The organism is Chloroflexota bacterium, assembly GCA_034717495.1.
Taxonomy (GTDB): domain Bacteria; phylum Chloroflexota; class Anaerolineae; order JAAEKA01; family JAAEKA01; genus JAYELL01.
Genome location: JAYELL010000101.1, coordinates 90659 through 139183 on the forward strand (window position 1 = coordinate 90659; position 48525 = coordinate 139183).

The window sequence follows — 48525 nt, forward strand, 5'->3', positions numbered from 1 at the left end:
TGGCAATTTGTTTCAGGCCGCACCCTTCGACAGGCTCAGGATGCAGGGTTCTCTTTCGGGCGTTCAGCCCAGGGAAGCGTGCCATGGTCTGCATCCTGAGCAGGTCACGAGCTGCCCGAAAGGGCCGCCTGTCGGCGTGTCGAGGGACCGTGTCGAATTCTCTGCGTAACTCCAGTTACCAATTGACAATCGTATATTAAAATGCCTCTCCCAATCTCAGTGCAGCGCGCATTGCCTCAATCCGCACTACGGGGTCAGGATCGGTTTTGGCGAGGGCCTGCAGTGCAAGCCTGATGCGCTCCTCACCGATCTCGCCCAATGCCCAGACAGCTTCCTCTCTCACGATTGGTTCAGCATCCTGCTTTGCGACCCTGAGCAGCGCGTTGACCGCGCTGGGTGAGCCGATAAAGCCCAGAAGTTCAGCCGCATTGCGACGGACCGGGGTTTCCCGGGAACGCAGCCCGATGACCAGGGAAGGCACAGCTTTTTCGCCCAGGTTCAGCAGGGCCACCTGAGCAGCGTTGCGATGGGCTGTCAATTCCTCGTCATCGAGTCCATTTACCAGAACAGCCATGGCTCTTGGGGTACCTATGCCGGCCAATGCTATAGCAACAGGCCGGGGATTATCGGTCGTTTCGAAGATCTTGGCCAACCGGCCGATTGCCCAGCGCGGCGCCAACTCGGCCAGGGCCTGCCCAGCCTCCTCCTGTGCCAACGGATCGCCCTGCTCAAGTGATTCGAGTAAGGCGTCGACGACTTCGTCAGGGGATGTACCCTGCGCGAAGAGAGCGACAGGTTGCAGGCACAGCAGCACAATGGCCAGCGCAAGAACGAGTGTAGCGGTAAAGAGATATCGCATCGGAAGGTGCTTTCCAGAGCCCGAACGGCACGTCCAGGCGTTTTTTTTGCCCGCAGCAGGACCGAAAAATGTCCAGCATCCAGGCCGGTGGTTATTATAACCCACCTGGTCCTGTCCGGGAAAAACCCATAACAAGGCCTGATTAATGGTCAATTGCCAACACCCGCCCGTACGCGCGAAAAAGGTTGGTAGGGGCGACCCATTCCCAGAAAGAAAGAACTCGGCGGGGAACGGTTTGCAGGCAGGGGCATTGTTGGTAGGCGGGAATCTAATTCAGGAATGGGTCGTCCCTACGAATGGCATGGAATATGAAGATCGTCTGGCCGGGAGCGAAGTTGTCAGGAATGGGTCGCCCGTACAGGTACGGGTTCAGGTGGCAAAAAGAAGAGTGCGCCCCGGTCAGCCCGGCCAGGGCGCACTGCAAGGAGGGGAAGAAAATCCAACGCAAGACGCCTCTAAGACGCACGACACTGCCATTGGGTTCCGCCTGCATTGACATTTCTGGGGCGATTTGTTAAGATACTGCCATGCAAACCCTCCAATTACGCCAGCGGGAGTACCTTTTGCGTATCAGCCGGGCCATGACCTCCCGTCTGGACTTACCCTCCCTGTTAAGACTCATCCTCAATAGCGCTGTGGAAATGGTGGGAGGTGAGGTAGGTATGATCGCCTTGCGGCGCGATGATGGCAATCTGGTGCCGCAAGCACTGTATGGTGTTCCCAAGGAAAAAGCCAAACAACTGGCGTCCCTTCTGGTTGGGGTGTCACAAATAGCGCCTGGCAGCGATGGCGATTGGACATTGCCGGAACTCTCCTTGCCCCTTGTTTCGGCCGCCGCCGGCATGCCCTTGCGCCAGGTAGTTCAGTTGCCACTGCGCATTGGAGATGAGTTGCTTGGGGCGATTACCATTTTTCGAACCGGAGGAGCCGCGTTTCGGACAAATGAGAGGCAGGTATTGCAAAGCTTCGCCGATCAGGCCGCTATTGCTGTGCGCAATGCACGGCTCTATGAGGAGGTGTCGGCCGAAAAACGCCGTCTGGACGCGATCATCGATCATAGCGCCGAAGGAGTCATGATCCTGGACCACGATCGACGCATCCGGGTCATGAATCGAGCTTTCGCAACCATGACTGGCTGGCCAGCGCAGGATGCCATCGGCGAGCCATGTTGGAAAGTACTTGCCCTGGAGAATCGCAAGGGATCTGATCCATGCGCTGTCGATGGTTCGGTCGAAAGCCTTCCTGAGAACGAGTCTCTCTATGTCGAGGGAGACTTGATCAGACCAGGGGGTTCGAAACTGACTCTGGGTGTTACCTACACGCCACTTTGGGATGCTGAAGGACAGCTGCTCAACATTCTGGTCAATGCGGTCGATATAACGCGCTTCAGGGAGGCTGAGCAGATGAAGTCGACTTTCATCAGTGCCATCTCCCACGAATTGAAGACGCCGGTTGCGCTCATCAAGGGCTATGCCAGCACGCTGGGGCGACCTGACGCAGCCTGGGGCGAAGATACGGTACACGACGGTTTGACGGTGATCGAGGAGGAGGCGGACCGGCTCAACGATCTTATCGACGACCTGCTTGATGCCAGCCGCATCCAGGCCGGTGTGCTGAAACTGGATCCCAGCGATGTGGATATGGGACGTCTTGCCCGAAAGGTCGTGGAAGGTTTCAGTCTTCAAACCGAAATCCACGATTTTGAACTCGACTTTCCGCCTGATCTTCCGTTGGTTGTGGTTGATGAGGTTCGGGTGCGCCAGGTGTTCGATAACCTGGTCAGCAACGCAATAAAATACTCCCCCGACGGCGGCATCATTCGGGTCGGTGCCTGGTCTGATGATGCCGGTGTCACCGCTTTTGTGGCGGACCAGGGTATCGGCATACCTGTCCGTGAGCAGGGGCGGCTCTTTGAAAGCTTCTACCGGGTGGATTCAGGGTTGAGACGGCAGACCAGTGGAACCGGGCTCGGCCTGTATTTGAGCAAGGCAATCGTGGAAGCCCATGGCGGGCAGATATGGTTTAGAAGTGAGCCGGGAAAAGGCTCGACCTTTTTCTTCTCCCTGCCCTATTCCGCAGAGGAGCGCAATGAAAGATAACGGACACATTCTAATTGTCGACGATGAACCCAGGATGCGCCATTTTGTGCGCATGAACCTGGAATTGGAGGGCTTTCGCGTAAGTGAGGCCAGCAACGGTCTGGAGGCTATCCGCAAGGTGCGGGAGGGAATGCCCGACCTGGTGGTGATGGACGTGGAGATGCCTCAACTTGACGGCTTCGAAACCCTGGAGGAGATACGGCGAACATCGCCGGTGCCTGTCATCATGCTCACCGTGCGCGCGGATGAGGAGGATTTGATCCAGGGACTGGCGCTGGGGGCTGATGATTATGTAACCAAACCTTTTAGCGTCCGGGAACTTCTCGGTCGCGTCAATGCCGTGCTTCGGCGGGTTGAACTGAGTTCGCCGCCCGATCGGACGAAAAACCGCTTCGAGATCGATGACCGTTTGACTGTTGATTTCGACCGGCGCGAGGTGCTGGTCGATGGCGAACCGGTGAAAATGCGTCCTACAGAGTATCGTCTTCTTTATCATTTCGTTCAGAACGCAGGCTGGACGTTGACCCACGAGCAACTGCTTTCCAAGGTATGGGGGCCAGAATATGTAGATGACAATCAACTTTTGCGCCTCTACGTTACCTACCTGCGCAAGAAAATCGAACTGGACCCCTCCGATCCCCAGTACATCTTCAATGAGCGCGGAGTAGGCTATCGCTTCGCCGATTTCCACAGGTAGAAGGACTCGAGCAGCGATTCTCAATATGCAGAAGTCAATGGATTCAATTGACCGGGGCAGCAAGATGTGTTAAAATTCGGCCTGATAATGTCTTTGGCGCTACTCCCCTCGCGATCATGGGCTGAAGTAGCGTCACTTTTTGTGTAGAGTGCTCATGGAATAGAAAAACGATGACAGAAAAGCCTTCGATTTACCCCGTTGAAGCTCGCAAGACCGCGCGTGTGCGCTTCGCAGACGGTCGTTTCTTTGAATCCGCGCCGGGCAGAACGCTCGAGGAATACGCCAGGGAGGCCTTTCCCGATCCAGAGGTGCCATTTGTAGCCGCCATTGCTGATGGCGAACTGGTGGAATTGACCTACCCGGTGGTTCGGGACACGGACGTATCATTGATCTTCATGGACAATGTCGACGGGATGCGAATCTACCGCCGGTCCCTGTCGATGCTCCTGGTGGCGGCTGTGAGTGAGTTGTTTCCGGGTACCCGCCTGTACATCGATCATTCCATGACTTTCGGGGGACTTTACTGCCACGTGGAAGGCAGACCACCACTTACTTCTCTGGAGCTCCAGGTGCTTGAGGATCGTATGCGTGACATGGTTGCCCGGGATCTTCCGATCCGGCGGGAAGAGGTCCCGGTTGAGGATGCCATCGAGGAATTCCGTGCCCGCAATGACGAGGAAAAGGCCAGGCTGCTGGAACAAAGTGACAAGAAGACGGTGGCTATCTATCAGGTCGGTGATTATCGTAATCACCTTCATGGCTATATGGTTCCGAGCATGGGTTATTTGCGCTGGTTTGATTTAGTACCCTATCCGCCAGGTTTCGTCCTGCATTATCCGCGCCGGCAAGCCCCGACCGAACTTCAGACCTTCAGGGCTGTGCCGAGATTGGTACAGGTGTTTCAGGAGTATCGGGAGTGGGTCAATGTAATCGGTGTACGCAACGTGGCTGCACTCAACGCGTCGATCGAAGATGGCCGGATTCGTGAGGTGGCCCTGGTGGCTGAAGCCTTGCACGAGCAGCGCATTGCGGCAATCGCCCACCAGATTGCGCGACGGCGCAGCGAAGTAGGGTTGGTCTTGATCGCCGGGCCTTCATCTTCGGGAAAAACTACCTTTGCCCGGCGCCTGTCGGTGCAACTGTTGGCCAACGGAATGTTGCCAGTGGCTTTGGGCCTCGATAATTGGTTCATCGATCGCGACAGAACCCCGGTGGACGAATATGGTGAGCATGACTTTGAGGCGTTGGAAGCCATCAACCTGGCATTGTTCAACCAGCATTTGCGCCAGCTGGTAGCGGGCGAGACTGTAACTCTGCCGCGCTATAACTTTCATACAGGCAAGAGCGAGTCGGGTGAGACTTTGAGCGTCAAACCTGACCACGTTATCCTGGTTGAAGGAATCCATGGCCTGAATCCGCAATTGCTATCCGATGTGCCCCAGGAACGAATGTTTCGTATCTACGTCTCGCCCCTTACCCAGCTCAATGTCGACCGGCACAACCGGGTGTCGACGACTGACACGAGAATCGTCCGGCGCATAGTGCGGGATGCTGCCAGGCGCGGCTATTCGGCAGCTGAAACCATTGCTCGTTGGCCAAGTGTTTGGCGGGGTGAACGGCAGCACATCTTTCCCTACCAGCAACATGCAGATGCCATGTTCAATTCCGCTCTGGTGTACGAATTGGCTGTCTTGCGTCCCCTTGCCGAACCGTTGTTACTCTCTGTGGAGCCACGGACGCCGGAACGGATTGAAGCTCAGCGTTTATTGAGTTTTCTGCGTTGGTTCAGGCCATGTCGACGGGACGTGGTGCCGGAGAACTCCATACTGCGAGAGTTCGTCGGCGGCTCGAACATGGAACAGTTCACCCCCTGGCGGCGTCAATCCCGTGAAGGGGAATGAGGCAGATCAATCCAGGAAAGATCAGCGCGAATCTGCGCCGAAGGTCTGCGTAAACCGGCGGTGAAATCAGAAAAAAGACACAACCGCAGACCTGAATGAACCGCAGATGACGCTGATGAACGCCTGTTAGGGTGAGTCCAAATCGGGGCTTTCTTGCCAATTCCATGGCGTTCGGCTACAATGATTTCCCTGTCGCAAGCAATCTGCTTCCTTCACGGGTCCCCGGCTTGTTTCTTGATATATTGTCAGGTGATCCGGGTGATCTGATTGAAGAGAGCCCAGACATTCGGGGTGAGGCAGAGGTTGTCCAGCTGAATTGCAACCGATTTGTAGTGGCAAAAAGCCGCTGAAGTGCGCTGGAGGGCATAGAATCTGTGAGTGAAAAGAGTGCAATTGCAGGGCGCAGGATAAGGGATTCGTTCGCTGCGATCAGGGTGCCGGTGATGGCCGCGTTCCTGCTGTTTTTTGCTGCGGGCTGTTTTTCGCGGCCTGCCGTGGTCCCAGATGCCACGCCAACCGTGGCGAGACCACCGGCGCAACTTCCGGCACCTGGCACGACACTGACAGCGACTCCTGAAACTGCGGCGACAGTACCTGCGCCGACCAGCACACCGAGCGGTTCTATCACGCTGCCAGATGATGCCCCTCCGCTCAGCGGCGCGCCCGATCGTGTAGTCATTCCTGCAATCGATCTCGATACGGCCATTGTCGACGTGGGTTGGACTGTCGTGGAGCGGGGCGATGAGCGTTTCACCGAGTGGGAGACCGCTGAAGACGCTGCAGCACGTCATATCAACAGCGCGAGGCCCGGGCAACAGGGCAATGTAGTATTGTCGGGCCATCATAATACCAGGGGCGAGGTGTTCCGACGCATCAGCGATCTGGAAATCGAGCCCGGAGATTATATCTATCTCTATGATGACGAGGGCCAACGACACACCTATCTGGTGGATGAAGTGACAGATCCGCCGCTTCTTGAGGTCGGTGCCGATTCCGATCAGCGGCTCGAAAATGCCCGCTATATTCTGCCAACCAACGATGCCCGGGTGACCCTGGTCACTTGCTGGCCTTATTGGACCAACACGCATCGGGTTGTCGTTGTCGGCAAGCTCGTTGCGCAAGAGAATTGATTAGAAGGCTCGGCGCATAGGATTAGTGGTGTAAGGTTACGCGGTCCGGAAGGATAAGTATGGAACTTCGTCGCATTGGACAGATTCTCTGGAAATGGCTTTGGCTGATCATCCTGGGGGCGGTTTTGGCTGGTGGCACAGCCTATGTCATTAGCATGCGATCGACCCCGATCTACCGGGCATCGACACAGATACTGATCCAGCAGAATAGCAATCCAGCAGCGCCTCAATGGACCGACGTTTTGACCTCTGAGCGTCTTGCTGCCAACTATGCGCAACTCCTGACCACAAGGCCGATCTTGGAGAAGGTTGCCGAAAGTGTTGGTTTGCCGGCGATAGATTCGCGGATCATTGTCGATCCTGTGCGTGAGACACAGCTCATTGCTCTCCATGTGGAGGACCCCAATCCAGCGCTGGCAACAGCGATTGCCAATGAGGTACCACAAGTCTTTATCGATGTGAACGATGCCCAGAAGGCCAGTCGATTCGATAGCTCACTTGAGGCTTTCGATGAGCAGATAAGCCGGGTCGAAAGGGATATCCAGACCCTTCAGGAGGAGTTGATTGCTTTCGACGTTCGGGAAAGCAATGGGGAAGAGCTCTCCTTCAACGAGATGGCTCGTCGTATTTCTCTGGAAACTTCGCTTGCCCAGTACCAGGCGTCTCTCTCCGATATCTGGCGCCGCCGCGACGAGGTTAGTCGCCAGAGTGCTCTCAGCGGCGATACAGTGACTGTGGTAGAAAGTGCCATCCAACCGACCGTGCCGGTCAGGCCTCGTGTGCTGTTGAACACCGCTTTGGCCGCGGCTTTGGGTGCCTTGTTAATGACTGCCATGGCTTTTCTGATCGAATACCTGGACGACACCATCAAACTGCCGGTGGATGCCAGTCGCGTCACCGGATTGCCAGCACTGGGGTCTTTGGTTCGACTTCCCAACGGTGGCGAACGGCAATTGATAGCACACACCAATCCGAAATCTCCGTTCAGCGAAGCCTATCGCACATTGCGTACCAATATCCAGTTTTCCAGTTTGGATAAACCGGTCGAAACCCTGATGGTAACCAGCGCCAGCCCGGGCGAGGGGAAAAGCACAACGATTGCAAACCTGGCGGTCGTGATTGCCCAGACGGGCAAACGTACCATTCTGGTAGATTCCGATCTGCGCCGTCCGGTATTGCATCAGGTATTTCGAGTGCCCAATGCTGTGGGTGTGACAAGCGCCCTGCTACAGCCCGAGGGCAGCGACCTCTCGCCGTTCCTGCAGTCGACGGAGGTAGAAAACCTGCGGTTGATGACCAGCGGGCCTCAACCACCGAATCCATCTGAGTTACTTGGCTCGCGTCGTATGACCGCGTTGGTTCAGGACCTGGCCGACCATGCCGATGTCCTGGTGTTTGACAGCCCGCCAACGTTGGCTGTAACCGACGCCGCGGTCCTGGCTCGATGCATGGATGGCGTTCTCCTGGTGGTGGAATCTGCCAAGACACGGGAAGGGGCTGTCAGGCTTGCAGCTCAGGAACTGGCCAAGGTTAACGCCAGCGTGTTGGGTGTTGTTGTCAACCGGATCTCTTCGCGGTTGGCAGGTTCACATTATTACTACTACGACTACTATGAGGAAAAGTCCGAGGGTGACGACTCCTCTTCTGGCGACGGTGACAGGCAGGGTGATCTTGACCAGGGTTGGTCATCTGAGTCGGGCAAGGCGCCAGCGGGCGGTTTCGTAACGAGCCGTCTTCGCCGCCCTGGCTCCTCAGTTCAAGATGTTTGAGGAAACGCCTCGTGAGGTGATGAGTCCATGAGCGGGGAGCGGCGCCCACCGAAGGAGTATGGTAGTGGTGGGTTGGGTCGCCGTTCCCTCTGGCGGGATGGCCGGCTGTGGATCGGCCTGCTGTTTAGCCTGGCTTGTCTGGCGCTGGCTTTTTATGGTGTAGACCTGGCCGAGGTTGGAGCGGCTCTTCGTGGGGTTGATCCCGTTTGGCTCGCTGTCGCTCTTTTTGTAACCTTGATCACCACGGTAGCCAAAGCAGGGCGTTGGCGGCTTCTGATCAAGCTGGACTCCTCCCCACTCGATCGATCGGGTGATTCCTCGGGTTTCTCACTGGGCATTGGACGCCTGACCAGTATCTGGCAAGCAGGCGCGGCGCTAAACCTGGCTTTGCCTGCGCCGCGCAGTGGCGATGTTGCTCGGGCGTATTTGGCCGGAGAGGCCGGAGGCGTGAGTAAGTCCCTGGTCCTGGGCACAATTGCCGCGGAGAAGTCGCTTGATATTGTGATGTTGGCGGTGAGTTTTTTGATCCTGCTGCCTTTCATGACTCTGCCATCCGAACTGGAAACCCGGCGGGGTTCGATCGTTGGCCTGGCTGTGATTGTGCCCTTGGTGATCATTGTGGTTCTGTGGCAGCGGCAGCGATTTCTTGGATGGACGCACGATATCCTGATGCGTTCCCCCGGCAGCTGGGGTAATACTCTTTTTGGAAGTGCCGAACGAGCGGTGCAAGGCCTGGATGCGCTCAGCAGGCCTCGAACTGTTCTGATCCTGGCCCTGATATCGGTCGGTATCTGGTTCCTGGCAACGTTAACCAACTACTGTGTTTTTCTGGCCATGCACCTGCCTCCCTCGTGGATCCAAAGTCTCTTCGTGCTCGTGGTTCTCCAGGCTGGGATCATTCTCCCTTCCACGCCTGGCAAGATCGGAGTCTTTCAGGTTTTATGCCGGTGGTCCCTGGTTTTTTTTGGTTATTCAGCCACGATTGGGCTGGCCTACGGGATATTGCTCTACATGGTGGCTCCCCTCGCTATCATGTTGACGGGTGCTATCACGTTGGTATGGGAAAGCTGGCAGTTACGTCAGTCGCCGAAGACCATCGGTACCCTGGCGATCGGCAGCGATGACGTGACATAGAACTAGTGTGGAGTCCTTGCTAAGAAACTGTTTGAAAGGTCGTCTTGTCCATGGGCTTGTTGGGTCTTCAAAGTGTGCTTGGCGGCATCAGGCGGGTTTCCAGGCCAGAATTGCAGCTTTCGAGCGGCTTGGGGAGACCTTCGACCTCTTTTCAAACAGCTAGTAAGACGGGCCTGAGGTCAACAGTGATATCCGTTGTGGTTCCGGCACATAATGCAACCAGTACTCTGGACGAATGTCTGCGGGCACTCGTGGATCAAACGGTGCCGCGCGCTGACTACGAGGTCATCGTGGTCGATGATGGCTCCCTGGACAATACGTCTGAAGTGGCAGCTCGCTATCAGGCTGACGGAGTCCAGTTAGTCAGGCAACAGAATCAAGGGCCTTCGGGCGCCCGCAACGCAGGCGTTGCCCATAGCAGCGGAACAATGCTTCTGTTTACCGACTCGGACTGCGCGCCAAAGCGCGACTGGATTGAACGAATGCTTACCGCCTTTGATGATGTGGAATTGATGGGTGCCAAGGGAACCTACCTGACCCGCCAGCGATCGAAGGTGGCTCGATTCGTTCAGGCGGAGTACGAGGATCGTTATGATCGCATGAGGGGACAGGATCAAATCGACTTCATTGACACCTATTCGGCGGCCTATCGGCGGGACGTTTTTCTGCAGAACGGCGGCTTTGATACCTCCATCAAGTATTTGGAGGATCAGGAGTTCAGTTTTCGCCTCGCTGAAAAGGGGTATAAGCTGGGATTTGTCCCGGAGGCTCAGGTATATCATCACCACGATCAGGATATCCTTGAGTACTTCGAGCGAAAATTCAATATTGGCGTTTGGAAGGCCCGCATTATTCAGCGCTATCCGGAGCGACTGGCCAGCGACTCGCACACGCCACCGGTGCTCAAGCTGCAGCTCGTTCTGCTTCTCGTGGCTTTTCCTTTGTTGGTCACCGGATTCATTGTCAGGCAATTGGGATTTGATTGGTGGGACTGGGTGGCGATCGCCGGTGTGTTGGCGCTGGTGGCCTTTTTTCTCAGTGGCGTGCCGTTCATGGTGAAGACCTGGCGCAAAGACCCTGTTATTGGCCTTATTTCTCCTGGTATGATATTCCTGCGGGCTATCGCGTTGGGTTCAGGCTATGCAATCGGGTCACTGCGATTCGTGCGGGTAGCGCCTGAGACTCATGCGGTGCTGAGTGCCAGGGATCGGCTACTAAAGAGAACCGTCGACCTGGTTGGGGCCGTGACAGGCTTGACCCTCTCGGCACCTCTGTTAGTGGCAATCGCAGTTGCGGTCAAGATCGACTCTGCTGGACCGGTCGTATTTGTTCAGGATAGAGTGGGCGAAAACGGGCGCCCGTTTCAGCTGGTCAAGTTTCGAACGATGGTTGTGGGCGCGGACGAGCGCCTCGCGGAGTTGGTCGACCTCGATAACCTGGAGGAGCCTGTATTTAAGGTCAGAGATGACCCCAGAGTTACCAGGGTCGGCCGATTCTTGCGTCGTTTCAGTCTGGATGAGCTGCCCCAGTTTCTCAATGTGTTGCGAGGCGAAATGAGTTTGGTGGGCCCGCGCCCGGAGGAGGAATGGCTGGTTCGACTGTATAACGACCGTCAGCGCCGGCGTCTGGCCGTCAAACCTGGAATCACGGGCCCAATGCAAATCAATGGTCGGGCCAATCTGACTCTGAATCAGCGCCTCGACCTGGAATTGAACTATATCGAAAACTATTCGTTGCGGCGCGACTTACTGATACTTCTCAAAACTTTGCCGGCTGTCGTCCAGGGTTACGGCGCGTATTAATGAGAAAATTGTCAATGGTCAATTGCAGAGGCTACACGTAGAGGCTGTTCTTGAGTGCTCTTATCGAAATTCCCATGAACCGCATTCTTCTGGCCGGTATAATCATCGTGATGGTTTTGTTTGCCCAATCCTGTGTGCCGCCGCAACAGGACATGTTGGAGTCTGGTGCGACCCAACCAGCCGTGGCAGATGAGGCTGATATGACAGCGACCGCCATCGCGTCAATGCCGACTCCCACCCCGGCGCCAACCGATACGCCGACATCGGAGCCGCTGGTGCCAACCCTGGCGCTAAACACTGTCGAGCCAACGGATCTTCTGCAGCGGCAAAAAACTCTGACCGCTGAACCAACCATCGGGCCAACGGCAACCTTGCCTGCCGAGATAACTGAAGTTCCCATGGACCAGCCACCGTTGCCAACGAACACGCCTGCGGTTGACTCTTCGCAGGAAGCGGATACACTTGTTCCGGTCGTGGAACAATTTGCTGAAGGGCCACTTTTTTCAGCGCCGGAACCGGGAAGTCTCCGCAGCCGTCTCGGAGTAGGTGTACCACGTCATGTGTCGGATCAGTACCTGGACCAGGGATTGGCGCAGCGGTTGGGCTTTGGTTGGTACCTGGATTGGGGTCCCAATGAGGCCCCACCTGAGATTGAAGGGGTCGAATTTGCGCAGATGATCCGTGTGTATGGCCCTGATTTCGTGCCCAATCGTCAGTCGATTGCCAATGTCCTTGCCACGAACCGCGGCGCTCTCTGGATCATCGGCAACGAGCCCGATGTGCCCTGGCAGGATAACCAGACCGCCGGGGGCTATGCCCAGGCCTATCATGAGCTTCATACTTTCATCAAATCGTTGGACCCCAATGCACAGGTTGCGATCGGTGGTGTTTCACAGATTACGCCCCTGCGCCTCCAGTACCTGGATGATGTTTTGACGGCCTATGAACGGATGTTTGGACAGCCCATGCCGGTAGATGTTTGGAATATCCATACCTTTATCCTGAGAGAGGAAAGGGATTCCTGGGGCGTCTCCATTCCGCCAGGTATGGATGTCTCCCAGGGCATACTTTGGGAGATTGAAGACCACGATAATCTGGAGTTGTTCAAAAAACAGATTATTGAGTTTCGGCGCTGGATGGCTGAAAAGGGTGAGAGGGAAAAGCCTCTTATTGTGACGGAATATGGTATATTGATGCCAGAGGGCTATGGCTTTGAGGATGAAGATGTAATTCAGTTCATGGAAGGTAGCTTTGATTTCATGCTCGAAAGCCGTGATTCAGAAACCGGTCTGCCCGGCGACGACAACCGGCTGGTGCAGCGATTGACCTGGTTTAGCCTGGGCGATGACCAGTACCCCACGGGCAATCTTCTGGATCCGGCTACCGGCGAGCTTACGCCGGTGGGTGAAGCATTTGCCGGCTATGCTGCGCGCCTGGATGCGAATTAGCAGGGGCGACAGGCTCGTTCTATCGGCTTATCGCGCCAGATGGCGCTTTGGAGAATTCCATGCGAAATGTTAGAAACTGGGTATTATTGATATTGGTGATGGGCTCCATGCTTTTGATGCCATTGGCTTCCTACGCCGACCCGGGGGAGTCGAACTGCTACTATCCCTCGTTGTCCGAACGATTTGGCGTGACAGTGCGCTCCGATACCAACATCGATCTCTATGATGTTGAGTTGCTCTCGGCCGGACGCTACCTCAATTGGCTGGCACACCCCTACGCTTCTCACCCCAATCAGATGCACTACTACAGGATGATCCGCATCACTGAGAATGCCTTTTACCCCTCGGGTGAGCAGCTTACTGATACAGCCCGCCTCAATCCGGGAACCACTTGGATTATCGGCAACGAGGCGGATGTTATCTGGCAGGACAATGTCACACCGGAGGTGTATGCCCGCCGTTATCACGATGCCTACGAGACCATCATTGCTGCAGATCCCACGGCGAAATTTGTCATCAACGGTGTGGTACAGGTGTCGGAGCTGCGTCTGGAATGGTTGAATCAAGTATTGGCGGCCTATCAGAACATGTACGGTACCAATATTCCGGTCGATATGTGGAACGTGCATACCTATGTGGGCAACGAAATGCATCGCATGTGGGGCTTTGACCTGCCTCCAGGCATTGACAATGCGCCCGGCTATACCGGCAATGAGTCAGGAGAGTGGTTTGAGGCGGGCTATGGTCCGGCGGGCGATGACATCATCCATCTCAGCAACCACCTTGGCAGCCAGGCCTGGTTTGCCTTCCACGGCAGCGAAGTCACTGTTCACCTTGGTACAGCGCCCGACGCGGGCATCGTGGAAATCTTCGCTGATCTGAATCCTGTACCGGTTGCGACGGTGGATCTTTATGCGCCCGACTGGGGAATGACCGAGGTGACTATCAGCGGGCTGACCAGCGACCCTCCCCCCATTGGCGATCGGCATCACATCCGGCTGCGTGTCACAGGGGAAAACACACCGCCATCCTTCAATACCTGGGTGCGGGTTGATGCGATCGAGGCGCCCTCTACTGCCGGCCTTCCCAATGGACGGCTGGAAAGTCATGCCAGGCCTCGAGCCCATATCGAGAGGGATTTGGAAAATCATGACAATATCGCCATGATCGAGCAACAGATCCGCGATTTTAGGCAGTGGATGGCGGACCACGGCCAGCGGGACAAGCCATTGATCCATACGGAGTATGGGATTCTCATGCCGGAGGAATTCGGTTTCGATTACCCCAGGGTCAGTCAGTTCATGCTGAATAGCTTCGATCTGTTGGCCGGCGATTTCACCGATCCGGACACCGGCTACCCCGCCGACGGCAATCGACTGTTGCAGGAGTGGTTCTGGTTTTCGCTGGCAATCGAGGAGTTCGATGGCTTCATCAACAAGAGTGGCCTGTTTGACCCCTATACAACCCAGATAAAGGCATTGGGAGAGGACTTCGCCGGCTATGTTGTGCCCAGATCCAATGACTATGTTGATCTGGCAGCAGCGTCGCTTACTTTCACGTCCACATGGTCTTTATTTGCCAGTGCACCCAGTTGGGTACAGGTTGAGGCTGGCGCTGTCAACAAGGGAACCATCGACTCTGGCTCGTTTTATATGAACCTGGTTGATGGATGGACCACGGTCAGCAGCCAGTGGTTCAGTGGCCTTTCAGCGCGCTACTCTGGCAACGCCAGTGGTTCGACCAATCACAATTGGTACCCCGTGTCCGATGGTAGCAACGTGCTTGTTCTCCATGTCGATGGACTCGGCCAGGTTGACGAACCCTGCGAATCGAACAACTACCTGAGTGTTCCCCTGGACGCACCACCGTTCACCGATCTGGCGTTGAGTAACCCCAGGACGATTCCCGAGACTATCCCGCATCCTGGCTCTGGCCAGCAAGCGGATGTCACTATTCTGGCGGACCTGCAAAACCTGGGAGGCCTGGGCACGGCTGACAACCAGGTCGTCATCAGGCTTTGGCGCGGCGACCCGGACGCAGGTGGCGTTGCAATCGATGATGTGGTGATTACGCCCAGCACCATGACACTGCCGACCACTGTGCAGTTCGATTGGACAGATGTTCCGCCAGCCTTTCATGATATGACCATTGAAGTGATTCCTGTGCCGGAGGAAACGAACCTGGATAACAACCGTGTTCAGATCAGTTTCCTGTTATCGGACCACGCAGTCTTTATTCCGACGATGCTGTCAGGGCTGGGAGACGGGATTGAATCCTTGGATCAACAGGTGGAGCTGCCTCAGCCTGCGGCATTGCATCAACCAGAATTCCCGTCCGTGCTGGACAAGATCAGTCACATGATCCCGCCAGATTATTTGGGAGGCGAATAAGCACCATGGCTGACAAAAACGAGAAAACAGAACGAACCATCTTTCATTCACGGGCACTCTTGTTCTGGGTGGTTGCCGCAACATTGATCGTTGGCTCGCTGGCTGCATTGCCTGTGGCCTGGGCGCTTCCTGATCAAGCTCCCGATTTTCAGACCGTGCCAACGCGCACCCCAACCCCCACATCTCCCGGCAGTGGCCCAACACCAACCGACCCGCCCAGTGGACCTACGGATACGCCCGTTGTACCAACCAGCACGCCGGTTCAACCAACGCGTACCCCAACCCCGGTTCGACCCACCGATACGCCTGTTCCTGGACAGCCCACCAGCACGTTGACCCCGGTTCGTCCGACCGATACGCCCGTTCCCGGACAACCCACCAGCACGCCGGGCCCAGTGGAACCAACGGCGACCCTTCCTGCGGCTGTGACGCCGGTGGTTCCTCCGGTTCCGGTGCCTCTGTTTGTGCCGGAGGATTGTTTGACCTGGCCGACGCCAGGATTTATACCGGAGCAACTGCCAACACTGATGTTCGAGGGGAGCAGCGATTTCTTCATGGCGGTGCCAGGACAGAATGTTCAACTGAGCTTGAATCTCAAGAATCTTGGAAGTTCCCCTGTCCATGACGTCGTAGTCTGTAATCCACTGGATTCGGCCCTTGAGTTGGTTGATGCCAGTGTGACCCAGGGGACAACCCGCGTCATGCCAGGTGGCGTGATCGCCGAGCTCGGCACGGTGCCACCTCGAGGCACAGCGGAAATACAGCTGATGCTGACCATACGGGGTGAACAGCCGCTGGGCACTGTCATCGAAAACCAGGCATGGGTTGCGGCGGATGACCAGCGAGCCAGTACGTGGCTCTGGACCTGGGCCCTGCCGCCGGCCTGGCTGCCACCGACCGGCAACTGATTGTAACGGCGAAATCTGGCCGTGTCCCGTCTGCAGAAATGGCTGCCACCGATCTTTGTTTTTGGAGTCGCTCTGGCGGTCTATTCCCTTTCGTCGCCCAGCGGCCTTACCTGGGCCAACGATAGCGCCGATGGCGGCGATTTGATTGCCGCGGCCCTGGTTAGCGGTGTCCCCCACCCGCCCGGTTATCCAACCTACACCCTTCTTGCCCGGCTATTCACCTATCTGCCCTTCAATACGCCGGCCTGGCGCGTGAGCCTGCTTTCCTCGATCTGCGGCGCCCTGGCGGCAAGCCTGGTAGCCGCCATCGTGCAGCTTCTGATCTCGCCCCACTTGCGCAGGGACGGTCATTTGCCAGGAGAATCTAAGCCAGATATCGATACATTTCTGACGCGCCCAGCCTTGCAAATGTTAGTGGCAGCGACTGCTGGGCTGATGTTGGCATTTGCCCCCACCGTATGGGGGCAATCGACTGTGGTCGAGGTCTACGCCCTGCACATGGCGTTGGCTACCGCCATGGTATTCTGCCTGTTACGCTGGCGTTTCGGCGGCAACGTGGTCTGGATGGTGGCAGCCGGCCTGGTCTTTGGGCTGACCCTCGGCAATCACCTGACAAGTATCTGGCTTGTGTCCCTGGTTATCCTCTTCCTGTGGGATGGTCTGCGGCACCGACGGTCCGGAGGGCAGGCTTGGATTGTGCCTGCAGTGTTTGTTTTTGCCAGCCTGGCTGGACTCACTGTGTATGCTTATTTACCACTCGCGTCGGCTGGGCGTCCTCCCATCAATTGGGGCAATATTCAGGGCACCGGGGATTTCTGGTGGCTGGCCACCGGTCTGCTGTATCGTCCATTTGTATTTGCCGTGGATGTATGGGATGCGCTTGGCCGGTTGATTGCCTGGGTTGCCATGCTCTGGCGAGATTTTCTGCCATGGGGAATTGCGCTTGCGTTACTGGGCATCGCGCTGGCCTTTCGCCGCAACCGGATGCTGGTCTCCGGTGCCCTGCTTTCCCTGTTTCTCGGCCTGATGTGGGCCATTAGTTTCGACACGAGCGATTCGGTTCTCACCCTGCTTCCCGGGTGGGCTTTTGTCGCCGTGACCGCCGGCTTGGGATTGGCTGCGATTGCCGGGTGGCTGGTACGCTTTGATGACAGGGGTGGTTTCATTACCTGGGTACTCTGTCTGGCGCTGGTGATTATTCCCCTCGTCATTCATTGGCCTGCACAGAACCTGCGCCGGGAGTCGGCAGCGGAGGACTTCGTGGAGACCGTGCTCTCAAATGTCGCGCCCAACGCGCTGCTGCTTACGGTCGGCGACCGGGCAACTTTCGCGCTCTGGTATGCTCGCTATGGGTTGGGCGTACGACCCGACGTGATGGTGATTAGCCGCGACCTGTGGTATCTGGACAGCTATCGGGAAACGGTCGGTTACACCCATCCTGCATTGGCTGGAGACATGCCCAGCGTAATGCTGCCGGAAGTTCTACGCGACGCGAGTCGCCAACGGCCCGTGTATGTGACTGCGGCTTCCGAAGGCAGCCTGGATCTGGCGTCCATGGGGTTTTCCGAGAGCGACCCCTTTCAGTTGATCCCGGTCGACCTGACTGGGCCTGGTGGGGAGGGACTCCCTGGTGGATTATGGCAGCTCCTTCCCGCTCCGCGAGGTGCAGAAATTCTCCTAATCTGGCCTGTGCGAAGTCCCCTTTCGGGTCAGTCGGGTCAACTGGCGCAAGCATGGCCGGATGGCCGACTAACCATGATGGGGGCTACGCCCAGGCTAGACTCCAGCGCAGGGATTTGGCAATTCTGGAATTGCTGCCTGACGCCGATTTTTTTTGGCGAAAATCCTGGCCTGTGGTACCGTATACACTCTCTATGATAGAACAACACTCCTACGGGCAGACAACTGAAAAGGGCTCATCGCCGGGCAGGATCGGATGTGGCCTCCTTGTAGGTCTTCTGCTGCTTTTCATCCTGTTTGCGGCCGCCAAGGGGATTCGTACTCTGCCTGCGGCCCAGGGCGCGCTGGATGATCTGCGGGTGCTCCAGGGAATCGATCTCGGGTCGATGTCAGAACTGGATGGAGAGACCGTGCGGGAGTTCCACTATCGTTTGGCCAAATTGGAAGCCAATCTGGCCACGATTGATGCAGAGATTTCAGCCTTTTTGCCCCTGACCCGCCATATGGGCTGGTTGCCTCAGGTTGGCGACGAGGCACGGGCGTCGTCCGATATGCTCGAATTGGGATTGGCGGCAGCCACCGCCGGGCGAGCGGCCATGGAAGGAGCCTTGCCGGTACTCGAGGCTTTTCAAGAACCGGGCGAAGGTTCTTCCATGGCTCGCGTTGTTTCTGCGCTCGACCAGGCCGAATCCAGTTGGGCTGAGGCCGACGCAGCCTTGAGTCAGGTCGCCGCCGCTCGAACCCAACTCGATCTGAATGCCCTCGACCCTCGTCTTTCCGATCAGATCCAGCGTTTGGATGACTACTTGCCCCTTCTTGACGCGGGTATCGATCTGGCGCGGGCAGCACCTGGTCTGTTTGGGGGTGAGGAGGCCAGGACCTATTTGCTGCTCGCTCAGAACAGTGAAGAATTACGGCCAACGGGGGGGTTTATCTCAGGCGTGGGCTTTCTGAAGATCGATGGCGGTGAGTTGTCAGATCTGGATTTTGAGGACAGCCATCTGGTCTACAGCGCCGATGTCGACCATCCGCCAGCGCCGTCTGACCTGGAAACCTATATGCAAGCCGAGATTTTGCTCTTTCGCGACGCCAATTGGTCGCCCGATTTTCCAACATCGGCGGTTGTCGCACAAGCGTTGTACCAGTTGAACAGGGATGAGCTAAGTGATGGGGTCATTGCCTTCGATATGGAGGCGGCCCGTCTTATCGTGGATGCTCTGGCGCCTCTGGAACTGCCCGGTTATGAGGAACCTGTGACCGGTGAAAACCTGATTACAGCCATGCGAACCATCTGGGCCTCACCCTTCGAAACGGAAAGCACGATTGCCGATCCCCAGAAGGCCGGGTGGTGGTACCATCGCAAGGACTTCATGAGCGATCTTGCTGGAGCTGCCCGCAGCAAGGTAGAGTCGGGCCAGGCTGATCTGGGGCAGCTGGCTCGGGCCCTGTATACGGCCCTCGAGGAAAAGCACATCCTGATCAGTTTGAACGATCGCGCCGGCGCGGACCTGTTGGCGCGGACAGGCTGGGATGGCAGTCTGCAACCTGGAGATGGCGATTATCTGTTGGTGGTTGACAGCAACGTGGGCTGGAACAAGGTCAACACGCTGGTCGATCGAGAGGTGGTCACCCGGGTAACGCCCGGCGAAGCCGGCATTGCCCAGGTTGTCCTGGACATCACCTATACCCACAGGGGTGAGCCGGGATCGGCGCCTTGTGTTCATGAGTCGCGCTATGGTGACAGTTATGAGGACATGATTCGTCGCTGTTATTTCAACTATATCCGGGTATATGTGCCGGGCGGCGCTACGTTGCAGGATTCCTCGGGTTTTGAACCAGGTACCGTGACCAGTTTCCCCGGCGAGCACGGCACAACAGTTTTGGCCGGTTTCGTCGTACTTCCGCCCGGCCAAGAGCACCAGGTGCGCTTGCAATACGAGCTGCCTGCCGGTACCATCGGTGGTGACCGATACGACCTTCGTGTTCAGAAGCAACCGGGCACACCTTCCTGGCCGGTGACAGTGATGCTCACAGACTCGCAAGGTGATTGGCAACTCGTCGAGCCCGAAAGTGGCCTGGATCAAGACGAAAATACAGTCCTGTTCTGGCTGGCAAGCGATACGGACTTGTCCTTTGAACGGGTGAGATAGACCGAATCTGCGAGACAGAAAGAGTTTATTGTGATCAGATCTACTGTGGTTGCGGGGGCATTCGCTGGCTTGCTGCTGCTGAGCCTGACCGGCATGGTAATGGCGTCCGGCAGCAATCTTTCCAGCATCGCAAGGGATGTCACTTATCAGCAAGAGACGCCTGGCCGGCCAATTGTCATTCGTTGGTCGACTGAGACCGAGGTCGACACGGCCGGATTCAACATCTACCGTTCGCAGAGTGAGCAGGGCCCCTGGGTTCAGATCAACGGGCGGTTGATTCCGGGTGCGCCCGATCCATTGCGTGGCGGTAGCTATGTCTTTACCGACACCGAGGTCATCGCTGGCAACACCTATTGGTATGAACTGGAAGAGATCGAACTGTCGGGACGGGCGACTCGTCTGGAGCGTACCCGCGCGCTGGCTGAATCGCAGAAAGGTGACCTGTTGGCGGGTCTACCCTGTGGAAGCAGTTTATTTGCAATGGTATCGCTAGGGATTATGGTAATAGGGGGGCGCAGGAAGATTCATGCCCGTGCCTGATGTAATGCTGATCAGTCCGCCGGACTACAACACTCGGGAGTTTCGTGGCGCTCAACCCCTGGGTATCGCTTACCTGGCCTCGACACTACGAACGCAGGGAAACGTGTCTTGCCGGCTGTTGGACGCGAATGTTGATGGTCCAACACCAATCGACCAGGTAACGGCAGAGGTTATAGCTTTCGTGGAGGAGGTGCGTTCGACCGGGGGACATCCGGTGGTCGGTATTTCCACCGTTTCCCAGGTGATCAAGACGGTCGTGGTGTTGGCCGACCGGATCAAGGCGGCTTTTCCTGACACGTTGATCATACTGGGCGGCTATCACCCCACCTTTGCCCACCGCGAGATACTTAGAGATTTCCCATCGGTGGATATCTGTGTGCGCGGGGAGGGAGAGCAGACACTCCTTGAGATCATGTGCCATTGGCAGGAGGTCTGGCAGCAAAACCGGGCAGAAAATGATCTGAGCCATATCAGGTGGGACCATATTGCGGGCGTTTCATGGCGAGACGGGGAGAAAATCGTTGCCAATAGCAGCCGTCCCAATGCCAGGGACCTGGACCTGGTCCCCTTTCCAGCACGCGATCTTCTTCCCGGGTTGGCATCCTATCCTGTGTACAATGACACAGTATCGGGAACGGTGCGCCTGCGAGTCTCCCTGATGTCCAGCCGGGGTTGCCCATTTAGCTGCAGCTTCTGCTCGATCATCACCTTTTATGGAGATGGGGGTGGAAAGCCCTGGCGCGGCCGCAGCGTGGAGAACGTCGTGGCGGAGATGATCGAGGTGGCAGATACCCTTGGCGCCGGGCATTTCGAGTTTCAAGACGATAATTTTTTTGTGCGGCCTGAGCGGGCACAGGCGATCGTGGAAGGCTACGCTGCCACAGGGCGGGACTTCTCTTTTGCCTTTCTAACCAGGGCCGACCAGATTGTCAGAGGAGAGAGTTACTTTCCGGCCCTCCGGGATGCTGGTTTGCGCTATGTTAGCGTGGGTATCGAAAGTGGCAGCGAGGCATCGTTGAAACGGATGGTCAAAGAAACTTCAGTGGAACTCAATCGCAAGGCGCTAAAAATACTTCACGACAACGATGTAGCTGCTCAGGTCGAGTTCATCATGTTTGAACCTGGCAGCGCGCTGGGTGACCTGCAGGATAATCTACAGTTCCTGGAGGAGCAAGGGCTTTTTGGGTACTTTCCGCCATTGATTTTTGGTGGTCTACTCCTGTTTCCCGGTACTCCGATTCGCCAAAAAATTGCCAGAGAACGGGGGACCACTGGCAGCATTCACAGCAACCTTCCATACAGCTTTCAAGATGGACGAGTGACCCAGGTCTTCGATCTGCTGAGGGCGTTTGAAATGTCTATGGGTCCGCAATGGTTTGATGTTTCTTTTGCGTTGCTGGACGGGATCCCCACCATGGAGATCGAGTTGAGCGCAAACGGCGAATCTCAAAGCGACGCCGAGAGGCTACGCGCTCTGGCCGAGATGAAACTGGAGTTTTTTGCGTTGACTCGGATTCCCTACAATCTGCTGAGGCGGGGATTGGCTCAGGTAGCGAATGAGGGATCGATTTCGCAGCGTGAGTTGCTGGACGGGTCTTGGAGAGACCAGCAGGAAATCATGGAGCGGGTTCAGCAACTCCAGGCGTTTTTGCCAGAAGTGAACTGAGAATCCCGGGCAACCGGTGGCGGTCTCTGCCCAGGCGCAATCGAAAACTGGGCAGGGTCTCCAGCATGTCGACCAGGAAGGCCAGTTGTTCGGAAACCTGGGCAGGATCGTGGAGATCAAGGCTGTAGGGGAGTAATTCGCTCAGAAGAGTCATCTTGTTCGCCGGCTCCAGCGTTGTTTCCGATCCATCGATGACCTCGGGAACGAGGATGATGGCAACTTCCCCTTGTAAAGCGATTCTTTGCGGGTATGCTTCGTTCAAAAAAACCAGATGTTTCCCTACAGCGTTGGGAGGATCGGAAACGTGGGGTCGGAGCCGGGGAAACCAGGCCAGGGTTTGATCGGTGACGTTCAGGGTATTCAACAGAGAAACGACCGTCAATGCACGATCCTGCGATCGAAGCAAGATTGTCGTGTCGTCGCCCAGGAAATCGAAGCCTTGCTGAACGCAGGAGAGCATCGCAGTTGTTTTGCCTGCCCCCGATTTGCCGGCAATCAGGATGGCCTTGTTGTTCAATGCGATGGCTGAGGCGTGCACCAACTGGAGTCCGTACCGGCGCAGGTGCTGATAAAGTGTGATGAAAATCGCCTGTTTGTAATGGTCGGGGAGCCAGTTCCGGGGATCCCGTACAAATCCGAGGGTACGGGACTTTGAGAAGTTGCTGGCCGTGAACACCTGGTTGCCATGGAGGGTGAATAGAAAGGGCCCTTCGCCGTACTCAGCGGTTTGTTGTTCAACCGACCGTTGCTGTGGGGGCCAGGGGAGCCTGGGGAAAGCCATCGAGGTCGCGGCCACGTCGAGAAAATCAAGGGTGAAATCGGGTGCCACCCCTGGCGCTGGTTCTTCGAGATGGACGAGTGGGCGGTTGAAGCGCTCGTCCATCCGCTTGCTGCTCGATCTTATGCGCGTCGCGCAGGGGCCGACCTGGATCAAGCGCTGTTGTGAAAGGGGAATCGACTCGAAAGTGGCTTCCAGGTGTTGAAAGAACTGGGCCGGGGTTACGCCTGACATGTTGTCGGTGAAAACGCTTAATCGTTGGTAACGCAAAAAAGGGAAGCCAAAAACAACTTCCCTTTTAGCCATACAACTCTGCTGAAGGCAGGGCCAGCAGCCAGCGCTAATACCTGTCTTGCAAGCGACGGATGGTACTTTGTAACGAGGTGAATCTACTGACCAGGCTCAAGCCAATTGCCGGTAGGCGTGACTGTACCCAACGTCACCTTCTGAAGCCGCTGATGCTTGGTCAGTTTCGGGGTTTTGTACGTCTTCTTGACTGGAACATTTTTATTCACGATAAGACCTCCGTGGGTTGTCTTGCGCCTCAGGCGCTGCAAGAGTAGGCGTGCAATGCGCAGGCGAGCGGCCTACCCAAAATCATCTACACAGTTGAAATTCTAACTCCACCAACGCGAGTCGTATTGCTTGCTAGGGCCGTGCTGAAGGTGAGCGTGGGCATCAGAACTCATTCCACAATGGTCACCAGACCCTCATCTACCAGATCGCCTACCAGTTCCAATACGTCCTTTTGTGCGATCATGGGCTCTACCTCATAGTTGTCGGCAATCATAGCAGCCAAATCGCCAACGCTTTTTGAACCATCAAGGCTTGCCCATATCTCGGTTGCAACGGCGTTGAGGCTGAAGAATTCTCCACTCTTTTGGTCGATGAGCAATGTTTCGCCGTCAACGATTCGATCGATGACATACGTTGCATCTTTGGCAACTTGTGATTCAAGGGATAACTGAGGCATAACAATGCAGGACGCCACTGGAACTAGTGTTCAGCGAACACGGTTGAATTATAGCATAGGCTTTTGGCATTTGTCAAGGGAAAACAGAGGCCACTTAATTTTCGATGAAATGCTTTGCCCTGGTGTCGGCTGGATTACTTCGAAAATCGGTGTTTGCTGTTATGGTTGTAGTGGCATGGGAACTTCAGTCCTGGCATCTACGTCTGAAGTCTGAGCCGCGCACGTGCGACGACTCGCCTTTCAGGCTGCCGCAAATAGAGTCGTCTGATCCTGAAGTGTTTTCAGCCAAAAGCCTGTACGGGTCTGTTTTCGTCGCCGGTCTCCGTTTGGACACAGGAAAACAACGATTGGGAGATAAATCTGGATGTCAAAGGTATTCAGTCGCTTCTGTTTGATTGCCGTTTTACTGGTCACCTTCGCCGGGGGCTTCAACAGGTATTCCCTACCTCTCGCCCTGGCCGAGTCTGACGGTCCGCAATTGCTGCGTACGGAGTCGTCTGGTCTTGTTTTTGATCTCTCCGTGCCATTACCCGTCGTTGAAGAGGTGTCGATTGAAGGCAATCAGTTTCATCGTCTCGAACTACCAGAATACGGTGCCTATGGCGAAATCGGACAAGCTGAATTACTGCAGCGGGGACTCCTGGTTGGAATTCCGGTCGGTGCAGAGGTCACGGTTCGTATCCTGGAGACCGAAGTAGAAGAGTTTCCAGAGCCGCTCCACATTGCTCCCGTGTTGAAAAGAGAGATCAACTATGACCCTGAGACCGGCAAGCCTGATCTGGTTCCGGGAGTTCTCGAACGGTACTCCCTGGACGAGGGATTCTACACTACCGATGAATTTGCCCCTGCAGATATTGTTGTTGTGGATGAAATCGGCTTCATTCGCCAGCAGCGGTTTGTCAGGATCGTTCTTCGGCCCTTGCAATATAACCCGGCCACGGGCCAGTTGAGGGTCCACCGCTATCTGCGTGTGGAAGTAACATTTTCTGGCCAGGAAGCTGGCTGGCTGGCTGGCGGGGAGATCCAGGGGAATGATCCCTTTGATCCTATCCTTCGCAGCCAGCTTCTCAATTTCGAACAGGCCAGACAATGGCGTGCGCCCCATCGACCAGACCTGCGCGAAGTGGCGCGCAGCAACATTGGCTATCCCGGCGACATGGCCGGCCCCTGGTTCAAGACCTCGCTAAGACACACCGGCTTGTACAAGGTCACGCTGCAGGAGCTCCAGGATGCCTCTCTGGCCCCGTTGGCAACGGCTGATCCAGCGCTTCTTCAGGTGTGGCACAATGGAGAGGAACTGGCGGCTACCTTTCACGGCGACGCCGACGCCAGTTTCGACGAGGGCGAAGCGTTGATCTTCTATACCGATGTGCCACGCTCCCTGTACAGCGAAACAGACGTCTTCTGGCTGACCGTCGGGAATCAGGCAAGGCGAATGTCGAGTATCGACGCGACGCCGTCTGGCCTGCCGCCGGAAAGCAGCGTTCCCGAACGTATTCAACTGGAAGAGGACTTTATTTTCCGCCATGACCTGCCAGATTATTCTGCACCGGAGCCAGACTATCCTCGCTGGTATTGGGCCGAAATCCATAACTTGTTTAACCCGAACCTGGAAATTTCAGCAGTGCTGAATGACGCAGTAACCAATGGTTACAATGCCACGTTGAGGGTGCGTCTGATGGGGTGGACCAAAATCCCCGACGTAAATCCAGACCATCACGTGACCGTTTCGGTCAACGGCCACCAGGTCGGAGATCTGTTGTGGGACGGACAGAAGGAGATTATCGAGCAGGTCCAGTTCCCAGCCTCCCATCTGATTGCCGGGCTGAACACGATCCAGTTTAACGCGCCGGGCGATCTCCCGGGGGTATTCCTGGATCACTCCTATCTCGATCGGGTGGAACTGGGATATCGCCAATACACCAGGGCTCGAAACGATCGATTATTGTTCGGGTCCGAAAGCTATGGGGCGCTAGAGTTCGAGATTCAGGGGTTCACCCAACCGGGCGCATTTGTGTTTGACGTGACAGATTCACTGTCGCCGCTTCGATTGACCGGTGTCCAGACCGGAGGAACGCATTCGGCAACAGAGGCCGGTCCAACGATCGAAGGACAAACCGACCTGTCCGAAAAGCTGTTTTTGCCGGCCTTCGGCGCGGGCGGCGAAGCAACGTCGGGCAATATCAGCGTACGGTTTCAACGTTCGTTGAGTGGTGAACACCGCTTTGCAGTGGCTTCGCTCGATGGCATAAACCGCGTTCCGGCCATCGTGCGCGACAGGGGTTCTGACCTGCGCAATGTAGCCAATCAGGCCGATTATCTGTTGATCACCCACGATGATTTCGCCGGCGCAGCCGGTTTGCTGCGGGATCACCGGGCAGGCCAGGGACTTACAACGCTGTTGATCGACGTCCAGGACATTTACGACGAATATTCCGGTGGCCGCCTCGACCCAGGCGCCATCCGCGACTTCGTCGACTACGCCTATCACAACTGGCAAATGCCGCAACCGACCTACATATTGCTGCTGGGTGGGGGTCATTTTGACTATCGCATGACCACCGGGTCGGCGGGATATCCCAATTTCATTCCCCCCTATTTCGCCTGCGTCGACCCTTGGGTCTGTGAGGTTGCCGTCGACAACGAGTTTGCCGCCGTCAATGGTGCCGATCGTATGCCCGACATGGCGATCGGCCGTCTTCCCGCACATGATCTGACCGAGGCCATGGTGATGGTCAACAAGATCATCAGCTATGAAACGGCCCCGCCGCCCGGCGCGTGGCAACAGACGATCACCTTTGTGGCGGACGACAAGGATAATGCCGGTGATTTCGAAGCCATGTCTGAAGCGGTCATTGCCCAGGTGCCCCAGTCCTATGCCATCGATCGAATCTACTTCGATCCAATCCCCGATGACGACGATGGCGAACCTTTCCGCTATCGCACCCAGCCCGAGGCAACCCAGGCCATTCTAGACGCAATCAATGAAGGGCGCATGATGGTGAACTGGGCAGGCCACTCGGGCACAACCGGTTGGGCCCATGAACGGCTGTTGAGGGCCAACCCGGCCACTCGCAACGACATTCTGGAGATGCATAACGGCGCCAGGCTTCCAGTGTTTTTGGATATGGCCTGTCTGAGCGGCAACTTCGCCGATATCTACTATCCAAGTGTTGAAGCCAGTCTTCTGGGGTGGGACCAGGGAGGGTCGGTAGGAGGATGGGCCGCCACCGGGTTTGGCGTGGCAACGGGACATGATTTGCTGCATCACGGGTTTTTCGATGCCCTGTTTCAGCAGGATGTTTCCCAGTTTGGACTGGCAGCGATTGCCGGCAAGGTTCATCTTCAAGCGCAGGGAAGAAGCCTGGACCTGCTTGATACCTTCGGCTTGCTCGGCGATCCGGCTTTGCAGATTATCACGAATCATTGATTTGACAGGCCCAAACCCCTATGCTACCATCGCCAACTGGTTCGGGGCTCTCTCAACGACTGATCAGACACCAGTTAAATTTTTTGCCCATTTGCCGACAGGAGGAGAAAAGTTGCGCTCAAAACGTCATTCATGGCAGTACATCATTGGGCTGTTCGCTCTTGTACTTCTTGTTCTGGGGTTGACAGGTCCAGATGCCTTTTCGGAGGTCGATTTTACTTATTTCAACTTGGAGCAAGGCAATGCCGGGAACGAAGTTCGAGTCTTGTGGGGCACTGAGACCGAGAGAGATGTAGCAGCTATGCAGGTGCTTCGGCATACCTCCACCGATATTGACGTGGATCTGGACTGGCAAATCTACGCCGTGCATTTGGAACAGCCTCGGGGCAGTGTCACCAGCGGTGCTGACTATGAATGGATTGACACCGACGTAACACCGGGGGAAACATATTTCTACTGGATCCTTGAGATTCGCACTATTGGAGTGCCGGGTGATTACATAGGCCCGGCCCGTTTCCCTGAAACCGCGGGACCAACCGAAACACCCACGCCCACTCCGACCGATGCACTGCCTGGCAATACGCCAGAGTCAACAGCAACCCACACGCCGACAGCAACTCATACTCCTACGGAAACGTCAGTACCGCCGACCAATACGCCAACGTCAGTGCAAGTAACCGATACGCCGGTACCGTCGGGCGGAAACCAGCAGCAACAGCCGACCGATACGCCCTTTGTGCCGACAAACACGCCGGTCGCAGCCACCGATACGCCGGTGGCCCAGCCTACAAACGCGCCAGTAGGAGAGCCCACCGACACGGCCGTGCCGCCAACCGCCGACGCGGGCGGCAATGAGCCGGCAGAACTGCCAAGCCCGACCCCTGTACCCCTTGTGGAAAAACCCACGGAGACACCTTTGGTGATCGCGCCCAGGGCGGCCCCCGATCAACCTGCGTCCTCTTCCGACTCGAATGAAAGTGGGCAACCGGAAGCGTTAGTTGCAGAAGGCGCTGAGGCGGCAGTTGCCGATACGCCGACGCCCCAGGTGCTTGCCGCGGCGTCACAGCAAGAGCAGACAGCCCGGGAAGCCCGCCCCACCGCAACGCCGCGTCCTGATAGCAGCGAGCAAGAATCGGGCGATGTGTCGAGCTTACTGTTGGTGGTCGGTGGTGGAAGTCTCTGCGGCGCCCTGTTGCTGGGACTGCTGGCCCTGTTTGTCTGGTTCAAACGCTAATAGTGGAACGAAGATACCGAAGCTGCATTCCGATCAAGGTGTGCAGCTTCATGATTGCAAGACTCTTTTTTAGAGGACTATGAACAAGAATTTCAAGAGCCGTTCAGGCCACCGGCCATCAACCAGTACCGCCATCGTTGTCATGATCTTGCTCTTTCTGGTCGCTCTGAGCCTGGCAGGTTGTGGCAAGGATGATGGCGAGAAGCGGTCTGTCGGGAAAACGTCAACCAGCCCGGCCATGGCCTTGCACGATGGCCAGAAAGTGGATGCGGTCAGGATTTTGCTTGATCAGGCTGGCCTGTATCAGGTTTCTGGCGAGCAACTGGGCTCTGCCGGTTTCGACCTGGCGGCGGGAGAACCGGACCAACTGGTGTTGTCGCTTGGCGGCCAACCGGTGCCCATGACGATCCGGAACAGCGGCGCCGACCGGGATATCACCTTCTATGGTCGACCGCGTGAGAGCCGCTATGGTGATCAGAATGCCTATCGCCTGGAATGGGCGGAAGATGGGGAGAATCCCGCCACGGGAATTGAAACTATTGCTGTCACCGCAGCAAAGGGTGAGCCTGTTTCCTCGTTCCGCCAGACATCCAGTCTGGAGGAGTCGCACCACTACCTTTCGCAGACACCGGTTGACACCGATCACTGGCTCTGGCAGTCGGTTTTCGCTCCAGGTGAATTTGCCGTACCATTCGACCTGCCGGGCTGGGTAGGTGGTGATGTCGACCTGGAGGTGTCACTTTGGGCCAACACCGAATCCCCTGAGACCCCCGATCACCATACGATTCTCAAAGTGAACGAGCAGATCGTCGACGACTCTTCCTGGGATGGCCGTGGCTGGGAAACACTTTCTGCAACAGTGCCTGCATCTGCTCTGAAGCCTGTGGGCAATGAGCTGGTGATCGAAGCGCCCGGGGACACTGATGCAATCGTGGATGTCGTCTACCTGGACCGGGTGGATATGATCTACGATCGTGAGATGGTTGCTGATCAAGGCCGACTGCGATTCCAGATTGACGGCGGTGATCCTGCAGCGATTCAGGGCCTTGATGACACTGAGGTGTTATTGTGGGATGTGAGCGAAGCGGACCAACCCCGTGCGTTGGAAGGATTCGAACTCGCAGGGAATAGCTTGAGTTTTCAGAATCGACAGGCAGATGGTCCGCGGACCTATGCAGTAGCCGACTCCGACGCAAGGCTGACCCCTCTGGCGATTGAGCCTGTTTTGGGTGCAGACCTGCGAGAAAATCCAGAGGGCGCCGACTACATTGCCGTGGTCCACCCTGATTTCGAAGAGGCTCTGCAACCCTTGATGGAGTTCCGGCGATCTCAGGGGTACCGGGTGACCGTGGCTTCAATTGCCGACGTCTACGATTCCTTCAGCGACGGCAATCCCGATCCGGCAGCCATCCGCGACTATATGATCTATGCCAGCGAAAACTGGCCCGACCCCGCCCCTCGCTTTCTGCTTCTGGTGGGAGATGCCAGTTACGATTTTAAGGGTTTCACACCGGATGCTACTTCTGTCTATGTGCCAACCTATTTGATGGATACTCACTTCGTCGGTGAGACAGCCAGCGATAACTGGTTCGTCACACTGGATGGCAAAGATGGAAAACCTGACATGGCGGTAGGAAGAATTCCTGCCCAAACTGCCGGGCAGGTCGAAACCGTGGTAGCAAAGACCCTGGCTTACGAACGTGATCCCGATGCAGCCCAGTGGTCGGGGCGAGCCTTGTTCGTAGCGGACGACAAGCAAGATAATTTCCAGGCCATATCCGATGATCTGGCGAACGACTACCTGCCCGACTCTTACAGCGTAAGCAAGGTTTATCTGGGTGAAACAGACGATCCAGGGGATGAGATCATGGAGTCTCTCAACCAGGGTGTGGGACTGGTCACCTATGTGGGCCACGGCAGCATGAATGTGTGGGCCCAGGAGAAGATCTTTCAAACCGATGATGTACAATCTCTGGAAAACGATTCCGCTTTGCCCTTCATGATGACCATGACCTGTTTGGTGGGCTACTTCCATCATCCCCAGGCGACCAGCATGGGCGAGGAGTTGTTATTCAAGACCGATGGCGGGGTGGTTGCGGCCCTGGTGCCTACCAGCGAGAGCCTGGCCGACGATCAGCGCGATCTGGCGGTCAATATCTACACCCACCTTTTCGAAGGAGCGGATACGGTCGGCGAGGCAATCATGCTCGGTAAAAAAGACCTGATTCTTGATCGTGACATCATGCAGGATTTGATTGAGACATTCACTTTATTGGGTGACCCTGCTCTGGTGTTCCAACGACCGGGCGGGTAGCGAAGGTCAACCCCCAGGTCCCGATTGGCGCTGATTTGCCAAATGGGACCGTAGAGCGATAATCGGAGCTGGCAGCTATCGACCGCAGTTGACCGTGAAAATGTATAACGTACAACCGCCGCCGGCGGGGGCTCGAGGAGCTAAGCGGGCGGCGGTTTCTGTTGTACCGGGTTTGTCAAGGGACCAGGGCTTCGAAAGCCACTAATAATGGGCGAGACTCCCGTCAACTTTGGCCCTGTGAACCGCTTGGCGGAAGATCAGAAGGCTCGCTGGCACCAGGATGATCCCGAAAATGCTCAGCGCAAAAATAAACGGCATCAGCTCGGAAAAGGATGCATCGTTCAGCAGCGCCAGCCGCATGGCGGCGAGCGAGTAGGTGATTGGCAGAAGGCGCGATAGGGTCTGGAGCCATTCCGGCATCAACGCGATGGGATAATAGACGCCCCCCAGCAGAAGTGAGATGCCATTGAACAGCACCGTTACCGGATCGCCTCGCTTCAGGACCATGATAAAACTGGCGGCGATAATGCCGATGGCCGTCATGGTGATGATCGTCAACAGCAGGATGACCAGGGCCCCTGGAATGTTGCCTGTGCTGAGATTCACGTCAAACAGCAGCGCTCCCAGGGCCAGATAGACGAAAACCTGGAAGGTCACGAAACCATAATCGTAGATGCTGCTCGACAGGATGATCGTACTCAGGCGGGTTGGTGTCAACAACATGGCTTCCAGTGTTCCAGTTGTCTGGGCCTCGCGGATAGTTCTGGCGAAACTATTTAGACCCACGCCGAAATAGCCTGAAAAGGCGAGCCCGATCAACACAAAGGAGAAGTAATCACCGTTGTAGTTTTCGAGGTAAGGCGCGGCCGAATCGCCAACTAACAGGCTCAGGAAGTAAAAGATAAGAAGATTGAACAAGGTGCCAAAGAACTGGAGTACAAAGGCAAAGCGATAGCTTAGCTGAATTTGCCAGTCACGGCGCAGGAAGGCGATTGCTCTGGTCATGGCAGCTTGATTTACTGCGACTCGGTGAATCTCTGGAAAACCTGTTCAAGAGATGCCCGGTCCCGGCTGATGTCGAACACCTGGCCACCCGCTTTGGAAATCTGGTCGATCAGAGCTGCCAGAGCTTGCTCATTGTCGATGGCCTGCAGTTCAATGGTCCAGGCGCCGTCGCCATCCAACGGCGTGGCAGTCAACTGGCCGTCGATGTTGTCTGTCAGGTCTCGGGGCCCGGAGCCGAGATGGCCTACTTTCAGACGATAGGTAACGGTAGGACCGAAAGCGGCTCGCAACTCGTCCGGTGCGCCACTTGCCTTCAGTTGGCCATGGTCCATGATGCCGATTCTATCGCACAGTCGCTCCGCCTCATCCAGGCGATGGGTCGTCAAGAGGATGGTCATGCCCTCTTTTTGCAGGAGTTCGTTTTCAATGAACTGATGCAGGGCAAAGGTAGCCGTTGGATCGAGACTGCGGGTTGGTTCATCCAGAAAGAGAAGTCGCGGGTTAGGGAGAAGGGCTCTGGCAATGCTCAGACGCTGCTTTTGTCCACTGGAGTAGGTCCTGAAGGGCCTATCCGCCTGGTCCAGCAACCCGACCTGCTGAAGCAACGTGTTGGACCTTTTCTGACTGTCATCTCGGTTTAGCCCATAGAGAGAGGCAAAGAAGGCAAGGTTCCGACGCCCACTCAAGCGCCAGTAGAAACTTCGCTCATCGCCGCTGGCCATGCCGATCATCTCACGGATTTTCTGGGCCTGTGTGAGGTCAGCGCCGAAGATGGCAGCGGTGCCGCTGCTTGGAACGACGACGGTGCAGAGTAGCTTGATCAGCGTGGTTTTGCCAGCGCCGTTTGGGCCTAAGAGACCGAAGAGTTCGCCGGCGCGTACCTGCAGAGAGACCTGGTCGACGGCAGTAATGGTATCGCGTCCGTCCTCCTTGTCGGTGGAGCGGGAGCGAATCCCCAGTCGCCACCGGTTGCCAGGTGTGGTAAAATGCTTGCTCAAACGTTCGGTCTCGATTGCAAGAGCGGCCATGGCTGCGATTATACCACGCTGCTTTTGAAGTGAGCGAATTGGCCTTCTGGAGGGGGATGTTGGCCATCACCAATGCAGTGGGCTCTGAGACAAGCGCCGAGAGGATACCCTTGAACGAGAAACTGAAACACTTCATAATTGTCGCTTTCCTATGGTTCGTGCTCCTGTTGGGCGCGGTCGTTACCCTGGGGCGGCCGGTTGCCTGGGCGGGCTCTGCTGTAGGCGAACCGGAGCCGGTGCCAGCCTATTTGCCGATGGCATCAGGCATGGCTGCAACGGTCGAAAGCAACCCCCCTTCGCCCGGTGTGTATACCTTTCTCGATTACCGAAACGTGGACCCAAACCAGTATCCTTTTGTGATCGGGGGGCACCAGGTATTCCAATGGAATCTGATCGAAAATTATACCCAGGGCAGCTTTGATTGGTCCGAGGTGGATGAGTGGATCACCGAAGAGGCACAACTTGGCAAACCGGTGATCATCGGCTTCAATGCTTTCGACGGTAGATGTTGTGGCGGTGACTGGCTACCCTACTGGTTCAGACAGCAACATCCGGTTGGGGATGGGTTTGTGAGCTGCTGGGATTCCGACTACAACCAGTACATTGATATCCCCAGGTATTGGGGCCAGAGCTACCAGAACGCCTGGCGGGACTTTGTTCAGGCGGCCGCTGCCCGGTACGACAATGATCAGCGGGTCGTCGCTGTGGAGATCAGCCACGGCATGTACGGCGAGACGATCCCCAGTGATAGTCCCCACGATATTTGCCTCTACGACAACGGTTTGACCAGCGAGCTTTGGATCGAAACTGTCAATGACATCACCGATGTCTATGCCGATGCATGGCAGAGCAAACCATTGTTTATCCAGTACGCGCCCTTTTATCTGGATCGCATTGAGCGACGGGAATTCGCGCAATATGCTGGTAACCTGGGAATCGGGATGAAACACAATAAGCTGCTGGTCGATCACGACGATCAGGTGATCCACGCACCAGGCAACACCTACATCCATCAGACAGGTCAATACGATCCCATGTTCCTGTATGGGAACGACGTGCCAACGGCATGGGAGGCATATCGCAATTGGTTCCCAGGCGAGACAGACACCTACTGGGCGTTTCTGAACGGTCTTAACAAAAACCCCAACTATATTCTTGCCAATTTTTCTCTGATATCGACCGTCACAGCTCTCGAAGAGGAGATGATGCACTTTGCCAATCTGCATATGGGGCGCACGATTCTTGATACGCCCTCTGTCTGGATTGCCATGCGAGAGTCGGAGGAGGATTGGTATCCCCAGCGGGGCAATTTCGACCACTGGCTTTACCAGGACGACAACGTTCCGGGGGGGCGTACTGTGCCTGAATGGAATGCCGGCAGCGCGCCCCAGGGGCGGTACACCCGGCGTACCGATCAAGCGACGGGCAATCCCTACATGTCCTTCAACATCGACGACGGGTATATATTGGGTGGCACCAACGTAGTCAGTGTCACCGTGACCTACCGGGATAGCGGCCACGACCGCTGGTGGCTGGAATACGATGCCGTGGATAATCCCTACAAGCGGGCCTTCGAGGTGCAAAAAAACAACACCAATCAGTGGCTCACCGTTGAAGTAGCACTGTCCGATGCCCACTTCGGAAATCGCCAGGAGGGGGGCTCCAGCGCACCGGGCCAGGATTTCCGCATCTCAAGCAACAATGACGGCGACGAATTCATTCATTTCGTCCATGTCACCAGGCTCGGTTCCGGGCAAGAAATCGGTGTTACCCTGCAGCATGATGGGACGAGCTATGCCGGAACCACAGATACCTATCTGAGCGCATGGCAGCCGACTGCCAACTATGGCTCCCAGTCCCTGATGCAAGTCCGATCTGTAGATCAAATGGCATCCCTGCTCAAGTTCGATTTGAGTGGCCTCGACCTGCCTGATAACGCGGTGGTCACCGAAGCGTATCTGGATCTGTTCGTAAACAGTCGTTCCAATTCCAACTGGATGGATACCGATGTTTATGCCTTGCGGCGTTCCTGGCAAGAATACCAGGCTACCTGGAACCAGGCCAGAAACAACGTGCCATGGTCCCAACCGGGAGCAAATGGCGAGGGCAGCGATCATTCTACCGTTTTGCTGCACAGCGAGAGGTTGGACGAGATTGACGTTTGGGAGAGATTCGACGTCACGGATGCTGTGTTCGAATGGGTGAGCGGTGAGCAGCCGAACCATGGGTTGGTTTTCAAGGATAGCAACAGCAGCGGCAATGTTGCCTACAAGATCAGTACCAGGGAGGAGCCGGATATCTCAATCAGGCCGCGCCTGGTGTTTACCTACTTCACTGCTGTCATCCCGCCAACACCAACACCGACCCCCGTGCTGCCGCCTACTGACACGCCGACACCGACGCCAACGCATACGCCTGGCCCTGAACCAACACCGACCCCGACGCCAACACCGGTAGGACCACCCCGCGAGGTGATGGCTGGGCGAATGGGCCAGGTGCTAGTCATCGATGGCAATCTCGATGAGTGGGCCTTGAACAGTGGGGTCCTGCTGGATAGGAATACGGCCGATTTTGTGCATGAACGCTTAAATCCCCTCCCTGCGGACTCCAGTGCCCGGGTCTGGGTAGCCTGGCACCCGGATTGGCTTTATCTGGCGGCCCGGGTCTGGGATGATGTTCTTGTAGCCGATAGCACCTCGATTTGGCGGGATGATGGTATCGAGTTTGGCATCGACGGCGCCAACGACGAGAATTTCACCGGGCCCGACGACCATCAGATTACCGCAGCTCTGTATGACAGGGTAACCGATTGGGGTGTTATTCCCCTGGATGAGGCGCAGAGGGCACACCGGATTTTGAGCGACGGTTTCGTGATTGAGATGGCAGTGCCCCTCAGCGTGCTTCAGCCTCCGGTATGGACTGCAGGACACCAGGCCGGATTCACTATTGGCCTGCATGACGATGACGACGGCGGGGATTGGGACAGTTACATGGTATGGGAAGGCCAATATACGGTTCAGTCCCCCGAGGATTTCGGCACGTTGGTCTTGCTGGAGGAGGGTGCTCCCCCATGTTATTTCGCGGATGTCCATCCCAATGCAGATCATTCTGCCCCCGCGAGTTGTGATGGCGATGTCGACATCGCCGATGTTCAACGGGTGTCAGGATGTTGGAATTCGCCGGTCAATGCCGCCTGTCCGGCCACCCTGGATTTCGATGGTTCGACTGTGATCGATCTGGCCGATATTGCCAGCGTGGGTGTTCACTGGGGGTGGCAACAATAATCGGCGGACAGCTGGCAAGCACCGAACCTTTTTTTCCAAATGGAGCGCACCCGGGAAATCAACGCCGGGTGCGCTTCTGTCATTTGATCTGAAATCAGTGTGAGCGGGGCTATTGAGCGGAGGCAATCAGGATGGCAGGTAACCAGATACCTCCAGGGACCGGCGTGGCAGTCGGTGAAGGTGCAGGTTGGTCACCTTCCAGGCAGATGCCGTCGTCCAGTACGGTCACGCTTCTGGCCTGCCAGTTCGAAACGTAGACCAGGTTATGCATCACGGCGATTCCCTGCCCTCCCTCGTCTGGGTTTTGCTCGCCAACTTCCGCTTCTCCCATGTAGGCGTTTTGGTTCCAGGTGTCGAAGCCAAGAAGAAGATCGTTCTGGGCGTCGACGGCGTAGAGATGGCCCGTATATGGATTGTAGGACAGTACGTATGGCACACCGGGTACAGCGATTTCCCCAATAACCTGGTGATTGGCAGTCGAAAGAACGATGATTCGTTGTTCGCCACGACTACTGACATACAGGCGCTCATTGACCGGGTCGATTGCGATTCCCCAGAAATCGTTCGGCCCCGGCTGAATATCTTCCAGGAGTTCTCCTTCGCTGCTGATTACACTGATGTGCCCATGTATGTGCGACACATAAGCGCGATCGGGGAGAGCCGCGACAAATGCCGGGGTGTCAGCCACTGAGGTGGTCTCTAACACCGTGTTGGTGATAGCGTCGAGCACGGTGACGGTACTGTCGGCAAAGTTTACGACGTAGACACGGTCGCCGTTCCCGGCCACACCCCAGGGTAATCCACCGACAGGAATTGCATCGACCAGGGTACCGGCGCCGGTCTGGTTGATCGAAAGACTGGCTGAATTGCGGTTGGCTGTATAGACGTGGTTGCCGGCTACGGCAACGCCGTTGACAGCGCCGCCGGCCAGGTCCTCAAAGCCCAACAGGCCGCCATCTGCAGCCCGAAGCAGAGCGAGTCTCGAATAGGTGAACAGAGCGACATAGGCCGTTTCCGGGTCGACACCGATTCCCTTTGGTTGGTCGCCAAGCATGACCGTGCGAAGGGGAACCGCCATACAAGCCGTACTTGACGGTTGAGTTGGTGTTGCCGGCACCGTTGGTACCGGGGTGTTGGTAGGAACGGGGGTATCGGTTGCGGTCGCGGTTGGAGTCGGCGAGTGTGTAGCTGTTGCAGTTGGCGTCTCGCTGGCGGCTGTCGTGGGGCTGTTTGTCGGCGAAGGTGTCGCAGTAGGTGTGTCCGTAGCTGTCGCAGTTGGCGTGTGGATAGTCGTTGCTGTTGGACTTGCAGTGGACGTATGAGTCGGCGTCGGCGTGTCGGTTGGAGGTGGAGTCGGGGATGGACCACCACAGCTTCCGGCCGGGATTATGCGGACCTGGTGGAAAACATCGGGCTGATCATCCAGATTTACCAGTTCCAGGTCTGTGCCATCGAGGCCATTGTCAAAGAACGCGTCATCGATTTGCAGAGTCGTCGTTCGCCACGTGCCAGTCTCGCCTTTATCCACGATCTGTTCCACAGTGCCGCCACTCAATGTGGGGTATCGCAACCCGAACTGACCCCCATTGCTGACAAACTCAATATCAATCGAATACGCGGCACAGCCACCATTGGCTTGGGGGGCCTGGGCTGCCCCTTCCCAGAGATCCTCGATGTCCAGGGCCAGAGGACTGTTGGCATTGCTGCGAGCTGTCAAACTCTTGTAGGAATCGGGGAGATCGTCACGAACCACCTGGTCAGCGTCGGGATTGACCTGATAAAGGAACCACTCGAAGTTGGGTAACCAGCGGCAACATGGTATGGCTCCGGGAGGCGATCCCTGGGGCTGACCATTATCACCATCAGGATAGTAGGTGCCGGCCGTGTCCCTGAAGACGATCCAAACGTCCGGGGTGTCTGCAATGCCCTTTCCAGCGTAGCGCGAGAAGATGCGACGGGCTTCGTCGGCGCCCTCCCCTGGCTGACCGATATCTGAGCTGGGGAAGTGTAACTGACTCAAGTGTTTGTCGAGCGAATTCACTACCGCCCAATAGAGTTGCCCTGGCGTACCACAGCAACTGCCAGTTTCAGAGATGCCATGTTCGCCAGTGCCCAGCCGGCTGGGCCAGGTAAGCTTAAAGATGTTGGGCCAGTTTCGATATTCCAGGCCGAGGGGATCTCTTTGGTGTCCATTTCCCAGATCTGACGTGATTCCGGTACTCTTCGCTCCCATTCCGTAGGTTTCGTAGGCATAGTCGACAACATTGCGGCCATCACAGCCGCCGCATGGTTCAGCTCGTTCATTGGCGCCCATGATTTGCCCCACAACCATCAGAGTCATCGCCTTGCCCAGGGTGTTCCCCTGAGTCACCGTCGACAGCTCTTCGCCATAGATGTCGATGAATGGCTTAACCACCTGGTCGCGCCAGACGTGCATGGCACCCCACGCAGTGCTGGGGTCAACAGGGTTGCCTTCAGCATCGGTGCAATGCTGGTCATCCAGGTCGCCGTGCCAGACCAGGCCCGCGTAATTGCAGCGGTACATATCCTTGTCCATCCAGAGCAGGGGCGCCCCGGCAGGATAACCGTCGTAGTTGCGGGTAGGATCCATTTCGCCATCGTGGCCGATGTCCACCTCAATGCTGTCGATGGAAGCCAGAATACCCGGTTCCATGGATTCGAATTCACTGCGTAGTGCCTGTAGCAATCCCCGGAACTCATTCTGGACGTAGGGGTTTCGGTAATTCAAGTGATAGGAAATCTGCGCGCCGCTGCCATTCTGTAACGGCTCATAAATGGAGCCAGGTTCCAGCACCCAGGCGGGCGATCCGTCGCTGTCCTCCGTACACGAGCCGATGCCACTGAGTTCTACGTTGCGATCAGTTTTCGGCGAGAATCCTATGACCGACCGCAAACCGGCGGTAGCATTGGCTTCCACCCAACGTTTGATCCGACCCATGTCATAGGCGTTGGGCACCACCATGATTTCGCACCAGTGAAACCGATTGTGCATACCAACGGCAATGGCAGTGTCAGCACACGCCTGGCGGCAATCGGGACTGCCGCAGCTGTTGCAGTAAAATCCCGCTTCGGTCGCGACACCCGCTTCTCGTGTCCTCGACAGCATAATATTGCCCACCGTCCATTTTTGGATGATGGGTATCGAGTCCCCGTTGAGTTGGAGAGTATAATTGTTTAGAAGAACACGGCCCAGGAAGACCCCGCCCGCCAGCAGGAAGAGTCCAAGGATAATGGGAAGAAGCTGCCGTGTTTTGCCCTTTGCATCGTTGTCAGGGTTGTTGGAAGCGCCCACGGTGTGGTCTCCTCGTTGGTTGGGTGAATGGCATCGATGAAGGCTCCATCGGAGCCCTGAGGAGAAACGAGTTATCAATATCGCACTATGATATCATAATCTGCCATTTCACGCAACACTACAAAAAACGCTCCCGGTAAATCCAAATAGGAGGGTCTCCAGGATTGGAGGGTGGCAATGCCAAACAGAAAACGAGCCACCGGGTTTTGCCCCGATGGCTCGTTGTGGTTATCTGCATTCGAGGTGAACTTTAGAAGTCCATGCCTCCCATGCCTCCCATGCCACCTGGTGGCATGGCAGGAGCCGTACTCTCTTCCGGGATGTCGGTGATCAATGCTTCGGTCGTCAGGATCATGGCGGCGATACTGGCGGCATTTTGCAGGCCACCTTTGGTCACCTTGGCCGGATCGATGATGCCGGCGTCAACCATGTCGGTGTATACCTCGCCGATGACATCGTAACCCAGACGAAGACTGTCCTCTTCCTTCTGTAGCCGTCGCACTGTTTCCACGGTCACGGCGCCATCTTTGCCCGCGTTGAGGGCGATCTGGCGCATGGGTTCTTCAAGGGATCGGCGCAAGATCTTTACACCGGTCAGAATGTCACCTTCGGTCTCAGCTTCGACCTCGTCGAGAGCGCCGATTGCGTTGATAAGAGCTACACCACCACCTGGCACAATGCCTTCCTCGACGGCGGCGCGCGTGGCGCTTAAGGCGTCCTCAACCCGATGCTTCTTCTCTTTCAACTCGGTCTCGGTGGCTGCGCCGACGCGGACAATGGCCACGCCGCCGGCCAGCTTGGCCAGGCGTTCCTGCAGCTTCTCGCGATCGTAGTCGCTGGTGGAGTTTTCGACCTCGACCTTGATCTGCTCGATGCGGCCGCGGATCTGATCCTCTTCACCATGGCCACCGACGATGGTGGTGTCGTCCTTGGTGGAGACAACCTTGTCGGCGCGCCCCAGGTCACTGATCTGGGTGGTCTCCAGCTTGCGGCCTACCTCTTCGGTGATGACCTGTGCGCCGGTCAGGGTCGCCATATCCTGCAGCATTGCCTTGCGGCGGTCGCCAAAGCCTGGGGCTTTGATGGCCAAAACGTTGAACACGCCCCGCAGCTTGTTCAGCACCAGGGTTGCCAATGCCTCGCCGTCGACATCTTCCGCGATGATTACCAGGTCGCGTTTGCCGAGCTGGACCAATTTTTCCAGAAGGGGAACGATATCCTGGGCAGCGGAGATCTTTTTGTCGGTCAGGAGGATGTGAGGATCTTCCATCTCGGCTTCCATGCGATCGGGATTGGTGACGAAGTAGGGCGAGATGTAGCCACGGTCGAACTGCATACCTTCAACATATTCAGTCTCGAAGGCCAGGCCGGTCTTGCTCTCCTCAACGGTGATGACACCGTCTTTACCGACCTTGTCCATGACCTCGGCGATCAGGTCACCAATCTCCTGGTCCTGGGCGGAGATAGCGGCAACTGATGCGATCTCATCCTTGGTCGTGATGTCGATGGCCTGAGCGGCGATTGCCACAGACAGGGCGGCGACGCCTTTTTCAATGCCGCGCTTCAGCAGCATGGGGTTGGCGCCAGCAGCCACGTTCTTCAGGCCCTCATTTACGATTGCCTGGGCAAGAACGGTTGCAGTGGTGGTGCCATCGCCTGCGATGTCGTTGGTCTTGGTGGCTGCTTCCTTGAGAAGCTGGGCGCCCATATTCTGGTAAGGCTCTTCCAACTCGATTTCCTTTGCCACGGTCACACCATCATGGGTGATGGTGGGCGCACCCCATTTTTTGTCCAGGGCAACGTTGCGGCCCTTGGGTCCCAGGGTGGTCTTCACTGCGTTTGCCAGAATGTCCACGCCAATCTTCAGATTGCGGCGTGCCTCTTCTGAAAAAATTATTTGCTTAGCCATTTTAATCTTTGCTCCTTGGTTATCTATTGGTTAGTGATTGATTATTCAGCTGGTCGTGCGAGGACCTTCCTCGTTGACTATTCGACGATTGCCAGTACATCGCTTTCCCGAAGGATGAGGTGCTTGGTGCCTTCGATCTTGATCTCGGTACCAGCGTACTTGGCGTATAACACGCGGTCGCCAACCTTGACGTCCATGTCGATTCGTGTGCCGTCGTCCTGGCGAGCGCCGGGACCGGCAGCCAACACCTCGCCCTCCTGGGGCTTTTCCTTGGCAGTCTCGGGCAAAATGATGCCAGAGGCGGTCTTCTCTTCCTGTTCGATCGGTTTGACCAGCAATCGATCACCTAGTGGTTTAAGGCTCATGGGACTTACTACCCTCCTGAATGGTGGTTTGATTTATTGCGACGTTCCAGCCGCACGTTTATCCAGACAAAAAAACGGTTAGCACTCTTGTAAAGAGAGTGCTAACTGCAATAATACACGATATTATGGGATTGGTCAAATTTTACTTCAAAGGATTCATGCCGTCAAATTTTCGAAGGTGCGGGATGGCGAATACCGTTTAAGGAAACGATACACCACAACGGTTTAGCCCTTCCCGAGCGGGCGCAGAATCTGGATCGATCTCCAGCGCCTTCTCCAACCACGGAACACCCTTTTCGCAGTCCGTTTCTTCCAGGTTAAGGTAGGAAAGGCCAACCACGTAGTAGTTGATGGCCGATTCGTTGCCCAGATCGATCGCTTTCTGCATCTGCTCTATGGCTTCCTCATAGGCGCGCCGCAGGTACAGATTGACGGCAAGCTGTTGGTAGGCTTCCGGCATGTCGGGCTTGAGCTCCACTGCCTTGCGCAGCTCCCGGATTCCCAACTCCTGATCTCCGGCCTGGAAAAGAGTCTTGCCAAGGTTGAAACGCAAGGTTGCGTCATCAGGGTTGATTTCGAGGCCTTTGCGGAACATCTCGACCGAAGAGGCAAAGTTTTCATCGGCTTGTTTGGTTCCCCATTGCTTGGTGGCCAGGGCGCGGTAGTTGCTTCCCAGGGTTAAATAGAGAAAGGTCAGGTTGGGTTCCAGTTCCAGGGCCTTCTGATAGTGAGGAATAGCCTCGCTATACTTGCCCTGGACCTCATGGGTGTAGCCCAATACCCGGTGCGCATCCATGCTGCGCCCATCCAATTCAACGGCGGTCTCCGCTTCATCTACCGCCTGGTACCAGCTGCCCAAATCGGCCATCACTTCGGCCAAAGCACCGTGGGCCTGGGAAAGTTGAGGATCGAGCGCCACTGCCAGCTGGGCATAACTGTAGGCATCATCGTAATTACTGGTCCAATCGAGGGCCAGAGCCAGGGTTGCCAGGTTGCGCGCATCATCCTCGTTGATTGCTTCTGCCTCCCGAGCAAATATCAGGGATTCATCGAATTCGCTGTCGAAGATCAACAGGCGAGCCAGCTCCCGCCGCACCTCGTCGTTGTCGGGCTCCCGGTCTGCCACCACCCGAAAGGCTTGAATTGCCTCCCGGATATTCCCCTGCTCGTATTGCGATTGGGCCTCAGAAAGAAACGAAAGGGTCGTCCGGGTTGGCGTTGCCGTGGGTGTTGGGGTCTCAAAGGGGTTGCGGACAAGCTCAAATCGTTCGTTCGCGAAATAGCCCACCGCGCCGAGAGTGAGGATTATGAGTATGATCACTGGAAGAGGCGAACCCCGACGCCTTCTTCGCGGGCTGGGGTCGATATACACGCTAGTACCTTAACACTTGATTCCTTGCCCGGAGAGCAAAAAGGTCTGCAACAAATGGCCCTATTTCTGACTGCGGATTTCGTGGCAAAGCTTGGTAAAGGCTTGTTCAGGTTGGGAAATCACGATGTACGATCAGGCGAAATCCTGACGGGCTTCTGTCAGGCGTCCAGGCGTCTGTGAGCTTCCTTCAAGCTGGTGAGGCATTTGGCTGGCACGTAGATACTGCCCAAAGGCGCGCCGGCCACTCCTGCACCGTGGAAGTCTGAACCCCCTGTGGCGATCAGGTCATACTGCCTTGCCAACCTGAGCAGCTTGCCTATCAAATTGGTCGAATAGCGAGGATAGTAGACCTCAAGACCTGCCAGGCCTGCCCCTACCAGTTCGGGTAGCGATTGTTCGACCGGGGCAGGTTCTATTACCTGGCCACCTCTGGTGACGATGTAAGGATGGGCAAAGACCGGAACGCCGCCGGCCTGGCGAATCAGGCGACATGCGTTGACCGGGGTCAACCTGGCCCGCTCCACATAGGCTGGCCCCTGGCGGCCGATCAGCTTCTCAAAGGCCTCGGCCTTGCTATCGACATGACCGGCTTCGACGAGGGCTTGAGCCACATGGGGCCGGCCGATGGCGCCGTCGCCAGCCAGTTCTTGAATCCGTTCAAAGGAAACCGGATGGCCCAATTCGGTCAAGCGTTGGGCCATGCCCTCCGCGCGTCCGACACGTCCTTCCCGCAGGCGCGAGAGCTCTGCCTGAAAGGCGGGATCGCGGTAGTTCACAAAGTAACCGAGCATATGTTGTTCGCCATCCGGCACATCACAGCTCAGTTCAACCCCAGGCAGAATCTCAACCCCGTAGGTTTCGCCGGCCTCGAGCGCCCGCGCCAGTCCCTCGGTGGAGTCGTGATCGGTGACGGCGATAGTGCGCAGACCAATCTCCTGGGCCAAACGCACCAATGTTTCCGGACTGTGGATGCCATCCGATGCGGTGGTGTGACAGTGTAGATCAATGAAATTCACAGTTTAACCACACCTCTTTCAGCCAATGCCTGAAAATAGGCCAGCACCCGTTCCCCGCTTGCCACGCCGGTCTCCAGTTGGACGCGATCGGCGATTTCTGCAACGGTCAACTGCCCATCGGCCCAATACTCTGCCAGGGTTCGCGCAGTCCACGAGGCGCGCCCTGCACCCATAGTCTCTTGCCAGAAGGCATCCCGTTCCTCTTCGGATAGTTTTGCCATCAGATCAAAAAAGGAGATCGGGCCGCGGTAGAGGCGTTCCGGTACGAGCTGGCAGGCCTCCGCGCGCCATGGCTGCTCCTCGACCACATCTGGCAGTTCCGACCCGCCCAATACGCGCAGTTGTCGCTCGATCACCTCCGTGGCGCGCGCTAACCCGTCGCCGGCAGATTCCTGCAGGAAGTCCACCTGCTCCTGGATCAGCTCGGCCCCTGCGGGCCACAGACGCAGGATCGTATGGAGGGCCGCGGAACCTCGATCGGTTAAGTAGGGAATCGCCCGTTGAAGCTCCTGGTGGATCTGCGCCAGCGCCTCCTGCGACTCGGCCGACAGAGCCTTGCTTATGGCTGCCTGGGCATGATTCTGGATATTTTCCTGGTAATCGGCGACGGTAGCGTAGATCAACCAGATGGCCTCGCTAGATCCCATGGTGGCGATGCCGTAGGCATAGGCAGCCGCCAGGGAGCCTGCGCGGGCCAACCACTGGGGATCGACCCTGTCCAGCGTATCGGCGGATGTGTGATAAAAGCGGTCGGGCCACTGGATCAGCATGGGGGTCGGGATGCCCACGGTGGGATCGCTGAGGATGTAGTGGTCGCTGCCGCCGGAGAAGGGTACAACGGCGTGACGGAGAAGGCTGATGGGCTTTTCCTCGTTTCCTTCCTGGTCCAGGAGCAATTGCCAGAGCTGTTTCAGCAGCACCGGCGCAAAGGAGGCCATGGCATCAGGGGGTTCCTCGATGTTAAACGTGCTCCGGCATTGTTCCTGGTCCTGGCCCACCATATCCAGGTTGATGGCCGCCAGGGTACGCGGGATTCGCTCCTCATGGCTTGCCAGGTAGATGTAGGTGCCGCTCATTTCCGGGACCCAGATGAAGCGGATGCCATGGGAGGGCGGGGCCAATTCTCCCTGGTCGATGAGCCGTTGCAGGGTGGCCGCGATCTCCAGATTGGCCGCCGCTCCCGAGGCGTTGTCGTTGGCCGATGGCTGGGGATGACAGAGATGGGAGACGATCAGGACTTCCTGGTCGTTCTTGCCGGGGATGAAGGCAGACACTATCTCAATCTCGCCGTCAAAGATATGGCTTTCTACGCGGGCTTTCACCTGAAAGGGCGCGGAATCGCGCAGGCGCTGACCCTGGCGCGGCGTTAAAACAAAACCAAAACAACAAGGCGGCCACTCGGCTCCCCACCAGAAGGAAGTGTATTGGCGGGCGTCGGGCAGATCCAACGGGCCGCGCCCCGGTGCCGTCGCTGCCATGCCGTCGAACAGGATGCCTGCTGCGCCGCGCCGCCGGACTGCCATATCGACGACCCGTTGAAGGTTTCCGTTGGTCAAAACGATCTTGCCTTCAACCTCAAGGTCCTGGTAGTGCGCGTCCTGGGTGCCATCCTCCAGCACCACTACCTCGAAAGTTCCGTCGATGGCAGTGCTGCGCTGGATCAGGGAGATCGGAACGGCGTTGTAGTCACAGAGCCGCTCGATAAACTGGTCATCCTTGATCAGATCCAGCGTCCCGTGGCTGCAGGACCACTCCTGAAAGGTGGTCAAGGTCCAGAACCTGGCCTTGTTGTCGGCCGGAACGACCTGAAGCTCAGTGTCAAGCCCCGCGGCCTGCAGTTGAGCGTAGACATATTGGGCCGCCTCGCGGTAACCGGGGCTGGCCTGGATTCGATGAAAACGGCTAATGGCAGCCACATGGTGTTTGGCTGCATCACCAGAGTACGCCTGTCGAATGGAACTGAGTTGTGATTCAAACATGGCAAGGTTCTTTCGGGTAGATTACTATCAGTTGGCCAGTGATTCCTGCCATCTGAGGAGGATTTGACGGGTTGATTGGAAAGCCACGTCTTCCCAGGGGATCTCTGGGGCCGCAAACCAGCGGGCCTCGCTCACGTCATCCTGGGCCTGCAGAGTGCCTGAGAGCACGTGGCCCCCAAAGATCATGATAAAACCAGCCTTGTTGGGATGGGCGATGGGTTGCATGTCGATGATGCCATCCAGGGCAACGGTCAGGCCTGTTTCCTCTTGAGTTTCGCGGACCGCCGCCTCAGCTGGTAGTTCGCCGATCTCGACAAAACCCGCCGGCAATGCCCAATAACCGATACGAGGAATGACGGCCCGCCGTACCAGAAGGACCCGGCCTTCATCGCTCACCAGTACTGAAACGGCAACCTTTGGGTCCTGGAAATGGATAAACCCACAGGCGTCGCAGACCCGGCGATCGCGGCCCGAGGCCTCTTTAGTGACCAGAGCCTGGCCACAGCGCGGGCAGAAGTTGTACTCGACTTTCACTGTTGAGAATTAATCCTGGCTGATCTCGACGCTCTCGCGGGCCGCCCGCAAGTTGCTCAAGGGAGAATTGGTCATGGCGACACAGCCGGTGGACAGGATCAGGCGGCGTCCCCTGGTCTGAGATATGGCGTCGGCGGCCTCGGAACGGACATCCTCCGGCGAACCGGTCTGCACCGTCCAGCGATTGAGCCCCCCGGAGACGGCCCCCGAGAACTGTTTGGCACCCTCTGCCAGACTCGGCCCGGACTCGCGGTCATGCCAATTGACAGCCTGCACCGGGTAGTCGGTAAAGAGGTCGAAGTAGACATCGTGACCATGGATGTGCAGCATGTTGAACCAGAAATCGCCGGTCGCCTCCAGTATCTGAAGATCGAAGGGCTTGCCGAAGTGTTGATATTCTTCACGGCTCAAGCGACTGGCGTCGGCGAGTTGAGCGGCGTAGAAGACCCCGTCGATGCCAGTGGCCTTCAGGGCACCGAGGTAGCGCAGGATGCTGGCGGATATCGTCTCGAACCCTGCCAATACGGCCTCGGGATGATGCCGAAGATGGGGCAACAGATTGGCCCCCGCCAGGTTTTTGGCCTGGGCGAGGGGGCTAAAGATGGTCATGATAATGGGCACGTCATCGCCGATGGCCTGGCAGACAAGCTTGGCACCTTGTCTGACTGTAGCAAGGTAGTCGCTGGCCGGATCAAGCTCGGGCAAGCGGTACCAGTCCTCGGGAGAGTCGATCACGGTGCTCCGGTAGGCGCGGGTGCCCTCGTCCCCACCGGACCAGCAGGTGTTTATGCCCCAGTCTTGAAGGCAGTAGGCGCTGGACGGGGTCAATTTGATCAGATCAAAATCAAAGGTCTGTTGCCAATGAAGGTGGGCGGCAGCGAAGTCCTCGGCCCGTTGATCATCGCCTGGCCAGTGCCGCCACAGCGCAACCGCCGGGCGATCCACTGGTTCGCCGGCTATCGTTGCTCGAACACGTTCATATTTGCTCATCGAAGTCATCTTGTTGCCCTCGTGGAATTATGTGTACCCAGGTCTATTCTTCGACGTAGCCCTCGATGGTCAACACCGTAACCGGCGCTTGCCCTCCCGTAGGGTCGGTGAAGAAATACACCACCGGAAAGCGATATACCAGCTCCCGCTCCTGGGGAAATTCCGGTCCCTCGATACGCCAGATGATGCGGTCGTTGTTGATATCATAGCCAAACAGGTGAATCGGCTGGTCGCTGAATTGGGCAGCGTCCGCGTCGAGTGAGGCGCTGGATTGTTGGAAATCGGACCTGGCGACCCGGGACCAGTCGTAGCCGGCAAGTGCTTCTGACTGGCGGTCGAGTTCTTGCTGAACAGCGGCGCGATTGGCATCCTCATCCCAATCCAGGGGATGCCATTGCTCGACGGTGAGTTGTCCATCACTGGCTATGCCGGAGACCTCGATCAACAGGGGCCCGGAAGCATCCAGCGAAAGTGGATAGGTCCTGCACTTCAGCTGGCCTGCATCGGTGTGGCAAACCTTGAATGTATTAGCGCCATACTCGCCATAGAGGCCACGTACCACGACAGGGCCGTCGGGCAATGGCTTTGCCAGGGTTGCGAAGCTCATTTCAGGCGCTTCGATAAACAATTCAGGCTGCATTGTCTCGGCGGGGACAGGATACATTTCTTTCGTGACAAACACGGGATTGGACGCGCAAGCAGTCAAAAAGAGGACCAGAATCAGCAAGACAAAGGTCGCTCGACCGGTAACGGCTGGGCTTCTGAACATATGGGACCTCCGAGAATCGAGGCAGGTTTATGTACCGCAAAAAACGATGATAGCACAAA

At 56.7% G+C, this 48525-nt stretch carries 32 protein-coding genes; 18 read left to right on the top strand and 14 right to left on the bottom strand.

Going from position 1 to position 48525, the window contains the following annotated elements:
* Window positions 1-196: 196 nt before the first annotated feature.
* On the bottom strand, window positions 197-859 hold the full coding sequence (locus U9R25_18180; protein ID MEA3337824.1) for a HEAT repeat domain-containing protein: 663 nt from the start codon (window positions 857-859) through the stop codon (window positions 197-199).
* A gap of 527 nt (window positions 860-1386) precedes the next feature.
* Here U9R25_18180 and U9R25_18185 point away from each other — a divergent pair.
* The 14 genes from U9R25_18185 (at window position 1387) to U9R25_18250 (ending at window position 22173) form a co-directional block, all read left to right on the top strand.
* On the top strand, window positions 1387-2958 hold the full coding sequence (locus tag U9R25_18185; GenBank protein MEA3337825.1) for an ATP-binding protein: 1572 nt from the start codon (window positions 1387-1389) through the stop codon (window positions 2956-2958).
* A complete protein-coding gene (locus U9R25_18190; protein ID MEA3337826.1) occupies window positions 2948-3655 on the top strand; it encodes a response regulator transcription factor in 708 nt (235 codons plus the stop codon). Before U9R25_18185 ends, U9R25_18190 begins: the two co-directional genes overlap by 11 nt.
* Window positions 3656-3825: 170 nt before the next feature.
* The gene (locus U9R25_18195) at window positions 3826-5556 is read left to right on the top strand and encodes a nucleoside kinase (GenBank protein ID MEA3337827.1); all 1731 of its coding nucleotides are present in this window, start codon (window positions 3826-3828) and stop codon (window positions 5554-5556) included.
* A gap of 374 nt (window positions 5557-5930) precedes the next feature.
* Window positions 5931-6686 carry a sortase gene (locus tag U9R25_18200; GenBank protein MEA3337828.1) on the top strand — a complete coding sequence of 252 codons (756 nt, stop codon included), beginning with the start codon at window positions 5931-5933 and terminating at the stop codon, window positions 6684-6686.
* 59 nt (window positions 6687-6745) lie between these two features.
* Window positions 6746-8455, top strand: a complete 1710-nt coding sequence (locus tag U9R25_18205; protein MEA3337829.1) for a polysaccharide biosynthesis tyrosine autokinase — start codon at window positions 6746-6748, stop codon at window positions 8453-8455.
* Between the two features lie 27 nt (window positions 8456-8482).
* Window positions 8483-9589: a lysylphosphatidylglycerol synthase transmembrane domain-containing protein gene (locus U9R25_18210; protein ID MEA3337830.1), complete on the top strand. Its 1107-nt coding sequence runs from the start codon at window positions 8483-8485 to the stop codon at window positions 9587-9589.
* Between the two features lie 185 nt (window positions 9590-9774).
* Window positions 9775-11391, top strand: a complete 1617-nt coding sequence (locus U9R25_18215) for a sugar transferase (GenBank protein MEA3337831.1) — start codon at window positions 9775-9777, stop codon at window positions 11389-11391.
* A 74-nt stretch (window positions 11392-11465) separates the two neighbouring features.
* Complete coding sequence (locus U9R25_18220) at window positions 11466-12839, top strand: glycosyl hydrolase (GenBank protein MEA3337832.1); 1374 nt, start codon at window positions 11466-11468, stop codon at window positions 12837-12839.
* Window positions 12840-12898: 59 nt separating this feature from the next.
* Window positions 12899-15229, top strand: a complete 2331-nt coding sequence (locus U9R25_18225) for a hypothetical protein (GenBank protein MEA3337833.1) — start codon at window positions 12899-12901, stop codon at window positions 15227-15229.
* Window positions 15230-15234: 5 nt separating this feature from the next.
* The gene (locus U9R25_18230) at window positions 15235-16137 is read left to right on the top strand and encodes a hypothetical protein (GenBank protein ID MEA3337834.1); all 903 of its coding nucleotides are present in this window, start codon (window positions 15235-15237) and stop codon (window positions 16135-16137) included.
* 21 nt (window positions 16138-16158) lie between these two features.
* Complete coding sequence (locus U9R25_18235) at window positions 16159-18015, top strand: DUF2723 domain-containing protein (protein ID MEA3337835.1); 1857 nt, start codon at window positions 16159-16161, stop codon at window positions 18013-18015.
* Window positions 18012-19967: a DUF4012 domain-containing protein gene (locus tag U9R25_18240; GenBank protein ID MEA3337836.1), complete on the top strand. Its 1956-nt coding sequence runs from the start codon at window positions 18012-18014 to the stop codon at window positions 19965-19967. The genes U9R25_18235 and U9R25_18240 overlap by 4 nt, the downstream gene beginning before the upstream one ends.
* A gap of 30 nt (window positions 19968-19997) precedes the next feature.
* Window positions 19998-20507 carry a hypothetical protein gene (locus U9R25_18245; protein ID MEA3337837.1) on the top strand — a complete coding sequence of 170 codons (510 nt, stop codon included), beginning with the start codon at window positions 19998-20000 and terminating at the stop codon, window positions 20505-20507.
* On the top strand, window positions 20494-22173 hold the full coding sequence (locus U9R25_18250) for a radical SAM protein (GenBank protein MEA3337838.1): 1680 nt from the start codon (window positions 20494-20496) through the stop codon (window positions 22171-22173). Before U9R25_18245 ends, U9R25_18250 begins: the two co-directional genes overlap by 14 nt.
* On the opposite strand, the gene U9R25_18255 is transcribed toward U9R25_18250, so the two are convergent.
* Both U9R25_18255 and U9R25_18260 read right to left on the bottom strand, forming a co-directional pair.
* On the bottom strand, window positions 22124-23257 hold the full coding sequence (locus U9R25_18255) for a hypothetical protein (protein ID MEA3337839.1): 1134 nt from the start codon (window positions 23255-23257) through the stop codon (window positions 22124-22126). The genes U9R25_18250 and U9R25_18255 overlap by 50 nt on opposite strands.
* A 379-nt stretch (window positions 23258-23636) precedes the next feature.
* The gene (locus U9R25_18260) at window positions 23637-23924 is read right to left on the bottom strand and encodes a PqqD family protein (protein ID MEA3337840.1); all 288 of its coding nucleotides are present in this window, start codon (window positions 23922-23924) and stop codon (window positions 23637-23639) included.
* Between the two features lie 364 nt (window positions 23925-24288).
* Here U9R25_18260 and U9R25_18265 point away from each other — a divergent pair, with 364 nt between their 5' ends.
* The 3 genes from U9R25_18265 (at window position 24289) to U9R25_18275 (ending at window position 30902) form a co-directional block, all read left to right on the top strand.
* The gene (locus U9R25_18265; protein ID MEA3337841.1) at window positions 24289-27354 is read left to right on the top strand and encodes a C25 family cysteine peptidase; all 3066 of its coding nucleotides are present in this window, start codon (window positions 24289-24291) and stop codon (window positions 27352-27354) included.
* A gap of 112 nt (window positions 27355-27466) precedes the next feature.
* Window positions 27467-28588: a hypothetical protein gene (locus U9R25_18270; GenBank protein MEA3337842.1), complete on the top strand. Its 1122-nt coding sequence runs from the start codon at window positions 27467-27469 to the stop codon at window positions 28586-28588.
* Between the two features lie 79 nt (window positions 28589-28667).
* The gene (locus U9R25_18275; protein ID MEA3337843.1) at window positions 28668-30902 is read left to right on the top strand and encodes a C25 family cysteine peptidase; all 2235 of its coding nucleotides are present in this window, start codon (window positions 28668-28670) and stop codon (window positions 30900-30902) included.
* A gap of 201 nt (window positions 30903-31103) precedes the next feature.
* Here the strand turns inward: U9R25_18275 and U9R25_18280 are convergent, their stop codons facing one another.
* The gene (locus U9R25_18280; protein MEA3337844.1) at window positions 31104-31907 is read right to left on the bottom strand and encodes an ABC transporter permease; all 804 of its coding nucleotides are present in this window, start codon (window positions 31905-31907) and stop codon (window positions 31104-31106) included.
* An 11-nt stretch (window positions 31908-31918) separates the two neighbouring features.
* The gene (locus tag U9R25_18285) at window positions 31919-32935 is read right to left on the bottom strand and encodes an ABC transporter ATP-binding protein (protein ID MEA3337845.1); all 1017 of its coding nucleotides are present in this window, start codon (window positions 32933-32935) and stop codon (window positions 31919-31921) included.
* 110 nt (window positions 32936-33045) lie between these two features.
* Between U9R25_18285 and U9R25_18290 the strand changes: the two genes are divergently transcribed.
* On the top strand, window positions 33046-36219 hold the full coding sequence (locus U9R25_18290; GenBank protein MEA3337846.1) for a DNRLRE domain-containing protein: 3174 nt from the start codon (window positions 33046-33048) through the stop codon (window positions 36217-36219).
* A gap of 109 nt (window positions 36220-36328) precedes the next feature.
* Here U9R25_18290 and U9R25_18295 read toward each other — a convergent pair whose 3' ends face one another.
* From U9R25_18295 to U9R25_18335, 9 genes are all read right to left on the bottom strand, one after another.
* Complete coding sequence (locus U9R25_18295) at window positions 36329-39532, bottom strand: hypothetical protein (GenBank protein MEA3337847.1); 3204 nt, start codon at window positions 39530-39532, stop codon at window positions 36329-36331.
* A gap of 250 nt (window positions 39533-39782) precedes the next feature.
* Window positions 39783-41441 carry a chaperonin GroEL gene (gene groL, locus U9R25_18300; protein MEA3337848.1) on the bottom strand — a complete coding sequence of 553 codons (1659 nt, stop codon included), beginning with the start codon at window positions 41439-41441 and terminating at the stop codon, window positions 39783-39785.
* Between the two features lie 77 nt (window positions 41442-41518).
* Window positions 41519-41806, bottom strand: coding sequence for a co-chaperone GroES (groES, locus tag U9R25_18305; GenBank protein MEA3337849.1), 288 nt, complete (start codon window positions 41804-41806; stop codon window positions 41519-41521).
* Between the two features lie 199 nt (window positions 41807-42005).
* Window positions 42006-43127 carry a tetratricopeptide repeat protein gene (locus U9R25_18310; protein ID MEA3337850.1) on the bottom strand — a complete coding sequence of 374 codons (1122 nt, stop codon included), beginning with the start codon at window positions 43125-43127 and terminating at the stop codon, window positions 42006-42008.
* Between the two features lie 209 nt (window positions 43128-43336).
* Window positions 43337-44194: a PHP domain-containing protein gene (locus U9R25_18315; protein MEA3337851.1), complete on the bottom strand. Its 858-nt coding sequence runs from the start codon at window positions 44192-44194 to the stop codon at window positions 43337-43339.
* Window positions 44191-46173, bottom strand: a complete 1983-nt coding sequence (locus U9R25_18320; protein MEA3337852.1) for a DUF4910 domain-containing protein — start codon at window positions 46171-46173, stop codon at window positions 44191-44193. Before U9R25_18320 ends, U9R25_18315 begins: the two co-directional genes overlap by 4 nt.
* Before the next feature lie 27 nt (window positions 46174-46200).
* Window positions 46201-46707 carry an NUDIX hydrolase gene (locus U9R25_18325; protein MEA3337853.1) on the bottom strand — a complete coding sequence of 169 codons (507 nt, stop codon included), beginning with the start codon at window positions 46705-46707 and terminating at the stop codon, window positions 46201-46203.
* A gap of 9 nt (window positions 46708-46716) precedes the next feature.
* A complete protein-coding gene (locus U9R25_18330; protein MEA3337854.1) occupies window positions 46717-47697 on the bottom strand; it encodes a uroporphyrinogen decarboxylase family protein in 981 nt (326 codons plus the stop codon).
* A gap of 43 nt (window positions 47698-47740) precedes the next feature.
* Window positions 47741-48466 (bottom strand): hypothetical protein, encoded by a 726-nt coding sequence (locus U9R25_18335; GenBank protein MEA3337855.1) that lies wholly within the window; start codon window positions 48464-48466, stop codon window positions 47741-47743.
* Window positions 48467-48525: the final 59 nt, after the last annotated feature.

Excerpts from the sequence above, each read along its gene's own strand:
- U9R25_18255 (MEA3337839.1), bottom strand. The coding sequence starts at position 23,257 with ATGGCTAAAAGGGAAGTTGTTTTTGGCTTCCCTTTTTTGCGTTACCAA.
- U9R25_18190 (MEA3337826.1), top strand. The coding sequence starts at position 2,948 with ATGAAAGATAACGGACACATTCTAATTGTCGACGATGAACCCAGGATG.
- U9R25_18280 (MEA3337844.1), bottom strand. The coding sequence starts at position 31,907 with ATGACCAGAGCAATCGCCTTCCTGCGCCGTGACTGGCAAATTCAGCTA.
- U9R25_18335 (MEA3337855.1), bottom strand. The coding sequence starts at position 48,466 with ATGTTCAGAAGCCCAGCCGTTACCGGTCGAGCGACCTTTGTCTTGCTG.
- U9R25_18285 (MEA3337845.1), bottom strand. The coding sequence starts at position 32,935 with ATGGCCGCTCTTGCAATCGAGACCGAACGTTTGAGCAAGCATTTTACC.
- U9R25_18225 (MEA3337833.1), top strand. The coding sequence starts at position 12,899 with ATGCGAAATGTTAGAAACTGGGTATTATTGATATTGGTGATGGGCTCC.
- U9R25_18240 (MEA3337836.1), top strand. The coding sequence starts at position 18,012 with ATGATAGAACAACACTCCTACGGGCAGACAACTGAAAAGGGCTCATCG.
- U9R25_18275 (MEA3337843.1), top strand. The coding sequence starts at position 28,668 with ATGAACAAGAATTTCAAGAGCCGTTCAGGCCACCGGCCATCAACCAGT.
- U9R25_18230 (MEA3337834.1), top strand. The coding sequence starts at position 15,235 with ATGGCTGACAAAAACGAGAAAACAGAACGAACCATCTTTCATTCACGG.
- U9R25_18180 (MEA3337824.1), bottom strand. The coding sequence starts at position 859 with ATGCGATATCTCTTTACCGCTACACTCGTTCTTGCGCTGGCCATTGTG.
- U9R25_18220 (MEA3337832.1), top strand. The coding sequence starts at position 11,466 with ATGAACCGCATTCTTCTGGCCGGTATAATCATCGTGATGGTTTTGTTT.
- U9R25_18260 (MEA3337840.1), bottom strand. The coding sequence starts at position 23,924 with ATGCCTCAGTTATCCCTTGAATCACAAGTTGCCAAAGATGCAACGTAT.
- U9R25_18205 (MEA3337829.1), top strand. The coding sequence starts at position 6,746 with ATGGAACTTCGTCGCATTGGACAGATTCTCTGGAAATGGCTTTGGCTG.
- U9R25_18185 (MEA3337825.1), top strand. The coding sequence starts at position 1,387 with ATGCAAACCCTCCAATTACGCCAGCGGGAGTACCTTTTGCGTATCAGC.
- U9R25_18210 (MEA3337830.1), top strand. The coding sequence starts at position 8,483 with ATGAGCGGGGAGCGGCGCCCACCGAAGGAGTATGGTAGTGGTGGGTTG.
- groES (MEA3337849.1), bottom strand. The coding sequence starts at position 41,806 with ATGAGCCTTAAACCACTAGGTGATCGATTGCTGGTCAAACCGATCGAA.
- U9R25_18320 (MEA3337852.1), bottom strand. The coding sequence starts at position 46,173 with ATGTTTGAATCACAACTCAGTTCCATTCGACAGGCGTACTCTGGTGAT.
- U9R25_18195 (MEA3337827.1), top strand. The coding sequence starts at position 3,826 with ATGACAGAAAAGCCTTCGATTTACCCCGTTGAAGCTCGCAAGACCGCG.
- groL (MEA3337848.1), bottom strand. The coding sequence starts at position 41,441 with ATGGCTAAGCAAATAATTTTTTCAGAAGAGGCACGCCGCAATCTGAAG.
- U9R25_18250 (MEA3337838.1), top strand. The coding sequence starts at position 20,494 with ATGCCCGTGCCTGATGTAATGCTGATCAGTCCGCCGGACTACAACACT.
- U9R25_18330 (MEA3337854.1), bottom strand. The coding sequence starts at position 47,697 with ATGAGCAAATATGAACGTGTTCGAGCAACGATAGCCGGCGAACCAGTG.
- U9R25_18265 (MEA3337841.1), top strand. The coding sequence starts at position 24,289 with ATGTCAAAGGTATTCAGTCGCTTCTGTTTGATTGCCGTTTTACTGGTC.